This window comes from Mesorhizobium sp. GbtcB19, assembly GCF_019091085.1.
Taxonomy (GTDB): domain Bacteria; phylum Pseudomonadota; class Alphaproteobacteria; order Rhizobiales; family Rhizobiaceae; genus Mesorhizobium.
On record NZ_JAGXJY010000028.1, the window covers coordinates 1 to 55,407 of the forward strand.

54 protein-coding genes are annotated in these 55,407 nt (G+C 64.1%); 24 read left to right on the top strand and 30 right to left on the bottom strand.

Annotation, left to right across the window (positions count from 1 at the left end; translation table 11 throughout):
- Positions 1-109: 109 nt before the first annotated feature.
- Both KVT37_RS33875 and KVT37_RS29025 read right to left on the bottom strand, forming a co-directional pair.
- Positions 110-694 (bottom strand): endonuclease domain-containing protein, encoded by a 585-nt coding sequence (locus KVT37_RS33875; protein ID WP_217578455.1) that lies wholly within the window; start codon positions 692-694, stop codon positions 110-112.
- Positions 597-1,016 carry a VOC family protein gene (locus tag KVT37_RS29025; RefSeq protein WP_217578456.1) on the bottom strand — a complete coding sequence of 140 codons (420 nt, stop codon included), beginning with the start codon at positions 1,014-1,016 and terminating at the stop codon, positions 597-599. Before KVT37_RS29025 ends, KVT37_RS33875 begins: the two co-directional genes overlap by 98 nt.
- 438 nt (positions 1,017-1,454) lie before the next feature.
- Here KVT37_RS29025 and KVT37_RS29030 point away from each other — a divergent pair, with 438 nt between their 5' ends.
- Both KVT37_RS29030 and KVT37_RS29035 read left to right on the top strand, forming a co-directional pair.
- Positions 1,455-2,663, top strand: coding sequence for an MFS transporter (locus KVT37_RS29030; protein ID WP_217578457.1), 1,209 nt, complete (start codon positions 1,455-1,457; stop codon positions 2,661-2,663).
- Between the two features lie 160 nt (positions 2,664-2,823).
- The gene (locus KVT37_RS29035) at positions 2,824-3,459 is read left to right on the top strand and encodes an ankyrin repeat domain-containing protein (protein WP_217578458.1); all 636 of its coding nucleotides are present in this window, start codon (positions 2,824-2,826) and stop codon (positions 3,457-3,459) included.
- Positions 3,460-3,483: 24 nt separating this feature from the next.
- On the opposite strand, the gene KVT37_RS29040 is transcribed toward KVT37_RS29035, so the two are convergent.
- Positions 3,484-4,038 (bottom strand): hypothetical protein, encoded by a 555-nt coding sequence (locus tag KVT37_RS29040; protein WP_217578459.1) that lies wholly within the window; start codon positions 4,036-4,038, stop codon positions 3,484-3,486.
- A gap of 63 nt (positions 4,039-4,101) precedes the next feature.
- On the bottom strand, positions 4,102-6,396 hold the full coding sequence (locus tag KVT37_RS29045; protein ID WP_217578500.1) for a cation:proton antiporter: 2,295 nt from the start codon (positions 6,394-6,396) through the stop codon (positions 4,102-4,104).
- A 388-nt stretch (positions 6,397-6,784) separates the two neighbouring features.
- Here KVT37_RS29045 and KVT37_RS29050 point away from each other — a divergent pair, with 388 nt between their 5' ends.
- Together KVT37_RS29050 and KVT37_RS29055 are read left to right on the top strand one after the other, a co-directional pair.
- Complete coding sequence (locus KVT37_RS29050; protein ID WP_217578460.1) at positions 6,785-6,991, top strand: hypothetical protein; 207 nt, start codon at positions 6,785-6,787, stop codon at positions 6,989-6,991.
- Positions 6,992-7,269: 278 nt separating this feature from the next.
- The gene (locus KVT37_RS29055; protein ID WP_254634332.1) at positions 7,270-7,899 is read left to right on the top strand and encodes a DUF2270 domain-containing protein; all 630 of its coding nucleotides are present in this window, start codon (positions 7,270-7,272) and stop codon (positions 7,897-7,899) included.
- Positions 7,900-7,916: 17 nt separating this feature from the next.
- On the opposite strand, the gene KVT37_RS29060 is transcribed toward KVT37_RS29055, so the two are convergent.
- The 5 genes from KVT37_RS29060 to KVT37_RS29080 form a co-directional block, all read right to left on the bottom strand.
- Complete coding sequence (locus KVT37_RS29060; RefSeq protein WP_217578462.1) at positions 7,917-9,302, bottom strand: amidase; 1,386 nt, start codon at positions 9,300-9,302, stop codon at positions 7,917-7,919.
- A gap of 100 nt (positions 9,303-9,402) precedes the next feature.
- The gene (locus tag KVT37_RS29065; RefSeq protein ID WP_254634328.1) at positions 9,403-9,852 is read right to left on the bottom strand and encodes a carboxymuconolactone decarboxylase family protein; all 450 of its coding nucleotides are present in this window, start codon (positions 9,850-9,852) and stop codon (positions 9,403-9,405) included.
- 109 nt (positions 9,853-9,961) lie between these two features.
- Positions 9,962-10,927, bottom strand: coding sequence for an RNA polymerase sigma factor (locus KVT37_RS29070; RefSeq protein ID WP_217578463.1), 966 nt, complete (start codon positions 10,925-10,927; stop codon positions 9,962-9,964).
- Positions 10,928-11,122: 195 nt separating this feature from the next.
- Complete coding sequence (locus KVT37_RS29075; protein WP_217578464.1) at positions 11,123-11,725, bottom strand: sulfotransferase family protein; 603 nt, start codon at positions 11,723-11,725, stop codon at positions 11,123-11,125.
- 40 nt (positions 11,726-11,765) lie between these two features.
- A complete protein-coding gene (locus KVT37_RS29080; RefSeq protein ID WP_217578465.1) occupies positions 11,766-12,662 on the bottom strand; it encodes a VOC family protein in 897 nt (298 codons plus the stop codon).
- Positions 12,663-12,809: 147 nt separating this feature from the next.
- On the opposite strand from KVT37_RS29080, the gene KVT37_RS29085 reads away from it, so the two are divergent.
- A complete protein-coding gene (locus KVT37_RS29085; RefSeq protein ID WP_217578466.1) occupies positions 12,810-13,109 on the top strand; it encodes a hypothetical protein in 300 nt (99 codons plus the stop codon).
- Between the two features lie 174 nt (positions 13,110-13,283).
- On the opposite strand, the gene KVT37_RS29090 is transcribed toward KVT37_RS29085, so the two are convergent.
- The 5 genes from KVT37_RS29090 to KVT37_RS29110 form a co-directional block, all read right to left on the bottom strand.
- Entirely contained in the window at positions 13,284-14,246 is a 963-nt protein-coding gene (locus KVT37_RS29090; RefSeq protein ID WP_217578467.1) for a substrate-binding domain-containing protein, read from the bottom strand.
- Between the two features lie 131 nt (positions 14,247-14,377).
- Positions 14,378-15,388 (bottom strand): sterol desaturase family protein, encoded by a 1,011-nt coding sequence (locus tag KVT37_RS29095; protein ID WP_217578468.1) that lies wholly within the window; start codon positions 15,386-15,388, stop codon positions 14,378-14,380.
- An 8-nt stretch (positions 15,389-15,396) separates the two neighbouring features.
- Positions 15,397-16,188 carry a 3-methyl-2-oxobutanoate hydroxymethyltransferase gene (locus tag KVT37_RS29100; RefSeq protein ID WP_217578469.1) on the bottom strand — a complete coding sequence of 264 codons (792 nt, stop codon included), beginning with the start codon at positions 16,186-16,188 and terminating at the stop codon, positions 15,397-15,399.
- A 74-nt stretch (positions 16,189-16,262) separates the two neighbouring features.
- Positions 16,263-17,267: a LacI family DNA-binding transcriptional regulator gene (locus tag KVT37_RS29105; RefSeq protein WP_217578502.1), complete on the bottom strand. Its 1,005-nt coding sequence runs from the start codon at positions 17,265-17,267 to the stop codon at positions 16,263-16,265.
- A 72-nt stretch (positions 17,268-17,339) separates the two neighbouring features.
- Positions 17,340-17,645: a hypothetical protein gene (locus tag KVT37_RS29110; RefSeq protein WP_217578470.1), complete on the bottom strand. Its 306-nt coding sequence runs from the start codon at positions 17,643-17,645 to the stop codon at positions 17,340-17,342.
- Positions 17,646-17,812: 167 nt separating this feature from the next.
- Here KVT37_RS29110 and KVT37_RS29115 point away from each other — a divergent pair, with 167 nt between their 5' ends.
- Positions 17,813-19,894 (top strand): alpha/beta fold hydrolase, encoded by a 2,082-nt coding sequence (locus KVT37_RS29115; RefSeq protein ID WP_217578471.1) that lies wholly within the window; start codon positions 17,813-17,815, stop codon positions 19,892-19,894.
- Between the two features lie 6 nt (positions 19,895-19,900).
- Here the strand turns inward: KVT37_RS29115 and KVT37_RS29120 are convergent, their stop codons facing one another.
- The 4 genes from KVT37_RS29120 to KVT37_RS29135 all read right to left on the bottom strand — a co-directional run bounded on the left by KVT37_RS29120 (position 19,901) and on the right by KVT37_RS29135 (position 25,911).
- The gene (locus tag KVT37_RS29120) at positions 19,901-20,731 is read right to left on the bottom strand and encodes an aldo/keto reductase (RefSeq protein WP_217578472.1); all 831 of its coding nucleotides are present in this window, start codon (positions 20,729-20,731) and stop codon (positions 19,901-19,903) included.
- A 302-nt stretch (positions 20,732-21,033) separates the two neighbouring features.
- Positions 21,034-23,931, bottom strand: a complete 2,898-nt coding sequence (locus tag KVT37_RS29125; RefSeq protein ID WP_217578473.1) for a hypothetical protein — start codon at positions 23,929-23,931, stop codon at positions 21,034-21,036.
- Between the two features lie 2 nt (positions 23,932-23,933).
- On the bottom strand, positions 23,934-25,022 hold the full coding sequence (locus tag KVT37_RS29130) for a trypsin-like peptidase domain-containing protein (protein ID WP_217578474.1): 1,089 nt from the start codon (positions 25,020-25,022) through the stop codon (positions 23,934-23,936).
- A 286-nt stretch (positions 25,023-25,308) separates the two neighbouring features.
- The gene (locus KVT37_RS29135; RefSeq protein WP_217578503.1) at positions 25,309-25,911 is read right to left on the bottom strand and encodes a TetR/AcrR family transcriptional regulator; all 603 of its coding nucleotides are present in this window, start codon (positions 25,909-25,911) and stop codon (positions 25,309-25,311) included.
- Positions 25,912-26,403: 492 nt separating this feature from the next.
- On the opposite strand from KVT37_RS29135, the gene KVT37_RS29140 reads away from it, so the two are divergent.
- Genes KVT37_RS29140 through KVT37_RS29150 form a run of 3 tightly spaced genes read left to right on the top strand, consistent with a single transcriptional unit; the run spans position 26,404 to position 30,175 of the window.
- Positions 26,404-26,904: a (2Fe-2S)-binding protein gene (locus tag KVT37_RS29140; protein WP_217578475.1), complete on the top strand. Its 501-nt coding sequence runs from the start codon at positions 26,404-26,406 to the stop codon at positions 26,902-26,904.
- On the top strand, positions 26,901-27,884 hold the full coding sequence (locus KVT37_RS29145; RefSeq protein ID WP_217578476.1) for a xanthine dehydrogenase family protein subunit M: 984 nt from the start codon (positions 26,901-26,903) through the stop codon (positions 27,882-27,884). Before KVT37_RS29140 ends, KVT37_RS29145 begins: the two co-directional genes overlap by 4 nt.
- The gene (locus KVT37_RS29150) at positions 27,881-30,175 is read left to right on the top strand and encodes a xanthine dehydrogenase family protein molybdopterin-binding subunit (protein WP_217578477.1); all 2,295 of its coding nucleotides are present in this window, start codon (positions 27,881-27,883) and stop codon (positions 30,173-30,175) included. Before KVT37_RS29145 ends, KVT37_RS29150 begins: the two co-directional genes overlap by 4 nt.
- Positions 30,176-30,419: 244 nt before the next feature.
- Here KVT37_RS29150 and KVT37_RS29155 read toward each other — a convergent pair whose 3' ends face one another.
- Positions 30,420-31,430: an NAD(P)-dependent alcohol dehydrogenase gene (locus KVT37_RS29155; protein ID WP_217578478.1), complete on the bottom strand. Its 1,011-nt coding sequence runs from the start codon at positions 31,428-31,430 to the stop codon at positions 30,420-30,422.
- A 99-nt stretch (positions 31,431-31,529) separates the two neighbouring features.
- Between KVT37_RS29155 and KVT37_RS29160 the strand changes: the two genes are divergently transcribed.
- From KVT37_RS29160 to KVT37_RS29175, 4 genes are all read left to right on the top strand, one after another.
- On the top strand, positions 31,530-32,459 hold the full coding sequence (locus KVT37_RS29160) for a LysR family transcriptional regulator (RefSeq protein WP_217578504.1): 930 nt from the start codon (positions 31,530-31,532) through the stop codon (positions 32,457-32,459).
- Between the two features lie 156 nt (positions 32,460-32,615).
- Positions 32,616-32,780, top strand: coding sequence for a hypothetical protein (locus KVT37_RS29165; protein ID WP_217578479.1), 165 nt, complete (start codon positions 32,616-32,618; stop codon positions 32,778-32,780).
- 139 nt (positions 32,781-32,919) lie between these two features.
- A complete protein-coding gene (locus tag KVT37_RS29170) occupies positions 32,920-33,303 on the top strand; it encodes a VOC family protein (RefSeq protein WP_217578480.1) in 384 nt (127 codons plus the stop codon).
- A gap of 135 nt (positions 33,304-33,438) precedes the next feature.
- Entirely contained in the window at positions 33,439-33,924 is a 486-nt protein-coding gene (locus KVT37_RS29175; RefSeq protein ID WP_217578481.1) for a hypothetical protein, read from the top strand.
- 66 nt (positions 33,925-33,990) lie between these two features.
- Here the strand turns inward: KVT37_RS29175 and KVT37_RS29180 are convergent, their stop codons facing one another.
- The 4 genes from KVT37_RS29180 to KVT37_RS29195 form a co-directional block, all read right to left on the bottom strand.
- Positions 33,991-35,886 carry a diguanylate cyclase gene (locus tag KVT37_RS29180; RefSeq protein WP_217578482.1) on the bottom strand — a complete coding sequence of 632 codons (1,896 nt, stop codon included), beginning with the start codon at positions 35,884-35,886 and terminating at the stop codon, positions 33,991-33,993.
- A 164-nt stretch (positions 35,887-36,050) separates the two neighbouring features.
- On the bottom strand, positions 36,051-36,809 hold the full coding sequence (locus tag KVT37_RS29185; RefSeq protein ID WP_217578483.1) for a slipin family protein: 759 nt from the start codon (positions 36,807-36,809) through the stop codon (positions 36,051-36,053).
- Positions 36,806-38,176 carry a nodulation protein NfeD gene (locus tag KVT37_RS29190; RefSeq protein WP_217578484.1) on the bottom strand — a complete coding sequence of 457 codons (1,371 nt, stop codon included), beginning with the start codon at positions 38,174-38,176 and terminating at the stop codon, positions 36,806-36,808. Before KVT37_RS29190 ends, KVT37_RS29185 begins: the two co-directional genes overlap by 4 nt.
- A 184-nt stretch (positions 38,177-38,360) precedes the next feature.
- Positions 38,361-38,672: a hypothetical protein gene (locus tag KVT37_RS29195; protein ID WP_217578485.1), complete on the bottom strand. Its 312-nt coding sequence runs from the start codon at positions 38,670-38,672 to the stop codon at positions 38,361-38,363.
- Positions 38,673-39,564: 892 nt separating this feature from the next.
- Between KVT37_RS29195 and KVT37_RS29200 the strand changes: the two genes are divergently transcribed.
- Entirely contained in the window at positions 39,565-39,804 is a 240-nt protein-coding gene (locus KVT37_RS29200) for a hypothetical protein (protein WP_217578486.1), read from the top strand.
- Between the two features lie 135 nt (positions 39,805-39,939).
- Here the strand turns inward: KVT37_RS29200 and KVT37_RS29205 are convergent, their stop codons facing one another.
- Positions 39,940-41,376 carry an MFS transporter gene (locus tag KVT37_RS29205; RefSeq protein ID WP_254634336.1) on the bottom strand — a complete coding sequence of 479 codons (1,437 nt, stop codon included), beginning with the start codon at positions 41,374-41,376 and terminating at the stop codon, positions 39,940-39,942.
- A gap of 132 nt (positions 41,377-41,508) precedes the next feature.
- Here KVT37_RS29205 and KVT37_RS29210 point away from each other — a divergent pair, with 132 nt between their 5' ends.
- Positions 41,509-42,408: a LysR family transcriptional regulator gene (locus KVT37_RS29210; RefSeq protein ID WP_217578487.1), complete on the top strand. Its 900-nt coding sequence runs from the start codon at positions 41,509-41,511 to the stop codon at positions 42,406-42,408.
- 450 nt (positions 42,409-42,858) lie between these two features.
- On the opposite strand, the gene KVT37_RS33880 is transcribed toward KVT37_RS29210, so the two are convergent.
- On the bottom strand, positions 42,859-42,981 hold the full coding sequence (locus KVT37_RS33880; protein ID WP_263497842.1) for a hypothetical protein: 123 nt from the start codon (positions 42,979-42,981) through the stop codon (positions 42,859-42,861).
- A gap of 54 nt (positions 42,982-43,035) precedes the next feature.
- On the opposite strand from KVT37_RS33880, the gene KVT37_RS29215 reads away from it, so the two are divergent.
- Positions 43,036-43,296: a hypothetical protein gene (locus KVT37_RS29215; RefSeq protein ID WP_217578488.1), complete on the top strand. Its 261-nt coding sequence runs from the start codon at positions 43,036-43,038 to the stop codon at positions 43,294-43,296.
- 504 nt (positions 43,297-43,800) lie between these two features.
- Here KVT37_RS29215 and KVT37_RS29220 read toward each other — a convergent pair.
- Both KVT37_RS29220 and KVT37_RS29225 read right to left on the bottom strand, forming a co-directional pair.
- Positions 43,801-43,887 carry a putative RiPP precursor gene (locus tag KVT37_RS29220; protein WP_217578506.1) on the bottom strand — a complete coding sequence of 29 codons (87 nt, stop codon included), beginning with the start codon at positions 43,885-43,887 and terminating at the stop codon, positions 43,801-43,803.
- Positions 43,888-44,239: 352 nt separating this feature from the next.
- Complete coding sequence (locus tag KVT37_RS29225; RefSeq protein WP_217578489.1) at positions 44,240-45,172, bottom strand: hypothetical protein; 933 nt, start codon at positions 45,170-45,172, stop codon at positions 44,240-44,242.
- 218 nt (positions 45,173-45,390) lie between these two features.
- Between KVT37_RS29225 and KVT37_RS29230 the strand changes: the two genes are divergently transcribed.
- From KVT37_RS29230 to KVT37_RS29245, 4 genes are all read left to right on the top strand, one after another.
- Positions 45,391-45,612 carry a hypothetical protein gene (locus KVT37_RS29230; RefSeq protein ID WP_217578490.1) on the top strand — a complete coding sequence of 74 codons (222 nt, stop codon included), beginning with the start codon at positions 45,391-45,393 and terminating at the stop codon, positions 45,610-45,612.
- Positions 45,613-45,975: 363 nt separating this feature from the next.
- Positions 45,976-46,464 carry a RidA family protein gene (locus tag KVT37_RS29235; protein WP_217578491.1) on the top strand — a complete coding sequence of 163 codons (489 nt, stop codon included), beginning with the start codon at positions 45,976-45,978 and terminating at the stop codon, positions 46,462-46,464.
- A 61-nt stretch (positions 46,465-46,525) separates the two neighbouring features.
- Positions 46,526-46,741 (top strand): alkylphosphonate utilization protein, encoded by a 216-nt coding sequence (locus tag KVT37_RS29240; RefSeq protein ID WP_217578492.1) that lies wholly within the window; start codon positions 46,526-46,528, stop codon positions 46,739-46,741.
- Between the two features lie 405 nt (positions 46,742-47,146).
- Positions 47,147-49,243 carry an acyltransferase family protein gene (locus KVT37_RS29245; RefSeq protein WP_217578493.1) on the top strand — a complete coding sequence of 699 codons (2,097 nt, stop codon included), beginning with the start codon at positions 47,147-47,149 and terminating at the stop codon, positions 49,241-49,243.
- A gap of 258 nt (positions 49,244-49,501) precedes the next feature.
- On the opposite strand, the gene KVT37_RS29250 is transcribed toward KVT37_RS29245, so the two are convergent.
- On the bottom strand, positions 49,502-49,855 hold the full coding sequence (locus KVT37_RS29250; RefSeq protein WP_217578494.1) for a cupin domain-containing protein: 354 nt from the start codon (positions 49,853-49,855) through the stop codon (positions 49,502-49,504).
- Between the two features lie 208 nt (positions 49,856-50,063).
- Positions 50,064-50,153, bottom strand: coding sequence for a putative RiPP precursor (locus KVT37_RS29255; protein WP_217578495.1), 90 nt, complete (start codon positions 50,151-50,153; stop codon positions 50,064-50,066).
- A 536-nt stretch (positions 50,154-50,689) separates the two neighbouring features.
- Here KVT37_RS29255 and KVT37_RS29260 point away from each other — a divergent pair.
- From KVT37_RS29260 to KVT37_RS29275, 4 genes are all read left to right on the top strand, one after another.
- On the top strand, positions 50,690-51,010 hold the full coding sequence (locus KVT37_RS29260; RefSeq protein ID WP_217578496.1) for a hypothetical protein: 321 nt from the start codon (positions 50,690-50,692) through the stop codon (positions 51,008-51,010).
- A gap of 11 nt (positions 51,011-51,021) precedes the next feature.
- Complete coding sequence (locus KVT37_RS33595) at positions 51,022-51,528, top strand: hypothetical protein (RefSeq protein WP_254634330.1); 507 nt, start codon at positions 51,022-51,024, stop codon at positions 51,526-51,528.
- Between the two features lie 254 nt (positions 51,529-51,782).
- Positions 51,783-53,033, top strand: a complete 1,251-nt coding sequence (locus KVT37_RS29270) for a DUF763 domain-containing protein (RefSeq protein ID WP_217578497.1) — start codon at positions 51,783-51,785, stop codon at positions 53,031-53,033.
- 116 nt (positions 53,034-53,149) lie between these two features.
- Complete coding sequence (locus KVT37_RS29275; protein ID WP_217578498.1) at positions 53,150-54,661, top strand: P-loop NTPase fold protein; 1,512 nt, start codon at positions 53,150-53,152, stop codon at positions 54,659-54,661.
- Positions 54,662-54,676: 15 nt separating this feature from the next.
- Here KVT37_RS29275 and KVT37_RS29280 read toward each other — a convergent pair whose 3' ends face one another.
- Complete coding sequence (locus KVT37_RS29280; RefSeq protein ID WP_217578499.1) at positions 54,677-55,273, bottom strand: DUF6456 domain-containing protein; 597 nt, start codon at positions 55,271-55,273, stop codon at positions 54,677-54,679.
- Positions 55,274-55,407 lie beyond the last annotated feature (134 nt).

Here is a 55,407-nt window from a genome sequence, read left to right on the forward strand (position 1 = left end):
AAGAAATGCGCATGGAACGACGACTACCTAATCCAGGCCCTGACCCATATGCGATAGCCCTGCCCTTGCGGGGGAGAAAGCGATTTCAACATCTTAGCGAAGCTAAGTGTTAGAAATCGCAAGAGAGGGGATTTGCTGGGGAACTCCCATTTCGGACTTCGACGAGGATCGCAAGGCACACACTGTCGATATTGCGCTCCACCTCGTCATTCCAGAAACGCAGCGTCTTAAATCCCTTCATCGCAAAATGCCGGTCTCGCTCAGCATCTCGTTGCGACTGCGAATGTTGGCCGCCATCGACTTCGACGATCAGCCGCATTTCGAAGCAGATGAAGTCGAGGATGTAACCGTCGAGCGGCACCTGCCTTTTGAATTTCAAGCCTTCGAGCTGCCGATTGCGCAACGCTTGCCAGAGCATGTTCTCGGCTCTCGTAGCATCGGCACGCATGTTTCTTGCGAAGCTACGGTGTGATGGGGAACTTGTTGGCGCATGCGCGTGAATATCCCCTCTCTTGCGATTTCTAACACTTAGCTTCGCTAAGATGTTGAAATCGCTTTCTCCCCCGCAAGGGGGAGATAAGGCGTGGCACCGCTCCCTAGAAACTGATCTCCACCGCCGCCGCGCTGCGCTTCGCTTCGCCGTGGAACACGGCCTCGATGTTGTTGCCGTCGGGGTCGAGCAGGAAGCAGGCATAGTAGCCGGGGTGGTAACGGCGCTCGCCCGGCGCGCCATTGTCCTTGCCGCCGGCGGCAAGGCCTGCCTGGTAGAAGGCATCGACCATAGCGCGGTCCTTGGCCTGGAAGGCGAGATGGTGGCGGCCAGTGAGCACGCCGAGCGCGGCGCGGCTGTCGGCGCTGGAGATGAACAATTCGTCGGCCCAGAAATAGTCCTGCGCCTCGCCGCCGATCGGGATGCCCAGCACCTCGAACAGGGCGCCGTAAAAACGCCGGCTGGCCTGGAGGTCGCACACCACGAGCTGGATATGGTCAATGAGCCGGCCGCGATAGAGTTCCATGGGGTGCTCCTGGTTGAGGAGTTCAGTCTAGATGGGAGCGGTGCGCGGTCAATGTGGGGCCTTGCAGGCTGCTGACAGTTGGAGACGCCGGCGGGACAGCGCCCCCCTCTGTCCTGCCGGACATCTCCCCCACTTGGGGGGAGATCAGATGTCGCGTCCGCTTTCGCCAATCACTTACGCTGCAGGAGAAGCGCCAGCGCGCGAACCTCCGATCTCCCCCTTGTGGGGGAGATGTCCGGCAGGACAGAGGGGGCGCCGTAGAGTGCTGCCCCTCACGCGATCGGTGATCGCTGGCCCCCAAAAAAATCCGGATAAAAAATGCAACCAGATTGTAGGATCGGTTCCCGGCCCGGCGTCCTCCGGACGCAAGCGGCCCGGTGGAAACTGGAAAAACCGTGCCGCATCAAACAGGATGCCTTACGGCATGGGAGAATAATCATGAACCATTCCTATCGTTGGGTAATCGTCGCGGCCGGCGCGCTGATGACCTGCGTGGCGCTCGGCGCCATGTTTTCGCTGGCGATCTTTCTGGAACCGATGTCGCTCGACACCAGCTGGTCGCGCACCGGCATTTCCAGCGCCATGACCTTGAACTTCCTGGTGATGGGCCTCGGCGGCTTCGCCTGGGGCGCGATCTATGACCGGGTCGGGGCGCGGCCCGTCGTGCTTGCGGGCGCGGTGTTGCTCGGCCTGTCGCTGGTGGTGGCGAGCCGCGCCACCTCGCTTCTGGTCTTCCAGCTGAGCTATGGCGTCATCGTCGGCCTGGCGGCCAGCGCCTTCTTCGCGCCGATGATCGCGCTCACCACCGCCTGGTTCGACACCAACCGCAGCCTCGCCGTCTCGCTGGTCTCGGCCGGCATGGGCGTGGCGCCAATGACCATCTCGCCCTTCGCGCGCTGGCTGATCACGGCCTATGACTGGCGCACCGCCATGTTCGATATCGGCGTCATGGCCTGGGTGCTGCTGCTGCCCGCAGTCTTCCTGGTGCGCCAGCCGCCGGCGGCGGCCGCGGCAAGCGACGGCACGCCGGCGCCCGTCACCGACGATCCCGGCATGAGCGTCGGCCAGGCGCTGCGCTCACCGCAATTCATCGTGCTGGGCTTGACCTTCTTTGCCTGCTGCGCGGCGCATTCGGGGCCGATCTTCCACATGGTGAGCTATGCCATGTCGTGCGGCGTGGCGCCGATGGCGGCGGTGTCGATCTACAGCGTCGAGGGGCTGGCCGGTCTCGGCGGGCGCGTGCTCTATGGCGTGCTCGGCGACCGGCTTGGCGTCAAGCCGGTGCTGGTCACCGGGCTCGCCATCCAGGGGCTGGTGATCGCTGCTTACCTGACCGTCGGCCAGCTCGAGCAGTTCTACCTTCTGGCCGTCATCTTCGGCGCCACCTATGGCGGCGTGATGCCGCTCTACGCGGTGCTGGCGCGCGAATATTTCGGCCTGCGCATCATCGGCACGATCCTCGGCGCGGCCACGATGCTTTCCAGCCTCGGCATGTCGCTCGGGCCGCTTGCCGGCGGCATGATCTATGACGCCACCGCCAGCTATCACTGGCTGTTCATCGGCTCGGCGCTGATTGGTCTCGGCGCGGCCGGCATCGCCATCGCCTTCCCGCCCCAGCCAAGCCGGCAGAAGCTGCAGATGGCCTAAGCGTTGACGACATTCCGGCGGTTCCCAGCCTGCGGGACCGCCGGCCGGTCGCGCGAAATCCATTTGCGGGACGGTGGCGAGTGTGAAACTCTGAGCCGACACGCTGCATCTGAATTGCCGGCTCCATGCTGGCGCGATCCGTGGTCCGGAGGGCATCGCAGTGGCCGCAGGCCTGGAAGCCGACGACGCCAGAGGCTGGTCTGACCTGCTGCTCGCAGCCGAGAAAGGCGACGCCGAGACGGTACGCGCCGAACTCGCGGCGGGGGCGGACATCAACCAGACCGATGAAGGCGGCTGGTCGGCGCTGCATCTTGCCGCCCACAATGACCGCATGGCGGTGCTGGAAACCTTGATCGCCGAGCCGGCTATCGACGTCAATTCCAGGAACAAATGGAAGAGCACGCCCTTGAGCCTGGCGTCGGCCAAGGGCCATTACGACTGCATCCAGGCGCTGGTGCGACATCCTCAGATCGATATCGATGCGCGCGCCGACTATTATGGCAGGACGGCGTTGATCGAAGCGGCAAGGAACGGACATCTCGATGCCGTCGCGCTGCTGGTCGAGCATGGCGCGGACGTCAATGCGGCCGACAAGACAGGGCGAAACAGCGCCCTCATCGAAGCCATCAAGGGGCGGCACTTCGCGGTTGCGCAGTATCTGCTCGAGACCAGGAAGGTGAACTTCCTCAACAAGGACATGCGGCTCAACGCGCTGATCTGGGCCGGCAGCACTCGCAACCCAGAACTCATCGAGAAACTCGACGCCGCTATCCATGCGTTTTTCGAAGGCAAGTGACGGGAGAGCTGCCGTGCTTCGGCTTCAGCTCACAATCTTCTCGACAACCCAGCGGTGCTTACCGATCTTGCGGGCGCGCCGAAAACCCTGGCGTTTGAACATTGCCAGCGTGCCGTTGTGCAGGAAGGCGCCGGCGACGCTGCGACCTGCCGTGTCCTCGGGATAGCTCTCCACCACACCGCCGCCGAGCCGGGCGATCTCGGCCAATGCGCCGCCAAGTGCCGCAGCGGCCACACCCTCGCCGCGGCGTCCCTTGTCGATGAAGAAGCAGGTGATGCGCCAGTCGGGCAGCACCGCCAGCCCCTCGCGATAGGCGCGCTGGTGCTTGATGCGCGGCAGTTCGTCGGTCGGCCCAAACTGGCACCAGCCGACGCAGGCCGAACCGTCGAAGACGAGCGCGGCATGCGTGCAGCCTTCGCGCACCCGCGCCTCCTTGGCGTCGCGGTTACCCACCGCGCCCGTGCCCTTGGCGTGGAAGGCCATGCACCAGCAGCCGCCCCACACGCCATTGTGCCGTTCGACCAACGCTGCGAAATCCGGCCAGGTGGTCATGTCGAGAGGTTTTACGCTGAAGCTCATCGGCGCCTCCTTGCGCGGCGAGGATAACCGATCCGGGCCGACTTGGTAGCGAGGACTCTCCCCTCACCCTGCGCCCGTCCCCGTGCGCACCGCCTCGCGATCATTCTCGTCGCGACGCAGCCGCTCGTCGGAGATCAGCACCACCGGGCATGGGCTGCGCCGCAGAACGGCCGTCGTCGTCTCGCCGAAGATCAGCTCTTCGCCCTGGCGCCGCGCCACGCCCATGACGATCAGCGCCGCGTTCCGCCCGGCCTGGCGGGCAATGGCATCGGCGGCGGCGGCCCTCGAGCGGATAGCGGTCTCGATCTCGACGCCATAGCGGTCGGCAAGTGCCACGATATCCTTCAGCACCGCCTCCCGGCGGCGATGCGAGACGGTGTCGCGCGGCTCCTCGCGGCCGACCCTGGCGACATAAAGCATCCTCACCGGCGCGCCGGTGACGGCGGCGATGGCCAAAGCCAGCTCGGCGCCGCGACGGGCAACGGCGGTGCCGTTGACCGGCACCAGGATCTTGCCTGAATCCGGACCGAGCCGCGGGATCTGGCGGCCGGCGGCTGCCGGTTTCAGCACCAGGCAAAGCGGCCCGTCGAACGCGCCAGCGACTTCGTTCAGCCGATGCGAGAAGGCGCCCTTGGCGGTAACGGCGCGGCCAAGGCCAACGAGCAGCATGCCGTAGCCCTTGCGCGCTTCCCTTGCGACCGCCTCGGCCGAAAGCTCCTCATGCTGGCGGCGGGTGACCGGCGCTTCACGCACCGGCGTCTCGTCGGATTTCTTGGCCGCCTCGCGGCTGTCCTCCGCACCCTTCTCGATCTCGTCCAGATGCAGCCCCTCGGTCGGCTCGGCATCGATCTCGCCGCTGGAATGCAACACCGTCGTCGGCTTGCCGGCGCCGATGACGCCGGCGAGATAGGCGGCGAAACGGCCGACGACGCCTTCGTCGACCACCACCAGAAGCCGCTCCAGATTGGCGACGAAGCCGCGCTGGTCGACCTCCTCGCGCTCCAGGCGCTTCTTCTCGTTCTCGCCCATCGGCAGGCGGCGCAGCGCCCAGCGCAATGTCGGCGGCATGGCCAAAGTGGTGATGACGGCCATGGTGAGGATCATGGTGAAGAGATTGTGCGACAGCACGCCCATCGACAGGCCGATGGAGGCGACGATGACTTCCGTGGAGCCACGCGCGTTCATGCCGCAGCCGACCGCGATGCCTTCGGCGCGGCTCATGCCGGCGACCTCGGCGCCGATGAAGGCGCCACCGAACTTGCCGATCGAGGCAATCACCACCAGCGCCACGGTGAGCAGCGCGAGCTGAGGGTCGATCAGCACGGTGAGATCGGCCGACAGGCCGGCGACGCCGAAGAACACCGGCATGAACAGCGCGGTGATGACGCCCCGCAACTGCCCTTCGATATGGCGCGACAGGATCGGCGATTCACCCACCAATATGCCGGCGACGAAGGCGCCGAGCACGGTGTGGACGCCGATCAGGTCGGTGATCAACGCCATGGCGCCCATGATGGCGAGGATGACGGTGACGACCGCATATTCGGAGCGGAAGGTGTCGTTGGTCCAGCGGATGGCATCGAAGACGATGCGGCGTCCGAGCGTGAAGGAAAACGCCATGAAGGCGGCGACGCCGAGGATGGTGAAGGCCAGGCTGCCGATCTCGATCCGGCCCTTGGTGGCAATGCCGATGGTGATGGCGATGACCACCCAGCCGATCGTATCCTCGATGATGGCGGAGGAGACGATCACCTGGCCGAGGTCGCGGCGCATGAAGTTCATGTCGCGCACCACCATGGCGACGATCTTGACCGAGGAGATGGAAAGCGCGGTGCCGAGGAACAGCCCGGCGACGATGCGCTCGCTGCCGGCGGCAAGCAACGTATCGGGCATGAACTGCGCGGCGATGAAGCCAAGCGCGAAGGGCACCGCCACGCCGGTGGCCGAGATCGAAAAACAGGCGCGGCCGACGCGGCGCACGAGCCTCAGATCCGTCTCCATGCCGGTGAGCAGGAGCAGCATCAGAACGCCGAGCTGGGCGACGGCGTTGATCATCGATTTCTGCGTGGCGTCGCCGGCAAAGACCAGTCGCTCGGCCGCCGGCCAGACCCAGCCGAGCAAAGAAGGCCCGAGCAGGATGCCGCCGATCAGTTGCCCCATCACCGCCGGCTGCCCAAGCGTCTCCAGCACTTCGCCGATGCCGCGGCCAACGACCAGAAGCAGGACCAGCTCGGCGACGAAGATGCCTTCCGAGGACATGCCGGTTTTCTCGGCGGCGAAGGCGACGGCGGGCATGAGCAGAAGCGCGATGGCGGCAAGCGCGACCCAGACCGGCAGCGACCGTCGCCGCTTGAGCATGAAAGGCAAGGCTTGCACCCCTCGGTTTTGTTCGCTCATAACGGTTTGGCGCGGGGTTCGGTTGCAGGGCGGCGAAACTGCCAATCTCCCCCCTTGTGGGGGAGATGTCCGGCAGGACAGAGGGGGGCGCGAAGGATCGCTGCTTCTCAGCGAAAAGCGTCAATATCTGCGGTCGAGTATCGGACACATGGCAACAAGACATGGCAGAACTTGGCGCTCTACGGCGCCCCCCTCTGCCCTGCCGGGCATCTCCCCCACGAGGGGGGAGATTGGCAGTTCCAGCGCCTCGCACCTCTACAATTCTAATCAAATGCAACCGCTGATCTTTGCTTCCCGGTAAAGCGACTCGACGATGTTGGCCGCGTGGCGGGGCAATAAGGAGAAGCTAATGAAAAGCGACTTTGCCGCCGCCCACCTGCACCTCGACAGGGCGTGCCATTACCTGCGCGGCGACGATGAGACGAGCCGCGCGGCACTGGCGGCGCTCGACCTTGTGATCGAGGCGGTGGCGGCAGCCCAGCATGCCAGGCCGATCGCCGACGTGCTACCCTTTCCGCGGCGCGTCAATGGCAGTCGGCCGCCGCTTGCATCCTAACTTATCCGCCTGAAAAGGCGGAAACATTTTGGCCGGCCGCACGTTGTGATATACAGGGTGTGGCCGGCCTGTTCTTTAAGTCGGGGCGCGGCCGGCCATGGCGGCGGGAGGCGCATGGCACAATGTCCCAGACGAAGGCCGCAAGCTCCACCGACGCGGCTAGGTCGCCGAAATCCACCGAGGCGGCCGCGCCGGCAACGTCAACCGAGAAAGCGGCGCCGCCGCGCGCTTCCGACACGTTCGCGCTGAAGCTCACCTCCTCCGAATTCGCAACGACAATGTCGCATTTCCACCGCGCCGAGATCGCGCGCATGGCCGGCTGGCGCGACCGGCTCGACCGGACAAGCAACTGGGCGATCACCGTGGTGGCGGCGATGCTGTCGGTGTCGCTGTCGACGCCGAGCGCCCATCACGGCGTGCTGCTCTTCGCCATGCTTTTGATCACGCTTTTGCTGTGGATCGAAGCGCGGCGCTACCGCTTCTTCGACGTCTACCGCACAAGGGTGCGGCAGTTCGAGCGTTACTACTTCGCGCAGATTTTTTCGCCGCAGCCCGACTACGCCTCCAATTGGCTGGCCATCGTCGGTGAAGGCCTGCGCTCGCCGCGCTTCCACATCTCGCAGCGCTCGGCGCTCATCAGGCGGCTGCGCCGCAATTACATCTTCATGTACACGATCCTGATGCTCGCCTGGGTGTTGAAGATCACGACGCCCAGCCTGGCGCGCGACGGTGCCCCCATCGGCTTCAGCGCCTCGCTGCTCGACACGTTCCGGGTGGCGACGCTCGGCCCTATCCCCGGCGTCGCGGTGGTGTGCGGGGTCGCGGTCTTTTATCTCGCGATGCTGGCCGCTTCATTTTTTATCCGCGATGAGGATGCCGAGCTTTCCTTCGGCGACGTGCATGTGTGATTGGCCGCGCGGCGCGATCACAGTCCCGGCGGCCTGACAAATCCATCGGTCAGCCGCGCCAGAGCCTTGGCGGCGGCGAGCAACTTCATGTCCGAATGGCGGCGGCCGACGAGCTGGGCGCCGATCGGCAAGCCTTCGCGATCGAGGCCGATCGGAATAACGACGGCCGGATGACCCGTCAGATTGAAGCGGCAGACGTGACTGAGCGCGCTCCAATAGGACGTCTCGACACCATCGACCGGGATCGGCATTCCCATCTCCCGGTGGCGGAAGGCGGTGCACATCATCGCCGGACAGACGAGCACGTCCCAGTCGCCGAAGAAGCGCTCCCAGGCATAGATGAATTCGTCGCGCTGATTGAGCGCCTCAAGATAGGTCGACAGCGTGGGAGAGTTTTCCCGCGGCGGCTGGAAGGCCTGCGAATACCAGGTGATGAAATCCGAAAACAGCGCCCGCTCGGCGGCGAAGTCGTGCGACGGCAACGCGTGGCCTACCTGCGCGCCGCCGACGTCGATGGCGACGGCAAAACCGGCGATCGCGTCGGCGATGTCACGGGCGGTCGGCACGCCCGGAAATTCCGGCGCGAAGGCAACGCGCAGCCGGGACAGCTGCGGCTCCGGTTCTTCGGCGGTCGCAACCGGGGGCACGTCCGTGTCGAGCCCGTCGGCGCCGGCGATGACGCGATGAGCAAGGATGAGATCGTCGACGGAGCGGGCCAAAGGCCCGATGTCGAACAAAAGGCGGAAGCTGCGCGGCATGTCGGGCGGATCGGCATAGCTGCCGGTGATGGGCACCGAGGATTGCGTCGGCTTGAAGCCATAGACGCCGCACAGATGCGCCGGCACGCGGATCGAGCCGCCGGCGTCGCTGCCGATATCCAGCGGCGCGAGCCCCGCGGCAACCGCCGCGGCAGCGCCGCCGCTCGAGCCTCCCGGCGTGCGGGTAACGTCCCAGGGATTGTCGGTGCGGCCAAAGATCGGGTTGAAGGTCTGCAGGTCGCGCAGCCGCGGCGGCACATTGGTCTTGCCGATGATGATCGCGCCCGCCTTGCGCAGGCGCGCGGCAATCGTGCTGTCGGTTGTCGGGACGTGATCGGCCCAGTCCGTCAGTCCGATCGTAGTGCGCATGCCGGCCGTGGCATGACCGTCCTTCAGCGTGACCGGCACACCGTGCAACGGCCCGACCGCATCGCCGCGCGCAATGGCTTCATCGGCCGCCCTGGCACCGTGGTGTGCGGCCTTTTCGTCGAGGGTGACGATGGCGTTGAGGAGCGGGTTGACGGCGGCGATCCGTTCCAACTGCGCCTCCATCGCTTCGGCCGCGCTGACCCGCCGCTCGCGGATCGCCGCCGCCAGTTGGGTCGCGGTGAGGAAGGTGGTGTCGGTGGCAAGTGTGGCGACCATTGTGTTCCTCCCTGTTTGAGGGGAGCAAAGCGCTAGGGCAGCAAGGCAATAGGGATCGGCTGTCAACGGATTTTCCCTACTGCCCTACTCCCTTACTGCCCTACTGCCCGCCCATCTCCTTCTTGAAGGTTTCGAAATCGACCTGCATGCCGTTGAAGATGGTGCTCCAGTGGCGGGTGAGCGCCGCCATGGCGACGGCTTCCTGGATCTCCTCGTCGGTGGCGCCGGCGCGCTTGGCGTCCTGGGTGTCCGACCAGATGCAGTAGTTGCAGGGGATCTGCGCCGCGACCGCCAGCGAGATCAGCGACTTGACCTTCGGCGGCAGCGCTGTCTTGTCGCTGAGTTCGATGGCCTTGACCTCGGCCCAGGCGCCGGGCAGACCGGCTTTCGGGAACTGTTTCACGAAGCTCGGCACGCCGCCCATCGTCGACTGGATGTCCTTCAGCGTCGCATCGTAGTCGTCGGCGCGGGCGAGCAACGGGGTGGCGAGCAGGGCAAGCGAGCCGACAATGACGGCGCGGCCCAATCTGACTTCGAGAAAGGCAAACATCGGGATTCCTCCTTGCTGTGGTTGACGCGCCGGCAACCGGACGCGTGACCCAAAAAGGATGATGTGGCGCATCGAAAAGTTCGCCCCGCTGGCGAACTTCACGAAGATGTCATTCCTCGAGGCGCGGTGGCCGTTCGGAGGTGTGGACGCGCATCACGCGCACCTGGCGCTCGCCATGGACCAGGACGACGGCGAAGCTCGGCGGGCAATGGAAAGGATTCTCGGGCGGATTGACGAAGTCCGCCTCGAGCACGGTGACATTGGCACTGGCCAGCGCCCGCACCGGCTCATGGCGAACGCCTGCGCCGACATCCTCGTCGATGGCCTCGCCGAAGAGATGCCGCCCGATGCCGCGCGGCCCACCCGCGAAGGCGATGTCGAGGTCCTTGGCATAGTGCGCAAGCACACGCTCCTTACCGCCATGCTGCAGCGAGCGGTATTCCTCGGTGTAAAAAGCCAGGCGCTCCGCCACGAGCTTCTGATGTTCCCTGTCGGGCAGGCCGGCCGATGCCAGCAGCAACTCCGAAAGCCTGATCTTTGCGTCCGAAAGGCGGCTTCGCACGGTGCCCACCGGCACGCCTAGAATGGCGGCGATCTGCTCATAGCCCGGCGAGCTGCCGAAATAGCGGAGCATCACCGTGGCGCGTTGCATTTCCGGCAGATGCGCCAGCGCCGCCCACACCCAGTCGCGCAGGTCGCGGCTTTCGATGCGGCTCTCAATGCGTTCCTCGTCGGCGAGCTCGCGGAAGGCGCGTTCGGTTTCGGCTGGCCCGGCGCAGGGTCGGCGCCGGCGCAGAGCCATCAGGCAGTGATTTCTCAAGATCGAATGCAGCCAGCCGCCGACGGCGGCGGGATCGCGCAGGCCGTCCAATCGCGCAAGCGCGGTAAGGAACGTGTCGTGGACCGCGTCCTCGGCATCGCCGGTGTAACCCAGCATCGACAGGGCGATGGCGTGGAGTTGCGGGCGATAGCGTTCGAACAACAGGCCGAAACCATGCGGCTCGCCAAAGCGCGCCGCCATCACCAGAGCCGCGTCGGGCTGGCCTCGACCGTGATCAAAACCGACTTGTCCCATAGCCTTATCCCCTGCCCTGATCATACCAAAAAGGACAGGATGCGGTGAGAGACCGGAAAGTTCGGATGCCTGCGTCCATCGACTTCGAGCCCGTCTAGTGCGTTTCACCGTTTCACGGAAACGGCGAAACGCCCTATCTCCTTGTTTTTACGCAATTCCGGACGGAAAACCGATCACACTTTTCCTGGAATTGCTCTAGTTCAACGACAGCGCCGTCCGAAACTCCCGCGTCGAGTTGCGGCTGGGATAGGGCTCGTCCGGCACGGGGACGCCGAGATGGGCGCAAAGCGGTGCCCAGCCGTCGCCGAGCTTGTGCACCAGCAAGCGCGGCGCCGGCACGGTGTTCAGCACCGTCTCGACATTGTCCCGGTAGACGGCGATCGCGTGGCTGCGGTCCTGCGGGCGGCCGCCGAAGACCTGTTTCGCCACGAGCGCGATGCCGAGCGATTCCTGATCCGTGCTGCCGGCGATGGCCGGCAGCAGGGTCTTTTCAAAGCTCTCCCACCAGCTTTCGGGCGAGCGCCAGGTGAGGATGACGCGTGCCTGCGGATAGGCTTCGATCAGCTCGCGCCAATAGTGCGCCGAGGGCCAGTCGACGCAGGATTTGTATCCCGCGAAGAGCTGATCCCAGTCGGGCGCATCACCGCTGGCCAGCGCCCGCCACAGCCGCTTCTGCCTGGCGTGCGCCGTCACTTCCGACATGTGGTGGCAAGGACCGAAGCCGAGCATGGTCAGCGCCTCGCGCATCGAATCCGTGCCGGTCCGGCCGAAGCCGGTTCCAATCACCATCAGCGACATTTTCCCCTCCTCCAATTCTCCCGTCTTGAAGCGGTCGCGGTCAATCGCCCTGGACCACGAGCCGCAAGCGGTTGCCCTCTGGATCGGCGGTCGAGATCACCCCGCCGTCCCTTTTCGCTGGTATGTCTGCCGCTTCGAGCCTGCGCTCCGCGGCGGCAAGTTCCCCCTCCGAAGCAAGCTCGATGGTGAAATGGTCGAGGCCGGCGGCACCCGGCGGCGGCTCGCGCAGTTCGTCGCGCGCCCAGATGTTGAAGGCCACCATATGCGGGCGGCGCTCGGTGCCGCAGTCGAACATGCCGAAAGTTCGGGACTGGATATGCGGCCGGAAGCCAAGCGCGCCCAGATAGAATTTCATCAGCATCTCGGGCGCGCGGGCGCGCAAATGGATGTGGCCGATGAAGGCATCCTCAGCCACCCTCGGCTCGACATGGCCGGAATTGCCGAGGTCCCGCAACAGGCCCGGGACGTCCAGCGACTCGAGCCCCGAATGCGCGCTGCCGTCGGTGGCGATCAGCGCCACGCGGCCGTTGGGCGACACTTCGCGGCGCAGCAAGCGCTCCGGCGTGTCGAAGCAGACCTCGATGCCGTTGCCGGAGGGATCGGAGACGTAGAGCGATTCCGAAACCAGGTGATCCTGGGCGCTGTATCGCAAGCCCGATGCCTTGAGCCGGGCGGCGGCGTGCGCGAGATCGCGGCGGCTGGTGACATGGATGGCGACGTGGAACAGATCGCGCGACTTCTGCGGCAGCGGCACCTCGGCGCCGGCGTGAAGCGCGATCAGCGTCCGGCCGCCGGCGCCAAGCTCCGCCAGGGCAGCGTCCTCGCCAAGCAGCGCCAACCCAAGCGTGTCGCGCCACACGCTCAAGGCCGCCGGCACGTCGGTCACCCTGAGATGGACCGGCCCGAGACGGGTCACCGGAGACAGCAATTCGTCCATCGTCGTCTGTCCGATTGCAGCCGGCGACATATTAGCTGTGAATGATATTCCTGTCGCGCTCCAAGTTCGGGTTGACCCCTCCCCGGCGGGCGGCGACTATTGCGACGGCCGGTTTTTCTGGAATTGGCTCAGGCAGGAGGAATTCGCATGGACGAGACCGAACAGTGGCGCAACATGGCGAGCGCGCCACGGGACGGCAGCCGCATCCTGGTGACGGTGCGCTCCTCCGAGCAGGGGCCGGCCGAGGTCGACATGGCCTACTGGTCGCGCGCCGACCAGTTCGGCGCGGAAGGCTGGCGGGCTTCTGACTCCTCACCCGGCCGCGTCGTCGAATATGCCGAGCCGGAGTTGAGGTGCTGGATGCCGCTGCCGACGGCGGGGCGCGGCTCGATGCCGAGCCCGTGGGAGGGCGAGGACGTGCCGCTGGTGGATGGCGAGGGGATTTAGGAGGCCTTTTCCTTCTCCCCTTGTGGGAGAAGGTGGATCGGCGCGCAGCGCCGAGACGGTTGAGGGGTGTTCCAGCGGAGTGAAACGCTGGCATTCCCTGGACCACCCCTCATCCGTCGCCTTCGGCGACACCTTCTCCCACAAGGGGAGAAGGGAAGAACGCCGACGCCGCGCTCAATTCTTATGCAAATACTCCGCCGCGTTCTGCGGCGTCACTAGCTCGAAGGGCACGTAGACCACGCGGTCCACCTTCTCGCCCTTGGCTAAGGCAAGTGCTGCATCCACCCCGCCGCCGCCCTGGCCCTTGGCGTTCTGGAACACCGTCACCGAGAGCTCGCCGGCCTGCATCGCCTGCAGGCCGTCCTGCGTGGCGTCGATGCCGCCGACCACGACGTTTTTGAGGTCGACGCCGTTGGCCTTGAGCGACAGGATGGCGCCGATGGCGGATTCGTCGTTGTTGGCGATGACGGCGTCCGGCGCCGGGCCGGCGGTCAGCCAGTTGGTCATCAGGTTCTGCGCATTGTCGCGCGACCATTCCGACGACTGCTTGTCGGTGACCTTGATGAAATTGCACATGTCGGTCGAAAAGATCTGCTCGACATCCTTGGTGCGCTGGAGCGCCGCCTGGTGCACCAGGCTGCCCATGACGATATAGGCGCTGGCGCCGGCCGACTTGCCCTTGGCGCGCAGCATTTTGCAGACCTCGAAGGCTTCCAGCGTGCCGGACTCGGTTTCGTTGGAGCCGACATAGACCTGTTTTTCCGGCAGGCTCTTCATGTCCGATGGCTCGAGGTTGACGAAGACCAGCGGGATGCCTGCCTTGGCTGCTTCCTCGCTGAGCGTCGTCGAAGCATTGGTGTCGACCAGCGTGACGATAATGGCGTCGACACCAGAGGCGATGAAGTTCTTCACCTGGTCGAGCTGCTTGGCAACGTCGTTATGCGCGTCCTCGACCTGGATGTCGGCGCCCTTCTCCTTGGCTCGGTCCTGCATGCCATGCATCAGCAGCGTCTGGAAATTGTTGTCGAAGTCGACGATCGAGACGCCGAGCTTGGCGGCGAAGGCGCTGGTTGAGACAGTCGCGAACGCGGTTGTCATAAGCGTGGCCAAAGCCGTCGAGATCAAAAATTTCTTCACGAGGTTCCTCCCTTTGCGGATGGGTGCCGGTTCACCCCGCTTTGTCTCCGGCCCTTTCGGGATTCAGGCGGATGGCCAAGGGCCATCTCGCAGGCGGATGGCCGAAGGCCATCTCGCAGGCATCTCACTTGTCACTTCGCGGCGGCGGCGTTGGCGCGCGCCTTCTTCTTTTCGTAGCGGGCATCCATACGCGCCGCGGCTTCCTTGCTGCCGTCGTGGAAGGTGCCGAACCAGCTGTCGAACGGGATGAGGCCGTCGCCGTAATTCACCTCGAAATGCTTGTGGTGGAGGTAGTGGATATAGGCGTGGCTATCGACGCTCCTGTCCTCGGTCAGCTCGACCTTGTCGAAGCCGACATGGCCGGGAATGGCGCCGAAGCCGGCATAATGGAGCTGGTAGAGCGCCAGCAGCGGGTTCGACGGGATGATCAGGTGCCAGAAGGCGACGCCGAGGTAGCCGAGCTGCTCGACGGGGTGCATCGACAGCGACGACCAGGGCGACGGGTTGACCGAATTGTGGTGCACCGAATGCACCCATCTGTAGAGCGGCCCCCAATGGATGGCGCGGTGCAGCAGGAAGAAATGCGTCTCGTGGATGACCGGCACCACCAGCGCCAGCAGGAAGAGATAGACGGGATGCTCGGCGACGGTCAGCCAAGGAACATAGCCATTGGCGTAGGCGTAGAGGATCGCCACCTCGATCGCCGTCCAGATCGGCATGCCGGTGCCGAAGGTGCGCAGCATGTTGTCGATGTTCTGGTTCTCGAAGAAGAAGGCCTTGTTCTTCTGCTCCGAGGGCCATTTGCCGTTGTATTTGAAGCGGTTGCCCTGGGCCTTCAAAATGTAGAGTCGAAGCTCGAAGGCGCCGAAGAAGACCAGCAGCGCCGCGCAGTTGACGAGAAACAGCCGCAGGATCCAGCCGACGGAGAGCGTCTTCATCGTCTCGACGTCGGGCAGCACGTAGCGCCACCAGACGACGGCCGTGAGCGCGAAGAGCAGATTATAGGGCAGGAAGTAATGCGGCAGCCATTTCAAAACCGCCAGCGGGCGTGGCGGGAAGATGAAGAGCGGCGCGGTGCCGGCCGGTTCGTTCGGGACCCAGTCGCCCCGCTTGTTGCGCGTGCCGAATTGCAAATCGTCCATGGCTATTCTCACAAAGACTGAGAGAGGGTGAGGAAGCGGTCGTAGGCGGCATCGTCCATGTCGACCTGGTGTTTCGCTTCCGGATAGATTGCGCCGGCGACGTCGCGGCCGAAGGCGCGAAAGGCGGCGATGCGCTTTTCCTGCAGCTCGGCCTCCAGCGTGACGAAGTCGGCATAGCGCTTGGCGTGGCGCGGATAGTGGCCGGCATGGGTTCCCAGCACATCGCAGGAGAAGAGATACTGCGTGTCGCAGGCCGTGCCGCAGCCCATGCCCATGGTGATCAGCGGGGTCGAGCGGGTGATATGGTCGGCGAGGCGCACCGGCACCACTTCCACCTCGATGCAGGCGGCGCCCGCATTCTCGAGGTCCTTGGCATCGCGCAGCACCTTGAGCGCCTCCTCGGCGGTGCGGCCGATTGCGCGGAAGTTCGTCCAGGTGGCGCGGTTGGGCACCAGGCCGACATGGCCGGTGACGGGAATGCCCTCGGCGGCCATGGCCTCGATGAAACGCGGCGAGTGCGATGAATAGACCGCGTCGGCGCCGCGCTTCATCATGGCGAAGCCAAGCCGCACCGCCTCCTCGGGCGAAGCGACCGCGCCATGCGGCATGCCGACGGAGAGGAATGCGTGGGGTGCCGCCTGGCGGATCGGTTCCAGATTGTGATCGGGTTCGCAGGACAGGATGACGATGTCGCAGGCGACCGCGGCGGCGGCCTCGGCCGGCGTATCGACATGCAATTGCAGCCACTTCTTGCTGCCCTTGGCGCTTTGCAGGTCGTAGGCCGTCAGCCGTCTCGCCACCGATGATCCTCCCGTTTCGCGAGGGGATAACACCGCGCCATGGCGGACGCCGCTTGTTCCTTGATCAAATCAGATCAAAGGTTCTCGGCGGTGAAGGTGATGAAGCGGATCGGCGGGTTGTCGACCGGCAGGTCGTGCAAATTGAGCGCGGCGAGCACCAGGTCGATGGCGCGGCGCGCCTGCGCTTCGGGCGCCTGGTCGAGCACGACATCCATCGTGCCCTCGCGCAAACCCCGCGTGCTGCGCTCGGTCAACTCATGGCCGACGAAGAAGATCTCGCGACCTCTGCCGTGCTTGCGCAGCACCTCGTTCAGCGCCGTGTTGGCGCCGCCGGCATTGTAGAGGCCGGCAAGGTTTGGCCAGCGCTTCAGCGCTTCGTGCAACTGCTCGGCATTGCGGTCGCCGTCGTCGAAACCGAACATAGCGGCGATCGGCTCGAAGTCCCGCCCGTGATCGATCAGGTAGTCGAAGAAGCCGCGCACGCGGTCGCGGTGGACGCGATAGATCTGGCTGTGGCAGATGGCGACCACCTTGCCCGGCCGCCGCTGCATCTTGGCCATCAGCAGCCCGGCCATGCGGCCGGCGGCGTAATTGTCGATGCCGACATAGGTGCTTTTCGGGCCCGAGATCTGGGTGACGATCTGTACCGTCGGGATGTTTTCCGCTTCGAGTTTTCGCAAGGCCGCGCTGACCAGCGGATGGTCGGGAACGGCAAGGATGAGCGCCGCGCGGCGCATCTCCGGTTCGAGGATGCGTTTTGCGATCGCCGCCGGGTTCGCCTCGTCGAGGAAGGTCCGGTGGACGGCAATGGTCCTGTCGAGCGTCGCGGCGATGCGCTCGAAGGCGCGCGACAGCCTGGCGAAGAAGGTCGCGTCGGGCCTGACCAGGATCACCTCGATGCGGATGACGCCGCGATGCGCCTCCGGAAGCCGGCGCGGATAATCCAGCGAACGCGCCGCCGCCACCACCTTCTCGACCGTTTCGGGGCGCACTCCGCCCCTGCCGTTCAGCACGCGCTCGACCGTCGCCGTGCCGACACCGGCGCGGCGGGCGATATCGAGGAAGGTGGGCTTTGGAATGGGCGGAGCTCCCGGGGTGCTTCGGCTGGAGCCTAGCCGTTCTGCCTTTGCCCGAGAAGATGGCCGGACAGGTCAGCGGTGCTTGCGCGGCGCGCTGATCTCCCGGTGAGCCTTCGACAGATTCACGCCAACCTCGTCGATCCGCTCGATAGCCTTGCCTGCCAGAACGAGAATCGATTGAAGAATCCGCAACGCGATCCAGCCCGCGGTTGCCGCGGCGGTCGAAAGGCTCGTTCTGCGCACGGCTGCCGCCCGATGAGCATGCTGTTTTTCGAGATAGCGGGCCAGCGCAATCTCATGCCGCTGCGGTGCACCGATGTCCCGCTCGCCGGGTTGATCGTTGTCATGCCAGATTGGCCATTCGCCTGGGCGTTGCACGGGATCCTCCTGAGATGTCCAGTGCGGACAATCTGCTGGAGGCCCGTGAGAGACGCGCAGGAACCAGCGTGATCAAATCGTGAAAAATGCCGGACGCAAGAGATCGAGGTTGAATTAGCGGCAGCTAAGCGAAAGAATTGCCCCGATCATGGTCGGGGTGGCTTCGGATGACGGTGCCGCATCTTCACCTGCTGGGTGGTTTCGACTTTAACGGCGTCGGGGCGACGGCTCCGGTCTTCAGCCGCAAGACGCGCGGCATGGTGGCCTATCTTGCGCTGCAGGCCGGCCAGGCGCAGTCGCGCGAGAAGCTGGCGGCGCTGCTCTGGAGCCTCAATGGCGAGGCCCAGGCGCGAATGAGCCTGAGGCAGGCGGTGTCGTCCGTCCGAAAGGCGATGAGCGTCTCGGGCGGCGGGCGCTTCCTGACCGAGGGCGCGAACATCGCGCTTCACCTCGACGATTTCGATTTCGATGTTGCGCGGTTCGAGGCGCTGGCGGCAAGCACCGCGCCCGAGGATCTCGAGCGGGCCGTCGCCGTCTATCGAGGCGACCTGCTCGACGGGCTCGGCCTGCGGGAAGAGCCGTTCGAGGAATGGCTGCGGGTCGAGCGCGAGCGCCTGCGGGCGATCGCTGTCTCCGCGTTGGGCAGGCTCATCAATCACTACACGGCCGCCGGTGATCCCGCCGCCTGCATACGGGCCGCCATGCGGCTGCTGGCGATGGAGCCGTTGCGCGAGGACGCCCATCGTGCCCTGATGCGAAGCTACGCGGCGCAAGGGCGCATCAACCTCGCGCTGAAGCAGTATGAGCTATGCCGCGACGCGCTGCAGCGCGAGCTGCGGCTGATGCCGGAAGCCGAAACGCGGAACTTGCATGAAGAGCTGCGCGCCCGCCGCGGCGCGCCGCCTGTCCGGCCCCCGGCTTCGAGCGCCGAACCCGAAGCCACGCGACCGCCGACCCGCTATGTCAAATCGTCTGGCGTAAACATCGCCTACCAGGTCACCGGCGATGGGCCGGTCGACCTCGTCTATGTACCGGGCTGGGTCTCCAATCTCGACCTTGCCTGGGCATCGCCGCGCTTCACGCACGTGCTGAAACGGCTCGGCTCCTTCTCGCGCCTGATCCGCATCGACAAGCGTGGCACCGGCCTCTCCGACCGCAATGTCGGCCTACCGACGCTGGAGCAGCGCATGGAAGACATGCGCGCCGTTCTCGACGCTGTCGGCTCCAATCGCACGGTGCTGTTCGGTAGCTCCGAAGGCGGACCGATGTGCATCCTGTTCGCCGCCACCTATCCGGAGCGCACCGCGGCCATGGTGCTCACTGGCGCTTACGCCAGAGGCATATGGTCGAAGGATTACCCCTGGGCCCGAACGGTCGATGAGGTGCAACAGGATATCGACACCGTCGAGCGGCAATGGGGCGAGCCGGCCGAGATGCGCAACGCCGCGCCCAGCCTGATCGAAAACATGGTCGAGCGCGAGTGGTTCGCCGCCTATCTCAGGAACTCGGCCTCGCCGGCGGACGCGATCGCGCTCTGGCGCTGGGGCACCGAGATCGACGTGCGCGACATCCTGCCGGCGATCCATGTCCCGACGCTGGTGCTGCAGAGGACCGGCGACCGCTGGGTGAAGCCGGAGGAAGGACGCTATCTGGCGGCGCATATCGAAGGCGCCAGATATGTCGAGCTTGTCGGCCGGGACCACGTGATCTGGGGCGAAGGCTGCGACGGCCTGATCGACGAGATCAAAGATTTCGTGACCGGTGCGCTGCCGGCGGCGCGAGCGGAAAGGGTGCTGATATCGGTGCTGGCGCTCGCCATCGACGGCGCGGCCGACGACGCGAAAGCCTCCGAGCAGGCCGACATCGTTCGCGACGAATTGCTGCTAGGCGGCACGGAGATCAGGCGGTCGCGCAGCAGGTTGCTGGCCGCGTTCCAGCGGCCGACGCGCGCGATCGAATGCGCGGTGGCCATCGCCAACCACCTGAGGCCAAACGGGCTCGACATTCGCGCGGCGATTCACATCGGCGAGTGCGAGGCGCGCGGCGGGGATTTTTCCGGCATCGCCATCGAGGTCACGTCGCGGCTCTTGGATCATGCCCGGCCGGGCCAGATCATTGCATCGCGAACGATACGCGACCTGGTCGTCGGCTCCGGCCTGACCTTCGAGGAACAAGGCGAGATGAAAGCAAGCGGCCTGCCCGGCGCGCTTCAGTATTTTGCCGTCACCGGAGCCCCGCCAGCCCTCTGACCTTGCTTAGAACAGGAACGCGGCCGTGGCCGGATCAGGTCCCGTGCGGCCGTCACGCGCGTCCATACTCCGGACAGTCTGCATATCCTCGCCATCCAGTTCGAAATCGAACACATCGAAATTACCGGCGATGCGCTCCTGGTGGACCGACTTCGGGATGACAACCAGGCCTTCCTGCAGGTGCCAGCGGATGATCACCTGCGCCACCGATTTTCCGTGCTTCTTGGCGAGCTTCTCCAGCGTCGGATCGGCGAGCAGCCGGCCGCTGCCTAGCGGGCTCCAGCTTTCGATACGGATGTTGTGCTTGGCATGGAAGTCGCGCTTGTCGCGCTGCTGGAAGCGCGGGTGCAGTTCGATCTGATTGACGACGGGCGTCACACCGGTCTCACCGATGATGCGCTCCAGGTGGTCCTGGTTGAAATTCGACACACCAACCGACTTGATGCGGCCGGCCTTCTGCAATTCGACCAGCGTCTTCCAGGCCTCGACATATTTATCCTGGCTGGGCACCGGCCAATGGATGAGGAAGAGGTCGATCTGGTCAATGCCGAGCTTCTTCATAGTGTCGTCAAAAGCGCGCAATGCCGCGTCGCGCTGATGCGCGCCGTTGCGCAGCTTCGAGGTGATGAACAAGTCGCCGCGCAGAACGCCGGCCGCGCGGATCGCCTCGCCGACGCCCTCCTCGTTGCGATAACCCTCGGCGGTGTCGATGAGGCGATAGCCGGCGTCGATGCCCCAGCGCACGACCTTGGCGGTGATGTCCGGATCGACCTGCCACACGCCAAGCCCGATCTGCTGAATGGTCGAGCCGTCGTTCAATTTGAGCTGTTCGGGCATGGGGGGATCCTTTTGGGAGGGAGGGTAGTGCCGACTATGTAGGCCATGGGTTGGGGAATGCCAGCCGGTGGCCGGGTACGGCTCCATTCTTCGCTATTCCAGACCGGAGCAAAAAGCGGAGCGACGCGTCGCACTGGTGCGCGCCACTAGCGGAGCCGGAGGTGCAAACAGCTCATTCCCCGGAATGCCGGTAGCATGGACAGCGTCGTCGTCGACGTGATTATCAACAACGGAGTGCCTTCACCGGATGACTTTCCCGGCGATACCGCAGCCAATGTTATAGTGCGGATAGAAACAACCGGCTATCGGGCACAGCACGGCTGACCGTCAGAGTTCCACCGTTCATGACCAACAACCGCACCGGCCTTGTCGTAATTGGTCTTCTCTTTATACCAGCCAAGATCGGCACGGTTGACCGGCTTTCGATCCACATCGAGTGACTCCTCCTGGATCAGCCGCCCTAGAGAGTCGTATGAAAACCGCGTGATTGCCCTACCACTCTTCGCATTGATCAACTTGCCACTGGCATCCAGGAAGCGTCTCTCCACCAGGCGGTCCAGATTGTCGTAGCTAGAACTAATCGTTACTTGCCCACTCCCCGCCACTATGGGACTTCCGTCGACGCCTATGAAAGTGCTTTCAAGCTCGTTGTCTCGCGGGTCAAATTCTGACCGCCAGCCCGCATATCCATCCTTGCTTAAGATTGGCTCGCCGTTCCGCCCGAAATACATGCGCTCAATGATATTGCCTCGATCATCGAATTTGGTGTGGTAACCAGCAATCCCATCTTTCTTCAGGATCGGCGCTCCGTCCGTCCCGAAATAAGAGGTCTCTATTTCGTTTCCACGATCGTCAAACTTCGAACGCACACTGGCGTAACCAGAATTCAAAAGTACCGGCTTATCGTCAACTCCCAGATAGATAACCTCTATCTTGTTACCGCGATCGTCGAACTTTGATCGGTAACTAGCGAATCCATTCTTGATGACTATTGGCCTGCCGTCTTCTCCAAAAAAAGAACCTTCTATTTCATTGCCACGGTCGTCAAACTTCGAGCGCCAGCCAGCGTACCCGTCGCTGGAGAGTGTTGGCTTGCCATCAACTCCAAAATAGGCAGTTTCAATCGAATTGCGATTGTCATCAAATTTATAGCGTACGATAGCGAACCCGGATTTTTTAGATACCGTCGCGCCATCCGCCGCAAAATAAGCGGTCTCTACTTCATTGCCGTGCTCGTCGAATTTTGAGCGCCAACCGGCATATCCGTCCTCAACCGCTATAGGCGCACCATCCAGCCCCAACAACGAAACCTCGACCTGATTGCCGATGTCGTCAAACTTCGACCTGCTACTTGCATATCCGAATTTCGTAATTATTGGCTCACCGTCGACACCGAAATAGTCGGCCTCGACTTGATTGCTACGATCATCGTACTTCGCGCTCCACGACGAATATCCATCTTCCTTCAAAATAACTGGGCGCCCATCAACACCGAAGAAAGCCACCTTCACTTTATTGCCCTGCGCGTCGAATGTAAGACGCACATCTGCAGCGCCAGATTTTTCTGAATAAGGTTTTTCTCCGGTTAAATCAAAGTACGATTCCTCGACTCTGTAACTCCTACCGTCCAAACCAAACACCTGTTTTGCATATCCATCCTTGGTCAATATTTGTTGGTTATTTTTTCCATAGAACGTATTTGTCACTTTGCTGCCACGTTCATCGAATTGTGATTTAACCGTTGTTACTCCTTTCTCATTGACAGCAGGGCGACCGTCGACGTCAAAATACGTGGTTTCAACGTCGTTCCCGTCCATGTCGAACTTGGAGCGCCAACCGGCATATCCATCCGTGGAGCGAGCCGGGGCGCCATCCACTCCGAAAAACCGCCTTTCAGTCAAATTCCCGCGTTCATCAAACGTCGAGCGCCAGCCCGCGACGCCGCGCTTGTTTAACATTGGTTCGCCGCTGGTCCCAAAAAACTTCATCTCGACTGAGTTGCCATGCGCATCCACCTTTGAGCGCCACGCTGAGTAACCGTCGGTGTGGATTGTCTTTCTGCCGATCTGATCAAAGTATTGGCCCCCGACGAGTCGTCCGCCATCATATGAAATCTCGACCCGGGCGATGCGATTCTTATCGATCCAGACCTGGCCGTCGGGACCCAGGCGCGTCGCAGCGGTCGCTTGACCGGTCGTCGAGCGTTCATAGCGATACCCATACGCACCGCTTGAATTCGGGCGAGGCTTGTTGTCTGGACCTTTGAACCGGATTTCGCGATCCAAGCCGGAAAGAACGCCGTCGTCGTATCTGGTAAATTCGACAACCTCTATGCCACTGGTGCCGTGGCTACAGGGACGTTGGGCCGCGACAAACGTTCCTACGCTCTGCCCAAGGTAGTTCAGGCTTTCCACTTGGTTCCCGAACTGATCAGACAGCGTTTCACTTTGCAAACTTCCGTCGACGTTATATTGGAAGCCCGCCGAGCACGCGCGACTCTCTGAGCATTCCTTAGTTGTTTCGTCCTCTATTACGCTATCAATGCCGGCGGCGGGACAACGCCCGGCCGCATTGACAAAGTCCACCGACTTCAACCTGCCCAAGCGCCCTGCATAATGAAAAAGATACGCGTTTCCTCCGGAAATGCTCGAGCCTTCGCGCACAGGCGACAAGCCTTCCCAAATACCATTCCGTCGGGCGTAGCCGAGGAAGTATTTGGTGTGATCGCGAACAAAAAGGTCCCATCCAACCGTACCTACCAAAGCACAGACGGCGGCGACAATTCCGACGCGAAGCCAGTTTCTATTGAAAAGCGTTCCAACATGCGCTTTGCCGGCCCTCGAGGCAGCAATGACAAACTGCGTAGGTGCCTGCAGTAAACTTCGCGGAACAACGTCCTGCCGATTCCCGCCTGCTGCGGACGCCTCCTCCGCGATCCGCGCGCATATGTCCTCGATTTCTGCCTTCTTCTCCTCCCCAACCGTCAGCCGCCTGAGCACAACGATGATCTCGCTGGCGGAGAGCAAACCAACTATGTGCACCGCGAATGGCTTAGCCGCACCCTCCCATTGTATGCGATCGGCTACCGGCTTTCCGTTTACGACAGGATCGAGCTCGGTCCTACGATCCTCCTCCGTCTTGAAGGACGGCGTCAGCTCGACCACCACCCGGTCAAAGAGTTCAGTGCTCAAATTGGCCAAAGTTAAGTTCCGAGGCGCTTGTAGATGGCAGCCGCGTTCAGGCGGAGATCATCCAGGATAGCCGACATTCGTACCCCCTCGTTGCGCAGAAAGCGCCGCTTTGTAGCGGGTTCAGCAAGCTGCCCGCCCGCGTGATGCAGAGCTACAACTTCAAAATTATCGTTCAACACGGGGGAACCGGAAGAGCCGGGCTCGGTACTGGTCGTGTACTGCACCACCAAATCATCTGCGTATTCGACAAAATTGTTCTGCATCGAAATCTTTTTGTAACTGCCGCCCGGATGTTGGATGATCGTCACCCGGCCATCGCGAGCAACTGTCGCCGGCTTAATCTCAAGATGTCTTGCGGTGCTCGGCACGTCGGTCAACTGAACAATCGCGTAATCGAGACTCTCTCGTGTGGCGTTCATCTCTGCAATCGGACTCATGTGGAATAGCCCACCGCTTTGTGCCCGAGCAGTCTGAACCTCCATCGATCTGCCCGTTCGATCGAGCTGATAGTTGAACTCGAAGACGCATTGCTTGGCCATTTCGGCATTTTCGATCACGTGCTGGTTTGTGATCAGCAAATCCTCGGCGATCAGAAACCCGGTACCGGTCTGCGGTCCGCGCACGCGCACCACGGCACGAGAAAGGTCAAGTAGAACTTCAAGAAAACTGATATCGCGCAGTGTGTTTTCGCCGATAATTTTTTCTGCAATAGCTTCGTTGCTGTCCCGCCCTCGCCAGCCTGCTACGTCGCGGGCAGCAACAGGCTTGGTGGCAAAGGGATAACGTGCCAGCATGTCCCGCAGCCGATCGACGTCGTCGCCGCCACCAAGTCCGGCAATCAGCTTGTTGACGAGCACCCCCAAGGCTTCTCGGCCGGGCTGATCCTGGCCAAAGGTCATCAGGCGCTCGATGGTATGCACCGCCGTGCGACGAGGGCTCCCATCGAGGTCCAATTGCCCCATCAAGTCGAACTTGCGTGGCGAGCCGGCGAGTACATCCAACATAAAATCGATGCGATTACGGACGCTCAGCCAGTCAACCTGCCGCGTGAGAATGGCCACAAGGCCGTCAAAGTCATCCTGTGAAAGCTGGATCGCCACCCGCGCATCCCACCCCGTTCGCCCCACAGTAGTTCTAATTCTAACCAGCAAGTAAAAACAAGTGCGTATCGCCCGACTGTAATAGCCTGCAGCGACCTCGGCAGGCGCATCAGCGAGTTATGCAGGCCGTTCGCACGCCGCTCCACTACCATTCCGAGTTTCCTGAGATAGAACCCGCAGGTCGCGAGGCTTTCGTGTGGCCCATTTCGACGTTGTTGCGCGACCAATGGACGAAGCACTTCGTACACCGCACCTCGGTTTCGCAGTAGCGCAGCGAACCGGCACCTTACCGGCTTCCCCTCGCCCCGAACCGCAGCCCATCCATCAGCAGCTTCACCAGCCGCCCGGATCGCTCGCGCCAGTCGGGCGTGTTCGGCGCAGAGTAGATGCCGCCCAGCGCATGCATGACATCGGAAGCGTCGACGTCGGCGCGGATCTTGCCAGCGGCTGCCGCCGCCTCGATCAGGCTGCGCATCGCACCGGAAACGCGGCCTGACGTGTCGGAGAACAGCGTCGAGTTGGTGGTGAGCAGCAGCCGCAGGCTGGTGGCCAGCCCACGCTTGGTGGCGATGTAGTCGACGAAGCGCTGCATCCAGAGTTCCAGCGCGACATCGGCCGGGTGCTCACGCGCCAGTTCCTCGGCGGCGTGGCAGAGGCCTTCGACCTCGCGGCGGTAGACCACCTCGACCAGATGCTCGCGCGTCGGGAAATGGCGATAGAGCGTGCCGATGCCGACCCCTGCCCGCTTGGCGATGTCCTCCAGCGACGCGTCGACGCCGTCGGCCGCGAAAGCCTGCGCCGCCACCTCGACCAGTTTTTCGCGGTTGCGCTGCGCATCGGCGCGCAACGGCTTTTGCACCGGCGCTTCACGCGTCGCTTCGCTGGTCATTTCCGGCTCGGGCACTTTTTTCTCCACCAAGGCAATATGGGGGGTTGAACCATGGCTGGCCAGACCCCAGTTAAATAAACGGAGGCACCTCCGCTTTAGTGGAGTGCTTTTATCATATAACCAGGGGAAGCGGTATGTCACGTAGAGAAGGACGGAAAGCTTCGCCTGTTCCCTGGAGCGGAGCTGGGGCGGCTGAGCTGCCAATCTCCCCCCTTGTGGGGGAGATGTCCGGCAGGACAGAGGGGGGTGCTGTCCCGCCGACGTCACAACCGGTGACGAACGCTTCCTTCGCGGGGCTTTCCGCTAAGTCGCAGAAATTACAAACGCCTCGTTCCGTCACACCCCCCTCTGCCCTGCCGGGCATCTCCCCCGCAAGGGGGGAGATTAGTCGCCTCGCCGCCTTCGCTTACCCGCCAACGTTACCCTTGCCCCTTACCTCCCAAGCCCCATTTCCATCCGCTCAAGCGTCCAGCAATCGGAGCCCGACGCCTCATGAATGACCAAGTCACCATCAGTCCCACCACGCTTTCCATCCATCTCACCATCAACGGCCGCGACCATGCGCTGGAGATCGAGCCGCGCGTCACCCTGCTCGACGCATTGCGCGACCGGCTCCATCTCACCGGCACCAAGAAAGGCTGCGACCAGGGCCAGTGCGGCGCCTGCACCGTCCATGTCGACGGCGAGCGCGTGCTCGCCTGCCTGACGCTCGCGGCGCAGGTCGAAGGCCGCTCGATCACCACCGTCGAAGGGCTGGCAAACGAAGACGGCACCCTTCATGCCGTGCAGGCGGCCTTCCTCGAGCAGGACGCCTTCCAGTGCGGCTATTGCACGCCGGGGCAGATCATGTCCGCGGTGGCCTGCATCCGTGAGGGCCATGCCGGTTCCGACGACGAAATCCGCGAATATATGGCCGGCAATCTCTGCCGCTGCGGCGCCTATCCGAACATCGTCGCCGCCGTCCGCCAGGCCGCGAAGGAGCTAAGCGCATGAGAGATTTTGCTTACGTCCGCGCCGACAGCGTGGAAGCCGCGCGCAATGCCGCGGCGCTGCCCGGCGCCATGCTGCTGGCCGGCGGCACGACACTCGTCGACCTCGCCAAATGCGGCGTCGCCGAACCGGCCACCGTCATCGATATCAGCCATATCGACGGGCTCAACGCCATCGATGTCAGCGCCGACCGCGCCGTCTTCGGCGCGCTGGCGAAGATGAGCCATGTCGCCGACAACCCGCAAGTTAAGAGCCTCTTCCCGGCCGTGTCGGAAGCGCTCTGGCAAGCGGCCTCGGCGCAGCTGCGCAACATGGCGACCATCGGCGGCAATCTGATGCAGCGCACGCGCTGCCCCTATTTCCGCGATCCCGCCAACTTCCCGGCCTGCAACAAGCGCGCGCCCGGCAGCGGCTGCTCGGCGATCGGCGGCGTGACGCGCGGCCATGCCGTGCTCGGCATCAGCGAGGCCTGCATCGCCACCTATCCGGGCGATCTGGCGGTAGCGCTGGTCGCCTTCGGCGCCGAAGTCGACCTCGGCGAGCGCAAGCTCAAGGTCGAGGACTTCTTTCTCGCGCCAGGCGCCACGGCCGAGCGCGAGCACGACATCCGCCCCGGCGAGGTCATCACGGCGATCGAGATCCCCGGCTCGGCCGTTGCTCGCCGCTCGACCTACGTCAAGGTGCGCGACCGCCAGTCCTATGAGTTCGCCGCGGCAAGCGCCGCGGTCGGGCTGGAGCTCGAAGCCGATCGCCGCACCGTGCACGACATCCGCGTCGCGCTTGGTGGCGTCGCGACCAAGCCGTGGCGGGTGCGCGCCGTTGAGGAAGCGCTGAAAGGCAAGCCGCTCGACGAAGACACGGTCCGCAAGGCGAGCGAGCTCGCCATGGAGGGCGCCGTCGACCATGGCGCCAACCACTACAAGATTGCGCTGGCGCCACGCGTGATCGCGCGCGCCATCCTCAAATTGGGAGAGACGGCATGACCGTTCATGACATGAAACACGCCGCGTCCGACAGCGCGCGGCTCGAAGCGGTCGGCGGGCGGCTGTCGCGCGTCGACGGCCCGGCCAAGATCACGGGCGCCGCAAAATATGCCTTCGAGCAACAGCTCGACGGGCTGACGCATGCGGTGCTGGTCGGCGCGACAATAGCGGCAGGCAAAGTGACCGCCATCGACACCCGCGCGGCGGAAACCGCGCCCGGCGTGCTCGCCGTGCTGACGCCCGACACGATCATGGAACTGAGAGGCGCGTCGGACTGGTTCGGCAACCCGCCGGCACTGTCGACCTATTGTCCGCTCGCCCGCGAAGTCACCTTTTCCGGCCAGCACGTCGCGGCCGTGGTGGCCGAGACCTTCGAGCAGGCGGTGGCGGCGGCGGCGCTCGTCAAGGTCTGGTATGACGAGACGCCGGCCATCGTCGATCTGAGCGACGGCAAGGCCGGCGACGGCATTGCGATTGAGGCCATGACCAAGGAATGGGGCGACGCGCAAGCCGCGTTCGCCGAAGCGCCGGTGCGTATCTGCGCGGCCTACAACACGCCGCGCGAATTCCAGGCGGCGATGGAGCCGCATGGGCTGATCGCGCGCTGGCAAGGCGACGAGCTGACCATCTGGGAGCCGAGCCAATGGCTGGACGGCATGGCGCGCACCTATGCCGAGTGGTTCGGCGTGCCGTTCGAGAATGTGCGGCTGGTCTCGCCCTATATCGGCGGCGGATTCGGCTCCAAGGCGCTGGCGCTCGCCCACAGCGCGGTGGCGGCGGCCGCGGCGAAGATGCTTGGACGACCGGTGAAGCTGGTGCTCAACCGGCCGCAGAATTTCACGTCCTATGGCGGCCGCGCCGCAACGCGGCAGACCGTGGCGATCGGCGCCGACAGGGATGGCAAGATCCAGTCGATCGTGCATCGCGGCGTCAACGAGACGGCGGTCGACGGCATGTGGGTCGAGCCGCTCGGCTCGGTCACCTCGATCATGTACGCAACGCCGAATTTCTCGTCGAAGCAGAATGTGGTGCGGGTCAACACGGTGGTGCCTGGGGCCAAGCGCGCGCCGGGCGAGAACCCGAGCGCCTTCGGCATCGAATGCGCCATCGACGAGCTGGCCCATGAGCTCGGCATCGACCCGCTGGAGATGCGGCTGATCAATTATGCCGAGCAGGATCCGCATACGAAGAAGGCGTGGTCGACCAGGCAGCTGCGCGAGGCGTTTGCAGCGGGGGCGGAAGCTTTCGGCTGGGCGAAGCGCTCGCCTCAGCCCCGCTCGATGCGCGACGGCCATCAGCTCATCGGCTGGGGCGTTGCCGCCGGCACCTATCCGGTGCGGCGCGCGCATGGCGAGGCGGTGGTGAAGATCCTGGCCGACGGTTCGGTCGAGGTCGAAAGCTCGTCCATAGACATGGGCCAGGGCACCTACACGATCCTGGCGCAGACCGCCGCCGAAACGGTCGGCGTGCCGGTGAGCCAAGTCTCGGTGAAGCTCGGCGACTCCCACTTCGCCCGTGCCGGCGTCACCGGCGGCTCGCGGCTGGCCGGCGTCATGACCGGCGCCGTCTACAAGGCGGCCGGCCAGGCGCTGGACGAGTTGGTCGGGCTGGCGCTCTCCGACCCGCGATCGCCCTTCCAGGCACTGCAGGCAAACACGCTCGTCGTGCAGGACGGCCGCATCGCCTCGCCGCGCGGCGAAGGGCCGGAGCTGTCGATCGCCGAGTTTTTGTCCGCGGTCGGCCGCGATCAGATCGAGGCCAAAGGCGACACGCTGCCGGTGAACACGACGCCGGAGCAGCGCTACAAGAACTACACCACCATCGCCATGTCGATCCCGCATACCGAGGGCGACTGGTCACGCTATTCATGGTGCGCGCATTTCGTCGAGGTGCGTGTGGATGAGGATTTCGGCACGGTGCGCGTGTCGCGTGTGGTGTCGGCGCTGGATTCCGGCCGGCTCTATAACCCCAAGCTCGCCGAAAGCCAGTGGAAGGGCGGCATCATCATGGGCATCGGCCAGGCGTTGCTCGAAGAAGGCATCGTCGACCGCCGCCACGGCCGCATCGTCAACGGCAATTTCGCCGACTACATGCTGCCGACCAACGCCGACATTCCCGACATCCAGACAATCTCGGTCGGCATCCCAGACCCGCACTCCTCCGCGCTTGGCGGCAAGGGCGTCGGAGAACTCGCGATCGTCGGCATCGCGCCGGCGATTGCCAATGCGGTGTTCCATGCGACGGGGAAAAGGGTAAGGGATCTGCCGATCACGCTGGAGAAGTTGATCTGAGCACCCGTCGGCGGAGTGCGTAATCTCCCCCCAAGTGGGGGAGATGGCCGGCAGGCCAAAGGGGGGCGCGAAGGAATGCCAACCTATCGGGCATCCTGGATTCACCGAACTTCGGAGTGTATTTCAACGTCATCAGCTGAACGGTTGGCGGGACAGCGCCCCTCTCTGTCCTGCCGGACATCTCCCCCACAAGGGGGGAGATCGGCAGCTTCACCGCTTTCACCAATCTCCGACGGTGCCCTTCCTACCAATCCAGCCCGAACACCAGCTTGCCGAAATGCAGGCCGCCGGCGGCCATGTGGGTATAGGCTTCGGTGGCCTCGTTCTGTGAAAACACCTTGTCGACGACCGGCTCGACCCCGGCAGCGCCGATGGCGCGGGCGGCGTCGCGAAGGTCTGACACCGACCCGGTGTTGTTGCCCACCACCTTCAGCGCCTTGATGATGATCGGCAGCAGGTTGACGGTCGCCTCGGCGCCGGTGACGAAGCCGATGGTGAACAGCGTGCCGCCGGGCGCGGTGGCGTTGACGGCGCGCGCGAAGGTGGCGGTGCCGCCGGTCTCGACGACGAGATCGGCGCCGAGGCCATCGGTCAGTTCCAGAACCTTGCCGTCCCAGTCCGGTGTCGTGCGGTAGTTGATCAGGTGATCGGCGCCGAGCGCCTTGGCCCGCTCGAGCTTCTCGTCCGAGGACGAGGTGATGATCACGGTGGCGCCAGCCGCCTTGGCGAGCTGCAACGTAAAGATCGAGACGCCGCCCGTACCGAGCAGCACGACGACGGAGCCCGGCCCGACATCGGCGGCGCGGAGCGCGTTCCAGGCGGTTGTGCCGGCGATCGGCAAGGTCGAAGCCGCTTCGAAGGAGAGATGCGGCGGGACCGGCACGAGCGAATTGGCCGGCAGCGCGACATATTCGGCCAGCGACCCGGGCAGCGAGATGCCGCGCATCTGCGTCATCTCGTAAGGCCGCGGCCGGCCGCCGATCCAGCGCGGCTTGGCGTGGGCGACGACGCGGTCGCCGGTTTTGAATGTCGTCACGCCCTCGCCGAGCGCGACGATCTCGCCGGCGCCGTCGGCGACGGGAATGAGCGGGAAAACCGGTCCGGGGTAGTTGCCGCTCGCCACGGCGACGTCGACGAAGTTCAGGCTCGCCGCGCGCTGGCGGATCAACACCTCGCCGCGTTGCGGTTCTGGCGTTGCGACAGCAGCGGCGCGGAAGGCGTCGAGCCTGGCCTGGCTGAGTTCGATGGCTTTCATGGGTTCACTCCGTGGGTGGTCGATTGAAGAGTTGAGCGAACTTAGCTGCTGCGCTATTTCTCGATAATCCTTGGCTATTGCATTTGAGTATTGCACATGATGCAGCAATCCCACGACACCTCCGCTCTTGCCGAAATGGCGGCCTTCGCGGCCGTCGCCGAGGCGCGTTCCTTCACCCGGGCGGCGGCGCGAGTCGGGCGCGACGCGACCATCCTGTCGCGCCGGCTGCAGTCACTGGAGGAGCGGCTGGGCGTGCGGCTGCTCCACCGCACGACGCGCAGTGTATCGCTGACCGAGGCCGGGGCGGAATTCCTTCCGCGCGTGCGCGCCATCTTGGCCTCGGTCGACGAGGCCGAGGCGGCCGCGTCGGCGCATGCGGCCGGCGGGCCGCGAGGCCTGCTCAAGCTGGCCCTGCCCGGGACCTTCGGGCGCATGTGGATCGGGCCACTCTTGCCGCAATTCCTCGCGGAGTTCCCCGAGGTCCGCATCGAGGCAGAGTTTTCCAACCGCTTCGCCGATCTCGTCGCCGAGAATTTCGACGTCGCCGTGCGGTTGGGCAGCCTGGAGGACTCGCGCCTGGTGGCGCGCAAGGTCGCGACGCGGCGCCGGCTGCTGTGCGCCGCGCCCTCCTACCTTGCCCGCAGGGGCAGGCCGCAAACGCCGCAGGCGCTGCTCGAACATGCCTGTCTCGGCTTCTCCGGCTTCCAGACTTTTCCGGCCTGGGAGATGACCGATCGCGAGGGCCGGCGCGTGCGCGTCGAGGTTTCGGGGCCGCTGGTCAGCGACGACGCCGAGGTGCTGGTCGAGGCTGCGGTGCAAGGCGTCGGCTTGATGATGAGCACGGATTGGCTGGTCGGACGCGAGCTCGCCGACGGCCGGCTGGTGCCGATCCTGGAGGACTGGACGCTGGCCGACGAGGGCGCGGTCTATGTCGTCATGCCCTCGGCCAAGGGCCAGGCCGCCAAGACCCGCGCCTTCGCCGACTGGATCGGCAAGCGCTTCGCGCCGGAACCGCCGTGGCGGCTGTGAGAAACACGGCCGTCGGATTGGCTCAATACGCGGCGCTTGCGGCGCTGACAATTGCCGATGAGGGAACCCGCCTTCCATCGCGCGCGTTTGCAACGAGCACTCCACGAATGGAGACATGGCAAGCGCAGCCGACCGCGATCCGCGGCATCACAGAAAATGCAGAAAGCATTGCAGGACATTCAAGATCACCTCCGCGAAGACATCACAAAGGTCGATGAGCCTCAGCTGAAGGCAATGTTCGAAACGTCGGCGGAAGTCCTGGGCGGCCTGATCAAGGCGTTCCGGGACTATGAGCAGAAGAATGAGGCAGCCTGGCGATAACTCGCCCAGAGCGTTTTCCGTTTCAGGGAAATGGCGAACTGCTTTATCTCTTCGTTTTCACGCAATTCCCCACGGGAGTTCCCCAAGCACTTTTCCTGGAATTGCTGCAAGCAGTGAACGAGACCGGCGAGGCAAGACGATGTCCACAACTGTAAATGTCCGATACATGGTCAACGACGTCGATGAGGCCGTGGCATGGTACACGGGGCACCTGGGGTTCAAGCAGCTTTCGAACCATGCGCCGGCTTTCGCGGACGTCACGAGGGGAGCGCTCCGGCTGCTCCTTAGCGGTCCGACCAGTTCAGCTGGCCGGCCGATGCCCGACGGTGACCGGCCAGGCCCAGGAGGCTGGAACCGCATTCATCTGATCGTGGAGGATATTGCGGCGGAAGTTGCCCGGCTGCGGGCGGCGGGCCTCAGTTTCCGCAACGAAATCGTGAAGGGGCCGGGCGGCTCTCAGATCCTGCTGGTCGATCCTTCCGGCAATCTGGTGGAACTGTTCCAGCCGGCCCAGGCCCGGTGACCGCTAACCGACGTCGTGGCGGCAAGGGCGTGGGGAACTGGCGATCGTGGGCATCGCGCCGGCGGAGATTGCGCGCTCGCCCGTTTTCGCCAATCTCTGTATGATCACTCCACAGCATCACGAGGGGGAGCGACCATGAAACGCGCACTATCAACACTCATCCTGGCACTGCTCACCACCCTCCCCGCCCACGCCGCCTCCTGCTCATGGTCGGCCAAGACGGAGGAGGACGAGGGCGGCAGCGTGATGACGGCTTCGGTGTGCGGCGGGCCGAAGGGCGATGCGCATCTTATGCTGACCTGCTTCGAGAAGCCGATGCTGAGCTACGATCTCGGCGACGCGGGCGGGCAGTTGGAGCCGGGCATAAGCGGCTCCTTCACCTTCAAGGCCGGTGACAAGAGCCTGACGGAAAAGCTCGAGCTCGAGGCGATGTACAATTACTTCACCACCGAGCTTTCCGGCCCCACCGACCCGCTGCTGGCGCTCTTGCGCGGCAAGGGCGACGTGACGGTCAGCGCCGACAAATATGGCCAGGCGAGCTTCCCGCTGAAAGGTTCCGGCGCGGCGATCGGCAAGGTGCTGGCCGAGTGCGGCAAGAGTTCGGGCGGCGAGGCGGATTGATCGCCTGACCGCAGCGCCTGCGCGTTCCGGTGCATTTCCCGCCGCGCTTTGGAACGCTCCGGCTTGTCACGCCTTGCGCGGAAGCGGAATCGGCTGGAAGCCAACGTCCGGCTCGGCCAGTCGCGTGGCGTCGCGTCCGGCTGCCTTGGCGGCGTAGAGAGCCTTGTCCGCCTGCAGGATCAGGCTGGTGGGGTTGTAGCGGGCGGTCGGGGCGCTTACGGCGACACCGACGCTGATGGTGACCACCTTGCGCTCGCTGCGCGAATGTTCGAGCGCCCGCTCGCGCACCGCGGCTCTCAGATTGTCGGCCACGCGCATGGCACCGGCCGCCGACGCCTCGGGCAGGATGACGGCGAATTCCTCGCCGCCATAGCGCGCCACGAAGTCGCCGGCGCGGGTGCGCTGTCGCAGGCAGTCGGCGATCTGGCGCAGGCACTCGTCTCCGGCAAGGTGTCCGTAACGGTCGTTATAGGCTTTGAAAGAATCGACGTCGATCAGCAGCAGCGCGACTTCCCGGTCGGACTGACTTGCATCCGCAACCACGCCGGCCAGCGCCTGATCGAACGCGCGGCGATTGCCGACACCCAGCAGCGGATCGGTGTTGGCGAGCTGCGCCAGTTGGTTGCTGAGCGTGGTGAGCTCCCCCTCGGTGCTCTTGATCTCGGTGATGTCGGAGACGACCACCAGCGCCAGGCCGGCCTGGGTGGGTCGCGTCCGCAGCATCAGCCAGTGGCCGTCGAACAGCTTGATCTGCTGCTCGCCGGGGGTGTGCAGCGCGCCGACGACGTTGTCTATCCATTCCCGTTCGTGGCCCTTGGGGATGCCGACCTGCTCGCCGGTCACGGTCACGGCTTCCAGGATATCGCGCAGCCGCGTGCCGGGAACGCGCAGGTCGCCGGTCAGCGGAAACAGTTCGCGGTATTGCTGGTTGCAGAAGACCAGAACGCCCTCGGCATCGAACATGGCTAGGCCGTCCGACATCTCCGAGAGCGCATAGGAGAGTTGGTTCTTGGCCTCGAGCAGCGTTTGTTCGAGTTGCTTCTGGGCCGTGATGTCACGTGTGACGCCGACAAGGCCGATGACGTTGCCATCGGCGTCGCGCAAGGGTGTCTTGGAGGTCGAGAACCAGCGAAGGTTACCCTTCAGGTCGGGGACCTGCTCCTCGAAGTCGGCAATTCCCTCGCCTGATTTCAGCATCTTCTGTTCCAACCCGGAAAGGATGCGGGCGCGAGCGGCGTCGGCTATGTCGAAATCGGTCTTGCCCGTCATCTGAACGGGATGGTCGTAGCCATTGTGGGTGGCGACCGTCTGGTTCACGGCGACGAACTGGCCGCGCACGTTCTTGACATAATAGAAGTCCGGCGCCTGGGCGACCGCGGCGCGCAGCAGATCGCGCTCCTTGGTGACAAGCTGTGTGTGCAGCACCACCAGGCCAGCCACGGCGGTTGCCGCCATATTGAGCGCGATGAGCGGCAGCACGAGGTGCACGTCGATATCGGGCGCGGCCGTTTGCGGCAAGACCGATATCGGCACAAGCCCGGACAGGCCTACACAAACCGCAAACACGAGCACTTGCCAGGCGCGCGTTTGGCGGCGCCCGATGATGCGGTTGGCAAGAACGCCGGCGGCGAACGCCACCGCAATGCCGATCAGGCCGGCGGTCAGGCCGTGGCCGCCGATCGCGATGCGATATCCCAGTGGAAAGGCGGTGGCCACCAATGCGCCCGGCAAGCCGGCGAACAGGCCGGCCGTCGCAACCAGCGACGTCCTGAGATCCAGCAGGACGCCCGGCTTGACCTCGACAGTCAATAGCATGGAGGCCAGCGCGCCCCAGCCCATGATGCAGCCGAAAACAAGCAGCCTGAACCTTTGCGAGCGTCCCTCGAGCCAGGGCTGCACGTAGTTCCAGCCGGAAACGAACAGCGCCACCGCGGCGAGATTTGCCGTAAGATGCTGCCACATGAACCGACACCGACCTCCGATGGAAGTCCATAAAAAGCACTTGAAAAGTTGTTTCCGGGTTAAAAGCCGGCCACTTGCGGTTGTTTAGCGGTTGCGCCGCGAACGCGGCTCCCCCTTGGCCAAGCCCCTCGCCCCACACCATGGGAAGCAGCAGGGTCAGTGCCTCACTTGCCCTGTGCCTTCATGAACTGCCCGAGCAGTTCCACCGGCAAGGGGAACACCACCGTCGACGAACGCTCGCCGGCGATGTCGTGCAGGGCCTCGAAATAGCGCAACTGCATGGCCTGCGGCTCGGTTGCCAGCATGCGACCGGCCTCGACCAGTTTGGCCGCCGCCTGCTGCTCACCGTCGGCGTTGATCACCTTGGCGCGGCGCAGCCGCTCGGCCTCGGCCTGCTTGGCGATGGCGCGGATCATGCTCTCGTTGAGGTCGACATGCTTGATCTCGACATTGGAAACCTTGATGCCCCAGGCATCGGTGCGCTGGTCGAGTATCTCCTGGATGTCGCTGTTGAGCTTGTCGCGCTCGGCCAGCATCTCATCGAGCTCATGCTTGCCGAGCACGGAGCGCAGCGTGGTCTGCGCCAGTTGGTTGGTGGCGGCCATGAAATCCTCGACCTGGATGATCGCCCGTTCGGCGTCGACGATGCGGAAATAGAGCACGGCGTTGACTTTGACCGAGACATTGTCGCGCGAGATGACATCCTGCGGCGGCACATCCTGCACCACCACGCGCAGGTCGACCCGCACCATCTGCTGCACGAAGGGGACGAGGATGATCAGGCCGGGGCCCTTGACCGCGGTGAAGCGGCCGAGCGTGAAGACCACGCCGCGCTCATATTCCCTGAGAATGCGGATTGCCGCCGCCAGGAAAATGATCACGGCCACCGCAATGATGAGATAGGCCACATAACCGACCATCATTTTATTGCTCCGTTGTTGCCTGCACCGCGACGCCGCACCGTCAGTACGAGGTCGCTGATATCGGTCACCTCGACGTGGTCGCCGGGCTGCATTGGCTCGCCTGCCTTCGCCCGCCAGCGCTCGCCCAAAGCCAGCACATGCCCCTCGCCGCCCTGCCAGTCGAGGATCTCGACGGGAAGGCCGCGCATCGCCTCGCCGCCGACGCGCGGCGGGTTCCTGCGCGCCGCCCAGACATAGGTGCCGGTGAGCAGCGCCAGCCCGAGCGTCAGCGCGGCGGCCGGGCCGATGACCGCCCACGACATGGCAAAGCCCGGCCCTTCGACCTTGAGCAGCATGGCCGAGCCGAGCAGGAAGGCTGCGACGCCGCCCAGCCCCAGCACCACGGTGGGGTTGAAGGCCTCGATGATCAGGAAGGCGACGCCGAGCAGCATCAGCGCGAGACCGGTATAGTTGATCGGCAAGAGGTTCAGCGCATAGAGCCCGAGCACCAGGCAGATGGTACCGATGACGCCCGGCGCCACGGCGCCCGGGCTGGTGAACTCGAAGATGAGGCCGTAGACGCCGACCAGTATCAGGATGATTGCCGTGTTCGGGTCGGTGATGACGGCCAGCAGCCGGATGAACCAGCCGGGCTCCAGTGTCTCGACCGGCAGCCCCTTGGTCGCCAGCACCTCTTTCCTGCCGGCCACCTCGACGGTGCGCCCGTCGGCAAGCTGCAGAAGCTCGGCGGTGTCGCGGGCAACGAAGTCGATGACATGTTCCTGGAGGGCCGCGTTGGCCGACAGGCTCGCCGCCTCGCGCACCGCCTTCTCGCCCCAATCGCCGTTGCGCCCGCGCATCTCGGCGAGCGAGCGGATGAGCGCGACCGCGTCATTGGTCACCTTGGCCATCATCGCGTCGCCGGCCGGCCGCCCGGTGGCGTCCTTCTGGTCCTTGTCCTTCTCGCTGCCCGGAAGCGACGGCAACCCGCCGAGCTCGACCGGCGTCGCGGCGCCGAGATTGGTGCCGGGCGCCATCGCCGCGACGTGGGTGGCGTAGAGGATATAGGTGCCGGCGCTGGCCGCATGGCCACCGGAGGGCGCGACATAGCCGATGACAGGTACGGGCGAGGCCAGGATGTCGGCGATCATCTCGCGCATCGAGGTGACAAGGCCGCCCGGCGTATCGAGCTGAAGGATGAGCACCGCGGCATCGCGCTTGGCGGCGGCGTCGATCGCTTCTTCAAGCTGCCTGGTGCTCGCCGGCCCGATGGCGCCGTCGATGGCGACGCTCAACGCAACCCTCTCGCTCCCGGCGGAGGAGAAGGGAGAAACGGCGGCCGCGGCCATGAGAGCAGCGGCGAAAAGGGCCACCCGCGCGATGCTCACGCTCAAAGCTCCATGACTCAAATATGGGTTGTGTCGCGGCGAAGTCCAATGGGGCGCTGAGGCGCAACGCGCAATCCCACCGCGAGGCCACTCTAGCGATCACACGCTCCAGCGCTTTCGCCTATCGCCGTAACCGCTTTCCGCCCGGCCCGTGCATCGTTGCGCACGAGCCGGGCGGCTAACATCAATAGTCGGAGCCGCCCTCGACGACGACCGGACGGTGATGGTGCCGGTGGCCGATCGAACCCGTGACGACAAGGGTGTCGTCGCGGCGGTGATGGCGATGACGCCAACCGCGTTCGCCATTGTCATAGAAGGCGACCGTGCCGTGATGGCGATGATGCAGCCGGTGGCCCTCGTCATTGATGACGACTGCCGGGCGGTGATGATAATAATGCCTGTGATGCGTCCTGATGACGATATCGGCCTCGGCCGCGGAAGCGACCGCGGGTGCGGCGACGCAGAGCGCCAGGGCTGCAAGAAGCACTGTTTTCATTGCTCTATTCCTAATTCCTGAATCATCCCTTCGCCGGGTAAACCGCTGTTCGCCGCTTTGGTTCCGGCCGCGGTTGCGCCAGGGCGCGGACTCGCGGCAGACGCGCGAACCGCGTCGGCAGCGGAGCTCAGCCGCCCGCTGGCGCCGAAGCGCGACTTGGCGCAGATAGGTCGCGGCCACGGGCATCGCAGGCGCGTCGCCGCCGCCGTTGGTCTCGATCATCGTCTTGGCAAGCCGCCGAGGGCAGGCCGTGTTTGCTGGCGAAGAACGCCGGCTCGTAAGGCTTCTCTTCCGGATCGTCTGTCGGTCGGTCGAGGCTGATGTCGCTCCGGCGCGCGAAAATCGGCGGGCTTGCCGATGCGAAGCCTCGGCTTTGGTTGCGGCGTCCGGCCCTCTTCGCCGGTCCATCCGACTTCAGTCCGATACGGCTCCCGGACCGTCGCCCGATCGGCGGAACGAAGGCCTTCCGCCCTCGTTTGCCGGCATCGGATTTCGCAGCATCAGGCTGCCAACTGGAGCGAAGGACATGGACAACGACCGCAACAGTGTTTTGGAAGCGCGCTGGCTTCTCGCCGTGCCGGCCTCGATGCTACTCACCGTGCTGATCGCCGGCCTGTTGCTCGGGTAGCGGCCGATGCGCCTCCTGGGCCGCGGAAATCTCGAAGGCAATGGATGGGGCCGGTGCCGCAGTGGGGTGGGGTTCGTTGGGGTAGCCGAGGCACCGGCCGAGGGGCGGAATGGGCACCGCCGCGAGATAAGGATAGACCTCACAGGCGGCAGCGAAATTACGCGATCGCGGAAGCATTTTATCCCCCCGAAACCAGCCCGACGCATCATAGTCACGAGGACCGGTCGGAACAAACGCCCGGCATCGCCGTTTGCGGGGATGATCATGTTCGCCCCCCTCGATATGCACGGCGAGCAGCGCGCCGATCTCCACCGGGCCGCAAGGTTGTCGATGCTTCACGACCGCGTGGTGAAACGCTTCGACAAGGTCGACCATTCCGCCGATGCCGTCGAGATGGCCGCAGCCGCTTTCGTGGAGGCCACCCACAGGCCGACCGTCTTTGCTGCGTCATTCCGGCCAGTCAGGAAATTTCAGACCGCGGCCGGCTGGACGCTCGGGCTGTGAGTTCCTAAGGGCCAGCATGAAACGGTCAGGCGGAATGGGTGTTGCGTTCCCTGGCCAGATCGCGCGTCCTCAACGCGGCATATACCGCCTCGCGGTCCCACGATATCGCCCGGTCAATCTCATTGCCTGATCGCATCAGGCTCTGTGGCGCTTCCACCAATCGCTGACAAACGCAATTACCATTGCAACCACGACCAGTCCCGCGGCCACTGCAAAAGTGAATCCCATGCCGTGGGTGACGGCCACCGGGGCTGCCGCCGCGATATCCTTCGTGCCGACGGCGAAGGCGAACACAGCGCCCATCACCGCGGTGCCAGTGACGAGGCCGAGGTTGCGCGAGAGGCTCAGCATGCCCGAGACCACGCCGCGTTCGCTGCTGGCGACACCGGCCATGATGGCGGTGTTGTTGGCGGCCTGGAAGAGCTGGTAGCCCGGCGTCAGCAGGATGATCGCCGCCGCGTAGCCGGCGACGCCGAAGGCGCCCGGCAGAACGGCGAGCGCGAAGCAGCCGGCGACCATCAGCGCCAGGCCGGCGACGACCATCGCGGCCGCGCCCGAGCGGTCGACGACGCGCCCGGCAAGGATGCCGCAGAAGGCAGAGACCACGGGGCCGATCGACAGCACGGCGCCGGTCGCCGCTTCGCTCAAGCCGAGCCCCCGCGACAGGAAGAACGGGCCGACGACCAGCGTGGCCATCATCACCGTCGAGACCAGCGCGTTCATGGCAAGGCTCGGCGCCAGCACCGGTCCGCGCAGCAACGCGAGCTTGATCAGAGGTGACGCCACCTTGGCCTCGGCGACCGCGAACAGCGCCGTGCCGGCCATGGCTATGCCGAGCAACGCTAGGTTCAGGCCGCCGAAATGGCCGCGCCCGATGGTCATAGCCAGCGCATAGGCGGCAAGCGTGGCGGCGAGCAGCAGCGTGCCCAGCGTATCGAAGCGGCCCCTCGCCTCGCCCCGGGCGGCCCCCGTGCCGGAAGCTTCGCCCGCCGGCAGGAAACGCCAGGCGGCGAAAACCGCGACGACGCCGAGCACGGCGTTGACGAGGAAGATCGAGCGCCAGCCGAGTGCGGCGATCAGCACGCCGCCGAGCGAAGGCCCGAGCGCCGTGCCGATCGCCGACATGGTGCCGAGCAAGCCCATGGCACTGCCGGTGCGCTCTTTCGGCACCGTTTCGCCGACGAAGGCAATCGTCAGCGCCATCATCACCGCCGCGCCCAGCCCTTGCATGGCGCGCGCGGCGATCAGCAGCGTCAGCGATGGCGCCAGTGCTGCCGCCAGCGAGCCGGTGCTGAACAGCGCCAAGCCGGCAATGAGCAGCAACCGGCGGCCGACGAGATCGCCGAGACGCCCGACGCTGACGATCAGCGCAGTGACGGTGAGCAGATAGGCCAGCACCACCCATTGCACAGCCGGAAAGGAGGCGGCGAAGGCCATGCTCAGCGTCGGCAGCGCAACATTGGCGATGCTGGTGCCGAGCGAGGAAATCAGCATGGCGAGCGAGAGGCTCGTCAGCGCACCCACCGTCGAACGGCGCCCGGGCGCGGCGCGGGTTTCGGCAATGTCGGCCATGATGTCTTCTCCGTCCTTGAGTTTTGCGGGGAAGATAAGCGTGCGACCGATATGGCGGAACGTGCAGCATTTGCACTTCATCAGTGCATCAAACGCCATGTCGCTTCGATTTACCCGTGCTATGGTCGCGCCATGTCGCGACCCGATCTCAACCTGCTCGTCACGCTGGACGTGCTGCTTGCCGAAGGCAGCGTCGCCAAGGCGGCGCGGCGCCTGAAACTCAGCCCCTCGGCGATGAGCCGAGCGCTGGCGCGTCTGCGCGAGGCGACCGGCGATCCGCTTCTGGTGCGCGCCGGGCGTGGCCTGGTGCCGACGCCGCGCGCCGTCGAGCTCGGCGCTGAGGTCGGCCGGCTGGTAAAGGAGGCTGAGGCGGTGCTGCGGCCCGCCGAGCGGCTCGACCTCACGCGGCTCAACCGCAGCTTCACGCTGCGCAACAGCGACGGCTTCGTCGAGAATTTCGGCCCGGCGCTGCTGGCCCGCGTGGCTAAGGAAGCACCGGGCGTGCAGTTGCGTTTCGTGCCCAAGCCCGACAAGGACAGCGGCCCGATGCGCGAGGGCGCGGTCGATCTGGAGACCGGCGTGGTCGGCGGCTCGACCGGACCGGAGGTGCGCGCGCAGGCGCTGTTCCGCGACCGCTTCGTCGGCGTTGTGCGCGCCGGCCATCCCTTGAGCGAAGGCAGGATCACCGCCACACGCTTTGCCGCCGGCCGCCACGTCCTGATCTCGCGCCGCGGCCTCGACCGCGGTCCGGTGGATGATGCGCTGGAGCTCGCCGGGCTGACGCGGACCATCGCCACCGTGGTCGGCGGCTTTGCCGAGGCGCTGGCGCTGGCGCGCGGCTCCGACCTCATCGCCACCGTGCCGGAGCGCTATACCGGTACGCTGCGCGAGGGCCTGTTCAGTTTCGCGCTGCCGGTGAAGCTCGCCCCGCTGACGATCTCGCTCCTATGGCATCCGAGGCTCGACGCCGACCCGGCACATCGCTGGCTGCGCGGGCTGGTGCGGGACGCATGCGGCGGGCGGAGCGCCTGACCTCTCCTCCGGCGGAAAGATGCCGCGAGAGGATCACTGACCCGCCAAGTCGTCAACCTCCGCCCTCGCCGTCGAGGTCATGACGAAAGTCATATTGCCGGTACATTAGATATAACTAATAATATGATAGCGCCAACGTTCCTTGCGCGGAACCCGATGCCGGCCTTGGACGTTGCTGGGCGCTTGGGAAGGAGGCGGGAGGCGGATTGAGCGATTTCCGGAAATTTGCCTGCCCCTTGTGCCAGGGCGCGGGCAAGGTGTTCGTCTGCGAGAAATGGACCCTCTCCAACGGCACATGCTGTCCGCCGGGCACATTGCACGACAATTGTCCTGGACAACGGGTTCCCTGCCAGGCTTGCAACGGAACCGGTCTGCGCGGCTATGGCGCGCCCTCGGTTCTGCAGGACTAGCGCTGCCTCGCTTCCAGGCCCGCACCTGTCCGGGAACAGCCTAGGTGCTGGCGCCGCCCATCAGCGCGGCGACCAGTGTCGCCAGGAAGACAAGCAGCCCCAATGCAACCCGATCCAGCCATGACCGCCGCCTGGCAAGAACCTCGAACAACCGATTGGCCATCGCAACTCCCCCATTCGCTGCCCGCTATTGTACCACGTCTTTCATGAGCACATCATGAAACGTCTCACAGAGACGTTCGATGGCCTGAAGACCACCACCGGGCGCCAATGCTGCACTGCCGAATTGCCCCCAAAAAAAGTCGGGGTTGAGGCGAAACCTCAGCCGGTGAAAAATCAGCTTATTCAAGCGGATAAGCATATAGGCCTGGCAAGACCCGCAGGCCGCTGGAAAGCCCGGGAATCCGCCATTTCGGCGTCTTCCATCGCGGCTTCCGCGTGGTGGAAAAGGTCGCTTTGGGCCCGAAAAGACGGCTAAAAGGCGCTTCGCGGCGACCCGCCGGCGACGTTGACAGGACACGGCGCCAATGGCACTGCGCGATCACTGGTCACGCCATGACCGTTGCTGTTGGGGACGGACGGGGTTTCAGCAGCTTGGCGGCGGCGCCGGACGGGCGGGCACCTGCGTGTGTACCGCCCGCTCCTGGCCGGGCCAGCCTCCAGCTCCAAAATCGTCTGAATAAAACCGACCGAAGGCGCCGAGGCGTTCTTCGATCCCGGCTTATCGGAATATCAGAAAGAGAATCCGGAAGACGGCAATGCGGCTGTCACCGCCGAAAGCCTGTCGCGTCTGGCAAGCGTCGGTTTGCAATATGGCTTCTTCATCGGCTGTCTCGACCGGTCGACGACGAAAGATCGCACAGCAACATATGCGCGGCGTCCGCCGCGTCAAGCGCGTAGAAAGTTGGCGAGTAGAAACTTGGCGCGTAGAACTTTGACGGGCGCGCCATGGCGCGCCGGTCAAATTATTCGTGCGCCGATGTTACGGCTTGATGATCGAGGCGCTCGCGACGACGCTCGACAGTTTCTGGCGCTTCGACAGCACCGGCTTCTCGTAAGTCTTCTTCATGATCTTCACTCCGCTCCGTTGAGTTTGCCGTGAAAGGCCGACCGTAAGCAGGCCGCAAAGTGCGGCTATCGAGCGCCGGCGGCCGGTTCAGGAAAGCGAAGCGTCAGATCGGACCCGAGCCCTGGATCGCCACGACGCTCGACAACTTCTCGCGCTTCGACAGCACCGGCTTCTCGTAAGTCTTCTTCATGGATAACCCCTTTGCCCAAGTTTCGCGCCCGCAGCACGCAGCGCGAACGAGGTTCCCGTCAAAGAACATTTGCGTGATCGACGTGCAATGAAGGCCGACCACAACCGAACGCATGGGGGCTGTGGCGCACCGGCAACATCCGCGCCACGGGCTTTATGGTGGTTAACCGGCGTGCTGCAGCCAATGGCGGTCGAACACGTCGAGAATGGCGCGGAATTCGGAAGGGGGGATCTGGATGGCGCCGTCGCCGCTATAGGCGTCGAGGAATTCGTCGAGCTGGCGGTCGACCGCTTCCGGATGCTCCAGGGCGATGCCGAGGCTCGCCAGGTCGGCGGCGATCGAGCTGCCGACCGGCAGGTATCCGCCCCATGTTCCGGTGCCGGATGCCGCATCGCGCAGCCGCACCAGCAGGATCCTGGTCAGCGAGGGCTGGGCTTCGGGGCCGATGACGGCGGAGCCGCACATATAGCCGCCGAGCGCGCTGACCGGCTGCGTCTGCGGGAACAGGCAAAGGAAGAACTGCGTGTCGCCGCCGACATCCTTGAGATGCAGATAGACGCCGCGCTTTGCCGGCGTTACCGGACCGACGAGCTGCAAGTGCCCGGTCGGCAAGGCCTCGCCATAGGTTGCCGTCAGCCCATGCGCGCCCGGCCCCGCCTCGATCGACAGGCGGCCCTTGATCATCTGGCCGCGATAATAGGGCGACCAGGCGCGAGAATAACAAGCATAGGCCCCGACAAGCCCGGAACCGACACCGCGCTCGTCATGCGCGGAGGCGTCGAACTGCATGCCGGCGCGACGCTCCAGCTCTGCGCTGTCGATGCCGTGCCGGGCCGCGATCGTGGCGGTGAAAGCCGGCAGATCGCTCTCGGCGACCCAGGCGCCGGGCTGTTCCAGCTCGAGCAGCCTCGCCCAGTCGTCATAGACGCTCACCTGGCGCGGCTGCGCGCGGCCCTGCAGCCATTTGTCGGCGCGGCCAAGATCGAACGCCGTCTTCGGGTTGATGGCTCGGAACGCCGCCGCCAGCTCCTTGCGGGTCACCGTTCCCAGCAGGGCCGACGTCAGTCTCAGTTTCTGCGCGATATGCTGCGCCATGCCGCGAGCACCTCACTGCTTTTCGCCACCAGGGCATTGGCGACCCGGCGGGATTCGCCGAGATTCCCTGACGATCGACCTAGCCGTTCGGCCTCGCTGATTTCCACTTTCTAATATTACAGGAATTCCAAAGATTTCCAGAGCATTCCACGCGCGCCGTCTTCGCGATCGTGAGGCCAGCGCTAGGCTCGTCTCGGGGTGGGTGCAGGGGAGCTGTCATGAAAGTCGTTCTATCCGCTCTTCTCGTGGCGCTTGCGCTGTCGCAAGCCGCCGAAGCCAAGACCAAGAACCTGGCGACCGAGACAAAGACCAGCGCCGAGAAAAACCGCCCGCCGCTGGACCAGACGACCACCGGCGGCATAGCGCCCGGCGGCGTCAAGACGGCGCCGCAAGGCGATCCGGACCAAGCCTATCCGCCGGCGCTGTGGCTTCATTTCTAACGCGGGGTGACCGCGTTCCCGGTGTCACGCATCGGGTCGGCGAGGAAACAGAAAACGGCCCAGGCAGAGGCCGTACAAGGGCCATCCGGCCAGCCTGAGGGTCGGGCTTGGCGTGCCGGTGGCATCTGGCACCCGCCCGCGCGGATCGCAAAGCTGCGGCGCGCGCGGGCCCTTCAGGGCCTCAAAGCGCGTCGCGATCTTTCAGATTCGCTCCATGCGCTTTAGGCTTTGATTTTGCGCATGTCTTTATCCCGAAACCGGTTCCACTTTCGGGAGACATGCTTTGGTCAATCCTTGACGAATGGACGGCGAACCGGAAAACTCGGACACGGCGCTGAAATGGCGCCGAGGGGAGACCACTCCATGCCGGGTGCCGACGAAAAGCTTGCCGCGCTCGGCATCGTGCTGCCGCCGCCGTTGAAGCTTCCGCCAGGCATGGTTCTGCCCTTTCCCTGGGTCAATGTGCGCGGCGACCGCGCCTATATCTCCGGCCACGGGCCGCAGGAGCCGGACGGTTCGCTTGCCGGTCCGTTCGGCGCCGTGGGCGAGAGCGTGTCGCTGGACCAGGCGCGAGCCTCGGCCCGCAAGGTCGGGCTGTCGATGCTCGGCGGCCTGAAACGCGAACTCGGCAGCCTCGACCGCATAACCGGCTGGTGCCGCGTGCACGGCATGGTCAATTCGGCATCGCGCTTCACCGAGACGCCGGCGGTCATGAACGGCTTTTCGGAGCTCATCCTCGAGGTCTTCGGGCCGGAGGTCGGCCGCCACGCGCGCACGGCCATCGGCGTTGCCGCCCTGCCGTTGAATCTCCCGGTCGAGATCGAGGCCGAGGTGATGATTGGATTGGCTTGACCAGGTTGTCGCCGGCGCGATAGGCGAGCGCACAGCCAATCCAACCGATGAAAGGCCCGCCATGACAGACGTAAAAGACAGCAACGGCACGACGTTGAAGGACGGCGATTCCGTGACCCTGATCAAAGACCTCAAGGTCAAGGGCACGTCCGAGACGATCAAGCGTGGCACGCTGGTCAAGAACATCCGCCTCAACGGCAATCCCGGCGAGATCGAATGCAACACCAAGCAGGTGAAGGGCCTGGTGCTGAAGACGGAGTTCCTGAAGAAGGCGTGATTGCGGCTTCCATGCGGAGAGATTAAGCAGCTCGGCTGCTTTCGCCAGTCGCCACATTGCGAGAGGCGCGGTGGCGGAAGCTGCCAATCTCCCCCCTTGCGGGGGAGATGGCCGGCAGGCCAGAGGGGGGTGCTGTCCCGCCGGCATATCAGCCTTCGCAATCCCTGAGAGGCCGGAGTGTCGTTCAGGCAGAGCAGGAAACGCTGCGTTCCTTCGCACCCCCCTCTGCCCTGCCGGGCATCTCCCTCGCAAGGGGGGAGATCGGCAGCACCAGCGCCGCCGCACGCCCTCGCCACCTCCCCTTATGTTGCACTGCGTTAGATTTGTTGCATTGCGATATCGACGCCCAAGGCCGAGGCTTTGCGGCAGGCGGGATACGAACGGACATTCACGAGGTTCGTATTCGTGTCAGCATCAGCGCAGGATTTCCGGCCCGATATCGAAGGATTGCGGGCGCTGGCCGTGGCGGGCGTCGTCGCCTTCCATTTCGGCCTGACGGCGCTACCCGGCGGCTTCGCCGGGGTCGACATCTTCTTCGTCATCTCGGGCTATCTGATCACCCGCCATCTCGTTGCCGAGATTTCCGACACCGGCCGGCTCGACCTGTTGCGCTTCTATGCCCGGCGCGCCCGCCGGCTGCTGCCCGTGGCGCTGTTCGTCATCGCCGCGACGCTTGCCGCCGGCGCGCTCATCCTGTCGCCGGAGGAGCAGGCGCTCTATTCCAAGGGCGCGATGTTCGCCTCGGCCTATATGATCAATCTGTGGCTGATCCGCTGGTCGTTCGACTATTTCGCCAATGATGCCACGAGCAATCCGTTCATCCACTACTGGTCGCTATCGGTCGAGGAGCAGTTCTATCTCGCCTGGCCGGCACTGCTGATGCTGGCCGTTTGGCTGGAGCGTTTCACCGTTTCAAGGAAACGGCGAACCTCTCCAGCTTTTCGTTTTGACGCAATTCCGGACGGAAAACCGCTGCACACTTTTCCTGGAATTGCTCTGAAACCCGGCAAGCACGCCATCATCGTTGCGATCGGCGTGATCGGCCTCGTCTCTTTCGCCCTCTGCGCCTGGCTGACGAGCGTGTCGCAGCCCTGGGCGTTCTATTTTTCGCCGCTGCGCGCATGGGAATTTGCCGCCGGCGGCCTTGCATCGATGACGCCGGCGCGGCTGTTGCAGGAGCGTCCGCTGCTGGGGCGGGCGTCGAGCCTGGCCGGCCTCACGATGATCGGGGTCGCTTATCGCACCTTCAGCGAGGACGCCCCCTTCCCCGGCTTTCTGGCGCTTCTGCCTGTCGCCGGTACGGTCCTTCTGCTCAAGGCGGGAGCGGCCGGCGCCAGGGACGGCACTCCTTATTCGCGCAATTCCGAACGGAATTACGTGAATGCCGCCCTGGCGCTGCCGCCTTTGCAATGGATCGGCAAGCTATCCTATTCGATCTATCTCTGGCACTGGCCGGTCATCGTCTATGCCGGCATGCTGGCGCCTGAGCTGACCCCTGCCGAGCGCCTTTACTGCCTTGCGCTGACGCTGGCGCTGTCCAGCCTCAGCTACCACCTCATCGAGAACCCGATCCGTCGCAACGGCTGGCTGATGGCCAACGCGGCGCGGGCGCTGGTGCCGGCCCTCCTCCTGACCGGCACCGGCGTCGCAGCCGCCTACGGCAATGCCAGGCTTGCCGTGCACGACCTCGATCCGGAGCAGCGCATTATCGCGGCGAGCGCCGCCGAACCCTCCACGGCCCGCGCCAAGGCGGGCTGTGTGCAGGACTACGAGACGGTGACGCCGAAGCCTTGCGTGTTCGGCAACGGACAGCGCGTCATCGCTCTCTTCGGCGACTCCCACGCCGACCATTGGTCGACGCCGCTGATCGAGGCCGGCCGGAAAAACGGCTACAAGGTGGTGACCTGGCTGAAGAACTCCTGCCGCGCCTCGCGCATCAGCGTCTGGTCGTCCGAGCTCAAGCGCCCCTACGCCGAATGCGACCATTGGCGCGAGCAGGCGATCGACGAGATCATAGAGGCGAAGCCGGCGCTAGTGGTCATCTCGGAGCTGGCGCTGACCAGCGGGCGCAAGATGGCGGGCCGCGGCGGCGATACGCAAAGCCAGGACGCCGACTGGCGGGCCGGCCTGCGCTCCACCCTCACCAGCCTGAGCAAGGCCGGCCTCAAGGTCGCCTTCATCCGTGACGTGCCGTTCAACAACGCCAATGTCGACACCTGCGTGGCGCGGGCGCTGTGGCGGGACGAGACGCCCTCGCGCTGCGACCAGACGCGCGCCTATGCCGCCAACGACAAGATGGCGGCGGTGGAACGCGACATCGTCGACAGCATCCCCAATGCCGCCTATGTCGACCTCACCGACCGCTTCTGCAGCGCCACCATTTGCCACGTCTTCATCGACGGCAAGCTCGCCTTCCGCGACCAGCACCATATGGCAACGCCGTTCGCGGAATCGCTGGAGCCCGAGGTGGAGAAGAGGGTGATTTCGAAGGTGGGGAGATGAAGCTGCGCCCCATCTCTCCCCTTGTGGGAGAGAAAGCGATTTCAACATCTTAGCCGGAGGCTAAGTGTTAGAAATCGCAAGTGAGGGGAAAGGCGCCGGCCTCCGATAAAGAGCGCTGGCGCCCTACGAAAAGTAAGGCCTGCGCCCTACGAAATCCCCTCTCTGGCATTTTCCAAGCACTTGCTCGGGGACAAGCCCGCTCGCAAATGCAGGAAAATGCTTTCTCCCCCACAAGGGGGGAGATAAGAGCGCCGCGCCCTACCCCACCGTAACCACAAAATGCTTTGTCACCGGCTCGAGGATCTTCCACGTGCCCTTGAAATCCGCCTCGACCACAAAGGCGTCGCCGGGGCCGACCTCGACCGGCTCGCCGCCATCGGGCGTGATGACGATGCGGCCGGCGATCATGTGGACGAATTCATAGTCGGTGTAGGTGGCGTGGTAGGTCCCCGGCGAGGCGCGCCAGGTGCCGGACATCACCTTGCCGTCCTCGGTGGTGTGCTGCACCGCGGTCTGCATGGTCGGGTGGCCCTCGACAACGACCCAGCCCGGCAGGTCGCCGCCATCGGCATGCTCGACGGCGCCGAATTTGCGAATGGTGGGTCTGGTCATCGGATGCTCCTGGGTTCGCCGGAATTGGCTGGCGACGGCATAGCCGATGACGAGATGCGTTGCACGCGGCGATGCGACAGCGGGAGGCGAAGCGGCGACGGATGCCAGCGGCCTTCGCCGGGCGGGCCGAAGATCCGGTGGGTTCACATCCGCCGCGTTGGAATCAAAAAGCCCGCCGGATGGCGGGCTTTCCGGTTTTCCGGCCAGATCAGGTCGGAATGGAAGATGGCGGCCTTGCCGTGATGACGCTCAGCTTTTCGCGCCTGGCCAGAACAGGCTTCTCATAGGTCTTCTTCAAGGTACCCCCCTTTCAAGGTATCGTCGGTCCGCCTGTTGAACCTTACAACTGCCGGGGCCGATAGGCTGTAGCGCATTAGCAACACTTGATGGACGCTCCGTCCCCATGCAGCCCCGTGTTTGTCGGCTTTGAAGGCGACGAAGGCGCGGGCATGGGGCATCGCTGTCTCGTTTCGGGACCAAGATGCCGGCATCCATCTTGCACCAAAGAGATTGCCGGTGTCCTCCCGCCGGTCCTGATCGGGGGATCAGGTTTTAAATCTCGCCGGGCCTGCGGGCTTTGGGCATTAGGCCCGGCGAGTTCTTTGTTCGCTGTCATGCCGGGATTTGGCAGGGTGCAGACCCTATCTTGGAGCGTCAACTTTCCGAGCAGGCACTGTTCCCATCTCTTGCGATTTCCAACACTTGGCTCCGCTAAGATGTTGAAATCGCTTTCCCTTCCACAAAGGGGGAGATAGAACGTCGCGTTTTTCAGGGAACACCTCCACCCCGAAACCGTTAATGCCGTGAAGGGGCATCCACCCACAGGAGGCAGCGATGAAAAAGCTTCTGCTTGCTTCGATGATCGCCATCGCCTCGGCGTTCGCGATCGCGCCGGCAAGCGCCGGCAGCGTACAGCTCGGTATCGGTATCGGCCCGAGCTATAATGACGGCTATTACAGCGACGATTATGGCCCGTATTACCGCCATCATCGCTACTATCGCGATGTATACAATGACGACTACGACAATGGCGGCTATGTGGTGCGCTACCATCACCGCCGCCATTGTCGCACCGAACTGGTGAGCCACTGGCGTCACCACCACCGGGTGGTGGAAGAGGTGCGCGTCTGCGGTAACGGTTATAGCGGCTACTAAGCGAGCCTTGCATGAAACGCGCGGAACGGCCCTGGCCGTCCCGCGCGATCCTCGCCTTGCCTTCAGATCTTGCTCACTCCACAACCCTGTCGCGAAAATGGTTCCGCCATTCGGACGTTTGGGCCGATTTTCACGAAATCGCCCGCCCTCCCGGCAGCTTTTCGGGCTCGAAAGCGTTTACTCCGGTGAACCTTCAGGAGGAGGTTGCCATGAGAAAGCTTCTACTTGCCTCGGTGATTGCCGTCGCGTCGGCGGCCGCGCCGATCGTGCCTGCCGATGCCCATGCGTTCTTCGGCTTCGGCATAGGCGGCTACGAGCCTTATCCGTTCTACGGCGGGCCGTATTATGGTGGCTACCGCGACTATTACGACGACGACTACTACCCCGGCCAAGTCGTCTACCCGCGGTACTACCGGTACCACCGGTACTATTTCTATCACCGGCACCACCATAGGCACTTCTTCTACTACCACCACCGGCACCACCACAGGCATCACCATCGGTATTACCGGTACTAGGTAGGAGCACCGCGCCAGGCGGAGCTGGGATAGCGCGGCGGCGCTGGTCTCCCCACTCAAGGGAGAGGTGCCGCCGGAGATGGCAGCGCAACCGGCAAAGGCGGCGGCAGCCAGGACTGAGACGCTGGCGGGACAGCGCCCCCCTCTGCCCTGCCGGGCATCTCCCCCACAAGGGGGGAGATTGGCAGTTCGTGCGCCTTGCAAATCCTTCCCGACATGCCATCTAACTCACCGGCATCCACGGAGAAGCACGCGTGACGCAGCGAAGCGGCAGCGCCGACCTGCCGCTGCATGGCGGGCGGGTCCCGAAATGGCTGGGCGATCGCATGACGAGGCTCGGCGCTGTGCTGTGCGAAGCGATCATCCACCATTACGGCCGCGACGAACTCTTGCGACGTCTGGCGCATCCCTTCTGGTTCCAGTCTTTTGGGGCCGTGATGGGCATGGACTGGCATTCGTCGGGCATCACCACATCGGTCATTGGCGCGCTGAAGCGCGGGCTTAACCCTATGTCGAGCGAGCTCGGCATCCATGTCTGCGGCGGGCGCGGCGCGCATTCGCGCAAGACGCCGGGCGAGCTCATCGCCATCGGCGAGCGCGTCGGGCTGAACGGCGATGCCCTTGCCACCGCCAGCCGCCTCGTCGCCAAGGTCGACAGCGCCGCCGTGCAGGACGGCTACGACCTCTATCTGCACGGCTTTATCGTCACCGATGACGGGCGCTGGGTGGTGGTGCAGCAGGGCATGAACGGCGACGCCCGCCAGGCGCGCCGCTATCACTGGCTGTCGGAAGGGCTGCAAAGCTTCGTCGACCAGCCGCATGCCGCGATCGAGGGCGAACGCCAGGGCGAGATCGTCAACCTCACCGACCGCCGTGCCGAAAAAGCCCGCGGCGGCCAGGTCGAGCTGCTCAAGACCATGAGCCCGGAAAAGATCCTGACCGAGCTTGCCCTGCTCGAGCCCCAGCCGGAGCCAGAACCAGCCGCGCAGCCGCTTTTGCCCAACCTCGTCATGCCCGCGCATCACGACGTGCGCGAAAGCGACATCGTCATGCGCCGCCTGCACGGCAACATCGCCTCGGCCATCGAAAGCGGCCCGAAGGATTTTCCCGAGCTGCTGCTGGTGCCGGGCGTCGGCCCGCGCACGGTGCGGGCGCTGGCCATGGTCTCGGAAGTGGTGCATGGCGCACCCTTTCGCTTCTCCGACCCGGCGCGCTTCTCGCTCGCCCATGGCGGCAAGGACCGCCACCCCTTCCCCGTGCCTCTGAAAGTCTATGACGAGACGATCGCGGTGCTGAAATCGGCGGTGGGGAAGGCAAAGCTCGGGCGGAGCGAGGAGTTGGAGGCGCTGAGGCGGCTGGATGGCGAGTCACGGCGGATGGAGCGCTACGTGACGGGGCCGAGCTTGAAGGAGATAGTCGCCGGCGAGATGGACCAGTCGCATCTGCTGGGGGGTAGGAGCGTGTTCGGGTGGGAGAAGGCGCCGGAGGACAAGAAGGCTCAATAAGCCACCAGGGTCGGTGCCTCTTATTCGTAAAAGCGCTGTGGGCAATAAACTCAAGTATATGGAAGTCCGGGACCAAGAAATGTATTTCACCTTGTGCGATCGGACTGGGGGAGCAGATGGGAGACGAAAAGACGGAGCTGGATTCGATCTGGGCCGACGACCTTCTCGGTCGGCGGAGTGATGCTGACTTTCTGCAAGCATTCTTGACCGGGCGAATGGCGGATCGGCAGAAGGCCGGCTTGGCTGGAGCATATGTCCTCAACATCGACGCACACTGGGGTGCAGGTAAGACTTTCTTTCTAGAGCGTTTCGCTCTTCAGCTCGAAGCCTCAGGCCATATTGTTGCAAGGGTTAACGCATGGCGCGATGACCACCTTGATGATCCATTTATTGCAATCTTGGCGGCAATCGACGAGGCGCTTAAACCTTACGTCGTCAAAAAGGGAAAGATCGCTACGGCTTGGAAGGGGGTAAAGGACAACGCTGTTCCCTTGGTCGTCAAGTTTCTTGGTGGGGCTACGAAGACGTTGGTCAAAAAGTTCGTAGGCACGGAATTTGTCGACCACATAGGAGATGTCATTTCCGGGGACCAGGCGACCGACCAAACGCTTACCTCTGGATCAGGTTCCGATGATGGAAAGGACAAATCTATCGTTGAAGAGGCACTGGCTGAGGGAGCGTCGGAAGCGGCGATTCAAATCGAAAGTGTTGTCGACAAAGGCACCCAAGAGCTAATCGATTTTTTCAATGGGCAGAACAAAGCTACGGACAACTTTCGAGAGAGACTTGGAAAGGCAATCTCCGCGTTCGAAGCCTCGATAAGGCCGCCACTTTTCGTTTTCGTTGACGAACTCGACCGCTGCCGGCCATCCTATGCGGTCTCGCTGCTAGAACGAGTAAAACATCTCTTCGACGCCGATAATGTAGTGTTCGTCTTTGCAACCAATAGCGACCAATTGCAGTATAGCGTCACCGGTGCCTACGGTGCGGGGTTCAACGGGTTCTCATACCTCAAACGATTCTTCGACCGGACATATTTGCTGACAAACCCATCGATCGAGGAGTTTGTTCGTGTCGAATCAAAAAATTTGAACCAGGCGAAATTTACAGCTCCTAGCTCGGACAAGGTTGGCTTTATAATACGATGCTGCGAGTCGTATAAGATGGATCTAAGAGAGGTTAGACACGTTATCGACATTGTTTCTTCGTCGATTACATCTTGGCGCCATAGCTTTCCCATTGATATGGTCATATTGCTGCCACTTGCTATTTTCTTTTACAGAAATGGCAGCGTCAACTGGCGCGATGCGCAATCAGATATTCCAGAAACTTTTGTCTTCCAGGAAGGATACCGGATTAACGAGTATACGATGCAAAATGAGCCTGTCGTTTTTAAGGTTTCGACTGCATTTAATCTGTTAAGAAATGCAGCTACCTCGATTGAGGAAGCTATCGCTCTCAGAAACTCATCGTCATCACCCGAACAGGAATATGCTGCTCAAACTTTTTTACCTGAGTGGAACGGCAAGAAAGTAAACCGAAGAAGGCCGAGCGCGCAGTTCGAAATAGGCGACCTGATCATGCACGCTGGAAAAATCATTGCTTATGACATTGCTGATAGGAACTAGATCGCAGGCTCCCCTTCACCCCGCCTTCCTCCCCATCATCCCATAGTGCACCGCCAGCAAGTCCAGCCCGACCTTCAGCAGCTTGACCACCACATCCCTCCCCTCGCCGGTGCGTTCGGCGATGGCCTTCACGGACTGGCCTTCGAGGCAGGTCTTTCGCACCACCTCCGCCACCTCCCAATGCGCGAGCGTTGCTGCGGCGTGGGCATGGGCGCGGCCGGTTGAGAGCACGCGGTCGGGGATGCCGCCGCCCACCCTGCCGCCGTCGACGCGCTCGCTCCAGGATTGCGGCTGCAGGCCCTCGCGCTGGCTGCGCTCGAAATCGTCGCGAAAGCGCTGGCCTGCCTCGCGCTGCTGGCGGCTGAGCGAGGTGATGCCCACCAGCGGATCGACATTGCGCAGGCGCACGACGCCGCCGGTGGAGGTGTAGCCGCCGTTCGAGACTTCGTAGACGCGGCGCGATTCGGCGGTGCCGGCGGCGAGGCGCTGGCGGCCGAAGGCGTCTTGCTTCAGCGCGAAGTCGTGGCCGACCTCGCGGCGGATGCGCACCTGCTCGGCTTCGCCCTTGGGGAGTTTCGGGGGTTGCGGTTTTTTCGAGGCTTTGCGGGGCATGAGTTGATCCTTGGGATTGGGTGGACGTCTCAGAACTTGGGTTCCTCACCCCCGCCGGAGGCGGGGGAGAGGTGTCCGCGAAGCGGACGGAGCGGGGGCCTTCGTAGGGCGCTCCCCTCTCCGTCTCGGCTTCG

Bases quoted from the DNA above. Each gene is read 5' to 3' on its own strand.
- KVT37_RS29235 (WP_217578491.1), top strand. From the start codon at position 45,976: ATGCCGGGTGCCGACGAAAAGCTTGCCGCGCTCGGCATCGTGCTGCCG.
- KVT37_RS29215 (WP_217578488.1), top strand. From the start codon at position 43,036: ATGAAACGTCTCACAGAGACGTTCGATGGCCTGAAGACCACCACCGGG.
- KVT37_RS29085 (WP_217578466.1), top strand. From the start codon at position 12,810: ATGGACGAGACCGAACAGTGGCGCAACATGGCGAGCGCGCCACGGGAC.
- KVT37_RS29240 (WP_217578492.1), top strand. From the start codon at position 46,526: ATGACAGACGTAAAAGACAGCAACGGCACGACGTTGAAGGACGGCGAT.
- KVT37_RS29280 (WP_217578499.1), bottom strand. From the start codon at position 55,273: ATGCCCCGCAAAGCCTCGAAAAAACCGCAACCCCCGAAACTCCCCAAG.
- KVT37_RS29055 (WP_254634332.1), top strand. From the start codon at position 7,270: ATGTCGCATTTCCACCGCGCCGAGATCGCGCGCATGGCCGGCTGGCGC.
- KVT37_RS29045 (WP_217578500.1), bottom strand. From the start codon at position 6,396: ATGCTCAAGCGGCGACGGTCGCTGCCGGTCTGGGTCGCGCTTGCCGCC.
- KVT37_RS29165 (WP_217578479.1), top strand. From the start codon at position 32,616: ATGCAGAAAGCATTGCAGGACATTCAAGATCACCTCCGCGAAGACATC.
- KVT37_RS29275 (WP_217578498.1), top strand. From the start codon at position 53,150: ATGGGAGACGAAAAGACGGAGCTGGATTCGATCTGGGCCGACGACCTT.
- KVT37_RS29185 (WP_217578483.1), bottom strand. From the start codon at position 36,809: ATGATGGTCGGTTATGTGGCCTATCTCATCATTGCGGTGGCCGTGATC.
- KVT37_RS29025 (WP_217578456.1), bottom strand. From the start codon at position 1,016: ATGGAACTCTATCGCGGCCGGCTCATTGACCATATCCAGCTCGTGGTG.
- KVT37_RS29150 (WP_217578477.1), top strand. From the start codon at position 27,881: ATGACCGTTCATGACATGAAACACGCCGCGTCCGACAGCGCGCGGCTC.
- KVT37_RS29180 (WP_217578482.1), bottom strand. From the start codon at position 35,886: ATGTGGCAGCATCTTACGGCAAATCTCGCCGCGGTGGCGCTGTTCGTT.
- KVT37_RS29220 (WP_217578506.1), bottom strand. From the start codon at position 43,887: ATGAAGAAGACTTACGAGAAGCCGGTGCTGTCGAAGCGCCAGAAACTG.
- KVT37_RS29070 (WP_217578463.1), bottom strand. From the start codon at position 10,927: ATGGGACAAGTCGGTTTTGATCACGGTCGAGGCCAGCCCGACGCGGCT.
- KVT37_RS29225 (WP_217578489.1), bottom strand. From the start codon at position 45,172: ATGGCGCAGCATATCGCGCAGAAACTGAGACTGACGTCGGCCCTGCTG.
- KVT37_RS29135 (WP_217578503.1), bottom strand. From the start codon at position 25,911: ATGACCAGCGAAGCGACGCGTGAAGCGCCGGTGCAAAAGCCGTTGCGC.
- KVT37_RS29230 (WP_217578490.1), top strand. From the start codon at position 45,391: ATGAAAGTCGTTCTATCCGCTCTTCTCGTGGCGCTTGCGCTGTCGCAA.
- KVT37_RS29175 (WP_217578481.1), top strand. From the start codon at position 33,439: ATGAAACGCGCACTATCAACACTCATCCTGGCACTGCTCACCACCCTC.
- KVT37_RS29030 (WP_217578457.1), top strand. From the start codon at position 1,455: ATGAACCATTCCTATCGTTGGGTAATCGTCGCGGCCGGCGCGCTGATG.
- KVT37_RS33595 (WP_254634330.1), top strand. From the start codon at position 51,022: ATGAAACGCGCGGAACGGCCCTGGCCGTCCCGCGCGATCCTCGCCTTG.
- KVT37_RS29145 (WP_217578476.1), top strand. From the start codon at position 26,901: ATGAGAGATTTTGCTTACGTCCGCGCCGACAGCGTGGAAGCCGCGCGC.
- KVT37_RS29040 (WP_217578459.1), bottom strand. From the start codon at position 4,038: ATGAGCTTCAGCGTAAAACCTCTCGACATGACCACCTGGCCGGATTTC.
- KVT37_RS33875 (WP_217578455.1), bottom strand. From the start codon at position 694: ATGCCTGCTTCCTGCTCGACCCCGACGGCAACAACATCGAGGCCGTGT.
- KVT37_RS29120 (WP_217578472.1), bottom strand. From the start codon at position 20,731: ATGCCCGAACAGCTCAAATTGAACGACGGCTCGACCATTCAGCAGATC.
- KVT37_RS29065 (WP_254634328.1), bottom strand. From the start codon at position 9,852: ATGTTTGCCTTTCTCGAAGTCAGATTGGGCCGCGCCGTCATTGTCGGC.
- KVT37_RS29115 (WP_217578471.1), top strand. From the start codon at position 17,813: ATGACGGTGCCGCATCTTCACCTGCTGGGTGGTTTCGACTTTAACGGC.
- KVT37_RS29250 (WP_217578494.1), bottom strand. From the start codon at position 49,855: ATGACCAGACCCACCATTCGCAAATTCGGCGCCGTCGAGCATGCCGAT.
- KVT37_RS29095 (WP_217578468.1), bottom strand. From the start codon at position 15,388: ATGGACGATTTGCAATTCGGCACGCGCAACAAGCGGGGCGACTGGGTC.
- KVT37_RS29195 (WP_217578485.1), bottom strand. From the start codon at position 38,672: ATGAAAACAGTGCTTCTTGCAGCCCTGGCGCTCTGCGTCGCCGCACCC.
- KVT37_RS33880 (WP_263497842.1), bottom strand. From the start codon at position 42,981: ATGGCCAATCGGTTGTTCGAGGTTCTTGCCAGGCGGCGGTCATGGCTG.
- KVT37_RS29060 (WP_217578462.1), bottom strand. From the start codon at position 9,302: ATGGTCGCCACACTTGCCACCGACACCACCTTCCTCACCGCGACCCAA.
- KVT37_RS29050 (WP_217578460.1), top strand. From the start codon at position 6,785: ATGAAAAGCGACTTTGCCGCCGCCCACCTGCACCTCGACAGGGCGTGC.
- KVT37_RS29170 (WP_217578480.1), top strand. From the start codon at position 32,920: ATGTCCACAACTGTAAATGTCCGATACATGGTCAACGACGTCGATGAG.
- KVT37_RS29080 (WP_217578465.1), bottom strand. From the start codon at position 12,662: ATGGACGAATTGCTGTCTCCGGTGACCCGTCTCGGGCCGGTCCATCTC.
- KVT37_RS29075 (WP_217578464.1), bottom strand. From the start codon at position 11,725: ATGTCGCTGATGGTGATTGGAACCGGCTTCGGCCGGACCGGCACGGAT.
- KVT37_RS29140 (WP_217578475.1), top strand. From the start codon at position 26,404: ATGAATGACCAAGTCACCATCAGTCCCACCACGCTTTCCATCCATCTC.
- KVT37_RS29200 (WP_217578486.1), top strand. From the start codon at position 39,565: ATGTTCGCCCCCCTCGATATGCACGGCGAGCAGCGCGCCGATCTCCAC.
- KVT37_RS29210 (WP_217578487.1), top strand. From the start codon at position 41,509: ATGTCGCGACCCGATCTCAACCTGCTCGTCACGCTGGACGTGCTGCTT.
- KVT37_RS29260 (WP_217578496.1), top strand. From the start codon at position 50,690: ATGAAAAAGCTTCTGCTTGCTTCGATGATCGCCATCGCCTCGGCGTTC.
- KVT37_RS29160 (WP_217578504.1), top strand. From the start codon at position 31,530: ATGCAGCAATCCCACGACACCTCCGCTCTTGCCGAAATGGCGGCCTTC.
- KVT37_RS29205 (WP_254634336.1), bottom strand. From the start codon at position 41,376: ATGGCCGACATTGCCGAAACCCGCGCCGCGCCCGGGCGCCGTTCGACG.
- KVT37_RS29155 (WP_217578478.1), bottom strand. From the start codon at position 31,430: ATGAAAGCCATCGAACTCAGCCAGGCCAGGCTCGACGCCTTCCGCGCC.